Here is a 57,671-nt window from a genome sequence, read left to right on the forward strand (position 1 = left end):
ATACTCATGTAAGCCAATCGGGTTTACACAGACAGTCGTTGGCGAAGTAGTTTCAAAAATGACAAACTGTGCCGTAGTCAAAGTTGCTCAATGCGCTTCTGAGGACCAAGATTTACTAGAAGAAAAAGCCAGTATGGTTGTAGCAAAATATGATACATTTGAATAAGAAAGAAAATTTGGACATGCAACAACAGGTTTGATGCTGCAAGTCCTTTTACTATGTAGAGGTTTATTTCTTTTTCTGGATGTGAGAAAAGGAAAGAGGTGTGGGTAAATGATTAGTCTATTTACGATATTATTGTTTTTATTTGTACTAGCGATGTGCTTGTTTCTTTGGCTTGTCCGCCGAGAAATCATCTATAAGACAGTTAGAAATCGCTGGGTATATTTAGTGGTACCTTTCTTAGCTATATTAGTGTTATGGTTTACACTTATCAGTGAACCAAGTGTAGATGATTTAGCGAAAGGGATTTTATCAGCATTAGTCTTCATCAGTTTTCTACTCGATAGTCGGGGGATAACGGAAGAAGGGTTAGTGTTAAATAGTTTTGATAAGCGAGGAGTGCCGTTTTCTGAAATCAACAAGATTGTTCTTTATCAACCCAAAGGTTCAAACGAAATCAAAATGAACTTTTTTCGTAATGGTTGGCGGGGCCCCCTAATGAAATTTTCTGTTTCAATGGAGGAATTAGTTCCTTTTTTGGCGCAACATCTAAATGAGGATGCTGAGATCGATATCATGATCGATTCAGATGAAGGATAGTGTGTTGTTGTGAACAAGCATAGAAGAGATCATGATTTAGAAATAACCTTAAAAAAGCTAGGTAGTTACGAAAACCGTAACTACCTAGCTTTTTTTAGTACTTAGTCAAATACGCGGAAACGATCTTCGTCATTCATGTATTCTTTTTCGCCAGCTGGTGTTTCTGGTGAACCGAATACTAATTGAGCGCGTAATTTCCAATTTGAAGGGATGTCCCATTCTTTAGCTACAGCGTCATCAATTACTGGATTGTAATGTTGTAAGTTGGCGCCTAGTCCTTGGTCTGCTAATGCAACCCATGTATTCGCAGTAGCGATCCCGTTTGATTGTTCTGACCAATCTGGGAAATTATCTGCATATAATTCAAATTGTTCTTGAAGTCCTTTGACTACATCAGTGTCTTTAAAGAATAGAACAGTTCCGTATCCGTTTTTAAATCCGGCTAATTTGTTTTGTGTGTTTGGGAATGCTTCAGCAGGTGTCAATGGACGAAGTGCTTCTTCAGTCATTTCCCATAGTTTTTCATGTGCATTGCCAAAAAGAATCACTGCACGAGTAGACTGTGCGTTGAATGCTGTTGGGCTTTCTTTGATTGCTTCTTTGATCAATGCAGTTAGTTCGTCATTAGATAAAGTGACGTTACGTCCTAAATGATAGATAGAACGACGGTTTTTCAATGTATTTGTAAAAGTTGTCATGTTAAAAATCTCCTTTGATTGCGTAGTGCATATTTTTTATGAGTACAAAAAGGAGTATATCATCTTACAAAAAGTAAGTAAAAAGAAATGCTCAGCAAAAAGAAATAAATTTTTTCTCTATTAAAAATGAATCGATCACAATAAATAAAGGAGCGGTTACATTGTGATTAAACGAACTTCAATTCGCTTTTTCAAGATTGACATCTATATAATTATTAAATTTGTATATGTTTTTTCTTATTGTTTTCCAATCGTTTTTTACTTATTTTTATAGAAAATAAGTATATATTTCTAAAATAAGTTTTTTAGCTATTTTTTTCGGGAAGTGTATATGTTATTTTCTGAAAATTTAAAGAATTGGGGTATAGATTATGGAAAATCAACAAGACAAAGGCTTCTTCGGCCAGCCGAAGGGGTTGTCAACACTGTTCTTTACTGAAATGTGGGAACGATTTAGTTATTATGGTATGCGTGCATTACTTATCTACTATATGTACGATACTGTTACAAATGGGGGCCTTGGATTACCTCGTGCGTCAGCGTTGGCGATCATGTCCATTTATGGTTCATTGATTTATATGTCAAGTATCGTTGGTGGTTGGGTTTCTGACCGCGTTCTAGGTGCGAAACGGACAGTGTTTTTCGGTGGTATCTTCATCATGATTGGACACATCGTCCTTGCTTTGCCATTCGGAGTTTCTACATTGTTTATTTCAATGGCTTTGATTATTATTGGTACAGCCTTTTTGAAACCAAATGTTTCGGGAATGGTTGGTCATCTCTATTCGAAAACAGACTTGCGTCGTGATGCAGGTTTCTCTATTTTCTACATGGGGATTAACTTAGGTGCGATGATCGCTCCAATCATTGTAGGAACGCTTGGTCAAAATTATAACTATCATTTAGGTTTCTCACTAGCTGCTATCGGTATGTTCTTCGGTTTGTTGCAATATGTGATCCAAGGACGTAAAACATTGGATGGTGTGGGAACAGTCGCACCAAATCCATTGTCTCAAGAAGAACGTAAAGGGTTTATCCGCAACTTAGTGATCGCGTTGATCGTTATCGTAGCTATTTTTGGTGGTGCACAAGTTACAGGACATTTAACAATTGATTTCTTTATAAATACAATCAGTGTCTTAGGTATTTTGTTGCCATTGTATTACTTTATCAAAATGTTAACTTCAAAAGATGTAACAACAGATGAAAAACCAAAAGTTTGGGCATACATCCCACTATTTGTTGCAGCAATCATCTTCTGGTCACTACAAGAACAAGGTTCTTCGATTTTAGCGTTGTTTGCTAGTGAACGTACACAATCTACATTGTTTGGAATGACTATTCCTGCAAGTTGGTACCAATCATTGAATCCGATCTTTATTTTTGCACTAACACCAGTATTTGTCACATTATGGACAAAATTAGGGAACCGTCAACCGTCAACTGTGGTTAAATTCTCTTTAGGACTACTATTTGCAGGGTTGTCTTTCTTATTGATGATGCTTCCAGGTATACTTTATGGAACATCTGGTAAAGTTAGCCCATTATGGTTGATCGGTAGTTTCTTGATCGTGGTTATCGCTGAATTATGCTTATCACCAGTCGGTTTATCTGCGACAACAAAACTTGCACCAAAAGCATTTGAATCGCAAACGATTGCCATTTGGTTCTTAGCTGATGCTTCATCGCAAGCAATCAATGCGCAAATCGCTCGTTTCTACACACCAGGTACAGAATCAATGTACTTTGGAATTGTTGGTGTGGTAGCGATCGTTGGAGCTGTTTTACTCTTTACGATCAAAGAACCAATCAAAAAATTGATGGGATCGATCCGCTAATCCATAAACATTAAAAAGAGGCAGTCGTTTATCGATTGTCTCTTTTTTTATTGTTCAAAGTAGAGACGAAAGAACAAATGTTCACTCATTTTTGCTATAATAGATAAGAAACGGAATTTGATCATTGAGGAGGAGGAAAATGACTTTACAATTTATTCTTGGAACGAATCGGAAGGATCATCGCGCCACGTTGATCGCCGAAGCGGTGGAGTGGCTGGCGCAAGAAAAAGACCATCAAGTATTTTTCCTTGTACCTAATTATAATAAATTTGAACAAGAGCAAGAGATTTTGGCGCAGTTGCGTAAAGAAAATGGCAAGGAAACATTCAGCACAACGAACGTTCAAGTCTTTAGTTTTTATCGTTTAGCTTGGTATCTGTTAGCACAAACAACTCTATTGTCTGGCAATGAGCTTTCAGAAGCGGGTTCGGCAATGATCTTACGGCAAATATTGGAAAAAAACGAAGAAAAATTAACGATTTTTCGTGGGGAAATCAATAAAAAAGGCTTTATTCAACAATTGCAGGATCTTTACAATGAAATGCGTGTGGGAAATATTTCTCCAAGCGATTTAGTTCTTTTCAAAGAGGAGAGAACACCAAAGGAAGAGGACCAGCAATTGAAATTAAAAGACCTCCAACTTATCTTCTCTGAGTTCGAGGAGGAATTGATGAAGCGGGCGCTTAAGTTTGAAGATACTTTGACTGTTTTAGCGAGCTACATGAAGACGCTAGATATGGAAAATGTCAAATTTATCATCAGCGGTTTTTCTCGATTGAACGCACAGGAATACCAATTGTTGCAACTCATGATGGAAAAAGGGCACTTAGTCGTGGATCTGGTACTTGATCGACCTTATATTGCCGAGATGCCAGAAGTACTGACTTTATTCCATGAAACTGGAAAACTGTATTTTCAGTTGATCAATAGCGCAAAAGAACGAAAAGTGCCGGTTTTTGTTGAAAAATATGCTGTCGATCGAGTACTACCAACTGCATTGCAGAGTGTATTAACGGTCTGGGAAGATACTTCAAGCAATAAAAAAGCCATGTCGATAAAACTGGGGCAGCAAGAAGACTTGCATATATGGGAGGCTGAGAATCCCACTGAAGAAGTCAGACAATTAGCTGTTGAGATCCGCCGATTAGTCAGTGAAGAAAATTATCGTTATCGCGATATCCAAGTCTTGACGAAGGAGATGGGACTTTATGCGAATCTGTTGCAACCTATCTTTAAAGAAATGGCGATCCCTTACTATGTCGATGAAGATCAGCTGATGGAGAATCATCCGCTCATTGAATGGATCAATAGTTTGTTTGCATTAGATCGTTATGCGTATCGTTTGAATGACATCATGCGTTTTTTCAAAACAGAGTTGTTCATCTGCCGACAAGATGAGGTACTTGATTTGGAAAATTGGCAGGTGATGCGAAACCAATTCCGCACAAAACTGGATGTGACAGAAAATGTCGCACTGGCATATAACTATCAGGGAACTTATTGGACCAAAGAAAAGGACTGGCAATTTGTTTCCTATGATTTTGAAGCAGAACAATTAGAAGACGTTCAAAAGCTGGAAAAACAATCAAATGAGATCCGCCACTTCTTCAAAGAAATGGTTCCTCCTTTTTTTGAAAAAATCAAAGAATGTAAGACTGGACAAGAAGGTGCGTCCGTCTTTTACCAATTTTTAGTTCAGAGTGGTGTCCAGCAGCAATTACTGTTTTGGCGCAATCAGGAAATCGAACGTGGGAATCTGGCAGAAGCAAGAAACCATGAACAAACATGGGAAGCATTGATCGATCTATTGGATGAATATGCGTTGATCTACGGAGAAACACCATTTGATTGGAGCTTGTTCCAAGAAATCATGTCTAGTGGATTAGAGAATTTAAGCTATGGGAAGATCCCAACGGCAATCGATCAGGTCAGAATCAATCGTTTGGAACTTGTTCGGCCAAACCAGGCGAAAATCACTTTTGCCATTGGCCTAAATGATCAAGTCTTCCCTGATCGTCATGAAACGAAAGGACTGCTATCAAGTGAAGAAAGAGAAACACTGAACGCAAGATTGGGGGAAGAACAGTTTTTATTTGATCCAGCTAAAGAAACGATGTCCTTCGAGCCTCTTCAAGCCTATTTCGTCTTTTCTTCTGCTACGGAACGTTTGTACTTGAGTTATGCGGAAAGTTACGATACGAATACATTGAAAATGTCTCCATATCTACGTCGTATCCTTGAATATTTAACGATCCCAATCGAACGAAAAGAACATCTCCACTTGGATGGCGATCCTAGTTGTTATGTCGGCACGTATCGAAGTGCGATCAATATCATCAATGGAGTCTATCGTTTAGCTAAAGAAGAGAAACAACTGCTTGCTGCTTACTGGCAGGAGTTGCGGACTGTCGTCTTACAGTCGAGATGGCGTAATTTTGCTTTGCGTATTTTCGAAAGCCAAGATCATTTAAACGTACCTGTCTCACTGCCGCAAAAGATGGCAGAAGAGCTGTATGGCAAGGAAATCTATACGTCGATTTCCAGAATGGAGAACTTTTATAATTGCGAGTACAAATACTTTGTACAGTTTGGGCTGAAACTCAAAGAACGGATGGTTTATGGACTGACCCCAGCGGCCACTGGAGATTTTTACCATGAATCTCTAGACTGTTTCTTCAAATTGCTTTTCTCAAATCAGTTGTCATTAGTTGAAATGACGGACAAACAGCGAAAAGAATTTACGGAAAAAGTACTGCAGGAAGTGTTTGGCGAATTACGTTTTGAGATTCTGGATAGTTCTGCCCGTATGAATTACATTCGTTATCAATTGGGGCAAACGATTCAAAAAGTAGCTTGGGCGTTGCAAAAACAAAGTAGAAATACTGGGTTGAAACCATTACAGACAGAGATTTTATTTGGTCAAATCGCAGGTGCAAATGGTATCCCTGGCTTAGAACTTCCGTTGAATAATGGCGGGAAATTACATGTACGTGGAAAAATCGATCGAGTGGATGTCGCTGTTGAAGAAGCAGAAACATGGTTGAGTGTCGTCGATTATAAATCTAGTGGCCGTTCCTTTGATGTGACGGAAGCCTATTATGGGATGGCGATGCAATTATTGACCTACTTAGATGTGGCATTGATGGATGCTGTCCGTCTCACAGGCAAGGCAGCTGTTCGTCCTGCAGGTTCCTACTATCTGCATGTCCATAATCCGGTACTAACGGATACCAACGAAGTAGAAAAAGACACATTGAAGAAATTCAGCTATGATGGCGTGTTTGTCGATGATCCAGGATTGTTGGAAGTGTTGGACCATTCTTTAGAAGCTAAAGAAAATTCTTTGATCTATCCAGTGAAAAAGAATGCGAAGGACGAATATCAAAAAGGAAGTTTCAGCAAAGATAAATTCTATACAGAAGAAGAGTTGCAGCTTTTTATGGCGCATAACCGAGCGAATATGCGTTTAGCGGGAGACAAGATCACATCTGGTGAAATCAAGCTGAATCCAGCATATAAGGACAAAGAACGAATTGCTTGTCAATTTTGTCCGTTTAGAAGTGTATGCACATTTGATGTGATGCTGAAGGAAAACAACTATCACCGCTTAGAAAAATTGAACAAAGAAGAAGCACTGCGTAGAATACTAAAAAGGAGCGAAGAAGAGTGAATCAAATTCCTTTAAAACCAGAAAATGAAAGATTTACCGATGAACAATGGCAAGCTATTTTTGATCAAGGAGACAACTTGCTTATTTCAGCTTCAGCAGGTTCTGGGAAAACGACAGTACTTGTACGCAGAGTCATCGAGAAATTGAAGATGGGGGTCAATCTGGACGAGTTGCTGATAGTGACGTTTACCGAGGCGGCCGCACGAGAAATGAAGGAACGAATCCAGGAGGCACTACAAGAAGCAGTTAATACAGAAAGTGATCCCATTCGACAACAGCACTTCACTAAGCAGTTGGTCCTATTGCCAACGGCCAATATCTCAACATTGCATGCGTTCTGTCTGACAGTGATACGCCGTTATTACTATTTGATCGACATTGATCCGGTTTTTCGAATGTTGACAGATGAAACAGAAACGATCTTGATGAAAGAAGATGTCTGGGATGAATTACGAGAGGCGTTCTATGCTGAAAATAGGGAAGAATTTTTCCGATTGACGATGAATTTCTCGAATGATCGTTCAGATGATGGCCTAACCAATCTGGTCTTTTCACTTTATGAATTTGCTCGTGCGAATCCTGATCCAGAAGAGTGGTTAACAAAGTTAAGTGAGAGTTATCGCTTAGAGAATGGACTCGCTGATTCTGGCCTATACAAAACACAGATTCGTCCGCTGATTTTAGCTGATATGCATCAATGCGTGCAACTGTATGAGGAAATGGTGCAATTAGCACAGGAAGAAGGTCTTGAAAAAATGTACGATCAGGTATCTGGTGAAAAAGGCCAGATACAAGTGATCTATGAACATCTGTTACAAGACCAGATTCCAGAAGCCTACTCTGGATTAGAGGCGTTGACATTCACAACGTTTAAAAGTAGTCGGAAAGCCGAATTGAAAGAACGCTCTGCTGAGGTCAAAGAGTTAAGAGACCGTGCAAAAAAAATCATTCAGCAACTTGGGAAAAATTACTTTCCTGTGTCACCAGAACAAATGGAGGAGCTGACCAAAAAGGCATATCCGTTAGTGAAAGAAATGACAAAAGTCACAAAGGCATTTATGAATGGTTTTAGCCAGCGTAAACGTGAAAAAGGGCTATTGGATTTCAATGATCTAGAACACTTTGCTTTACAAATATTAACGAAAAAAAACGATGATACATGGTTGCCTAGCGAAGCCTCCGATCATTATCGCAAGCAATTCAAAGAAGTCATGGTGGATGAGTATCAAGATGTCAATCAGTTACAAGAAGCCATTCTTTACTGGTTGCGTGAACCGAATGAAACAAAAGGCAACATGTTTATGGTAGGAGATGTCAAACAATCCATTTATTCGTTTCGTTTAGCAGACCCGAGCCTGTTTATCCAAAAGTACGAAGCATTTTCAAAAATAGAAGGCGGACGCCGTATCGTTTTAGCAGAAAATTTCCGTTCCAGAAAAGAAGTGCTTTCATTCACAAATTTAGTCTTTGAACAAATCATGGATCCAGTAGTAGGTCAGATTTCGTATGATGATGCGGCAAAGCTTGTTCTTGGTTTTCCGGATTTTCCAGAAACTGAACAATTTGAACCAGAAATATTGATTTACGAAAAAGAACAGGAAGAAACGACGATCGAATTGCCAGTGGATGATATTTTAGAAGACAAAACAGAAGGCGAATTGTTCATGACTGGATTGAAGATCCGCCAATTGATCGATGAAAAATTCATGATCTATGATAAAAAAATGAAAAAAAATCGACCTATCGAGTATAGAGATATCGTTCTTTTGACCCCTACAAAGAAAAATAATCTGACGATTTTAGAGATATTCAAGACGTTTGATATCCCTTTGGAAATGAATGACGCCCAGAACTATTTTCAAGCGACAGAGATCCGAACGATGGTCTCTTTGCTGCAATTGATCGATAACCCTTATCAGGACATTCCTTTAGCATCTGTTTTACGTTCACCGATCGTTGGTTTGATCGAACCAGAACTTGCCCAAATTCGTTTAGCAGATCGGTCGCATATGTATTATGAAGCTGTTCTTGCTTATCAAGCTAAGCATACAGACGAACTTGCAGATAAGCTGAATCATTTTTGTGAACAGTTGGATATATGGCGCGAACTAGCCCGCCGTTCTTCCATTACAGATCTTTTATGGGCTATCTATTATCAGACAGGTTACTTAGAATATGTAGCTGGGTTGCCAGCCGGAGCGCAACGCCAAGCAAATCTCTATGCGTTAGTCGATCGGGCAAAATCTTATGAAAAAAGCTCATTCAGAGGTCTTTATCAGTTTGTACGATTCATCGAAAAAATGCAGGAAAAAGACAAAGATCTTGCAGAACCAGTTCTTGCATCTGTAGATAATGCAGTGCGTGTCATGACGATCCATGCAAGTAAAGGGTTGGAATTCCCAGTTGTTTTTCTATTGGATATGACAAAACAATTCAATCTCCAAGATTTAAGAAAAAGGTATGCCTTTGAAGAAAAACTAGGGGCAGGTATCCGATACATGGATCCGGATACGCGCGTTCTCTACGACACATTGCCCTATCAAGCAATAAAATTAGCCAAACAAAATAAATTATTGTCTGAGGAAATGCGTAAACTATATGTAGGATTGACACGTGCCGAACAAAAACTGTTTATCGTGGGTTCTTACAAAAATAAGGAAGAAACGTTAAAAATCTGGTCAGAAGTGGCTAACCAAACCGCACTTGTTTTAGAGCCGTCGACTCGTTTGAAAGGAAAAGGCAGTTTGCTGAACTGGATCGGTTACAGCTTGATGCGTCATCCTAAAATGAAGGAATACGCGAAAGATACAACGGTCCATAATCAGTTGATACAGTCGGAAAGCCGCTTTTCGATCACATGGATGAAGCAACAAGATATTGTAGAGAACCGCCAATCATTGGCAAGTGAGACGAAGAAAGAGCTTGAATCAGTGAAGGTAGACCAAACACCACTTCAAGAATCATTGAAAGCCCGTTTAGCTTACAGTTATCCCTACAAAGCATCGACCCAGACGACAAGTTACCAATCCGTTTCAGAAATCAAACGTTTATTTGAAGATCCAGATGATACGTCTGATTCAAAAATAGTTTGGGAAAACAATGAAAAACGGAGATATAATCAGCAATTCCGCTATACACAAGACACTTTGGCAGAGCCGAAATTCTTACAAAAAAGCCAAAAAATATCTGCTGCCTCTATTGGAACAGCTACACACTATTTATTACAGTTGCTTCCATTAGAGATGCCAACGAGGGACTCCATCCGTTCTCTCTTAGAAGAGTTGGTCGCTAAACGGCTAGTCGATGAAAAAGTCGCTAAAAAAATCGATCTTTCTGGTATTTTGTGGTTTTATCAGACTGAACTTGGGAAACGGTTGGTGCAACACAGCGAACTAGTGAAACGAGAACAGCCATTTTCGATGCTCTTGTCTGCTGATCAAGTGTTCGATCAGTATCCAAATGAAGACGATGAATTGCTGATCCATGGGATCGTCGATGGCTACATCGAATTTCCAGAGTTTATCGAGTTATATGATTTCAAAACTGACTATATTTTAAATGGTGAAAATCAAGCAGAAATAGAAACAATCGTCCAAAAATATCAAGGACAATTGAATTTATACAAAAAAGCTTTGTCAGAAGCACTAGACAAACCAGTGACAAATGTGTATCTTATTTTATTGGGTGCGAAGAAAATAATAAATCTTAATAAATAATAATAATTGAGCAACTGCGACTTACACTTTGTAAGTAATATGCTATACTCTAAAAAAGAGGTGAGTAAGATGGAGCTAACACAGACAGAATTCACTCTATGTCCTAAATTTGAAAAAACTTTTTCGATATTAGGAAAAAAATGGAATGGGTTGATTATCGATGTATTGCTCGAAAACGGTCCGCAACGCTTTGTTGATCTCGCAGCGAAAATACCTATGGTGAGTGATCGCGTTTTAGTTGAACGATTAAAAGAGCTCGAACGAGAACGAATCGTCACAAGAAACCTTTCATGTAATGATTCTGGTCGTTCTGAATATATGCTGACTGAAAAAGGCGCAGATCTCCAAAAAGCAATGGTCCAATTGCAAGTTTGGAGTGAGAAGTGGGTCACTGAGGAAGAATGTAGTTGATTTTGTTTAGAAAATCTTGTAAACTAACGTTAGTTGAATAGATAAAGAACGATGACGAAAAAGAGTAATTTGGATAAACCTGACCAGGGAGATCTGTCATAGACTGTAAGCAGATCCTGTGTTTGAAAAATGAAGTTCACTTTCCGAGTTCGTCTGATGATCCAGACCGGCAATCGTCGTTAAAGAAAGTAAGTGTACGGTTTCGACCGTAAATTAGGATGGTAACGCGAAGACCTCGTTCCTTTACAGGAATGAGGTCTTTTTTTGTATTTGAATTTTGAAGGAGGAAACAGGCAAATGTCTTTACAAGCACAACTAGAAAGCTTGAAAGAAGCTACAATCGTTAAAATCACGACTGCACAAGATTTGAAAGAATTAAATCAAATCCGTATAGAAACTTTAGGAAAAAAAGGACCAATCACAGAAGTCTTACGTGGAATGAAAGATCTTAGTCCAGAAGAACGTCCTAAAGTAGGGAGTTTTGCAAACGAGATCCGTGACCTCTTAACAGCTGAAATCGAGCGTAAAAAACAAGAATTAGAAGAAGCTGCATTAAATGCTGCATTAGAAAAAGAAACGATCGATATTACTTTACCAGGTCGTCAGGTAAAACAAGGAACACGTCATATTTTGACACAGATCATGGAAGAGATCGAAGATATTTTTGTGGGAATGGGTTACCAAATCGTTGAAGGAAATGAAGTGGAATCAGACCATTACAATTTCGAACGGATGAATTTACCGAAAGATCATCCAGCCCGTGATATGCAAGATACTTTTTATATCTCTGAGGATATTTTGATCCGTACGCATACTTCACCTGTCCAAGCACGTACAATGGAAAAACATGATTTCTCTAAAGGTGCACTTCGAATGGTCTCTCCAGGAAAAGTTTTTCGTAGAGATACAGATGATGCAACCCACAGCCACCAGTTTCATCAAATTGAAGGACTAGTAGTTGATAAGAACGTTACGATGGGTGACTTAAAAGGGACATTAGAAGTCGTAATGAAAAAAATGTTTGGAGAAGACCGTGAAATCCGCTTACGCCCAAGCTACTTCCCATTTACGGAACCTTCTGTAGAAGTAGATGTGAGCTGTTTCAAATGTGGTGGTGCTGGCTGTAATGTCTGCAAACACACTGGCTGGATCGAAATCCTAGGTGCAGGGATGGTTCACCCGAATGTCTTGGAGATGTCAGGGATCGACCCAGAAGAATACTCTGGCTTTGCCTTTGGTCTTGGACCAGATCGAGTGGCAATGTTACGTTATGGTGTCAATGATATCCGTAATTTCTATCAAAATGACTTACGTTTCTTAAGTCAGTTCAAAGGGGAGTAAAAAAGCATGTTAGTTTCTTATAAATGGCTAAACAAATATATTGATCTATCAGCAGTTTCACCAAAAGAACTGGCTGATAAAATGTCTGTGACAGGGATCGAAGTAGAAGGGATCACTGTTCCAGAAGAAGGTTTGAAAAAAATCGTCGTTGGTGAAGTCATGGAGTGTGTGCCACATCCAGATTCTGACCATTTATCGATCTGCCAAGTAGATATCGGTGAAGAAGAACTGTCACAAATCGTCTGTGGTGCACCAAATGTGAAAAAAGGGATCAAAGTGATCGTTGCTTTACCAAATTCACGTATTGCAGGAAATGTAAAAATCAAAAAAGGAAAAATGCGCGGACAAGTATCAAATGGAATGATCTGTGCATTACAAGAAATTGGTTACTCTGATAGCGTCGTTCCTAAAGAGTATGCGGAAGGAATCTATTATCTGCCTCAAGATGCGATCAATGGAGAACCAGTCTTTTCTTACCTTGATATGGACGATGCGATCATTGAACTGTCGATCACACCAAACCGTGCAGATGCGTTATCCATGCGCGGGGTTGCTTATGAAGTGGGAGCAATCTATCGTCAAACACCGAAATTTGCAGATGAAAAACTAGTTGAAGTTGCGCGCAAAGCAGCGGATAAAATCGATGTAACCGTAGAGGATCAAGAATTAGTTCCTGCCTACCAAATTCGGATCATTGAAAATGTCAAGATCCAACCAAGTCCGCAATGGTTACAAAATCTATTGATGAATGAAGGCATTCGTCCAATCAATAATGTCGTGGATGTCACAAATTATATCTTACTCTTATTTGGACAACCGCTTCATGCATTCGATTATGATAAATTAGGTTCTCAAGAAATTGTTGTTCGCCATGCAAAAGATGCAGAAACAATGGTCACATTAGATGGAGAAACTCGTAATTTGACATCAGATAATCTAGTGATCACAAATGGAAAAGAACCAGTTGCATTAGCTGGTGTGATGGGTGGACTTGACTCTGAAATCACAGAAACAACGACAATAGTCGCACTGGAATCTGCCTTGTTTGATCCAGTTTCGATCCGTCGTACAGCAAAACAATTCAATTTGCGCAGTGAATCTTCTGCACGCTTTGAAAAAGGAATCAACAAAGTAACGGTTGGTGAAGCAAGTGATGTTGCTGCTGCCATGATCCAGTCACTAGCAGGAGGAGAAGTACTAGAAGGTGCTGTCAAAGGTTCTGAATATCAAGCAAATGAAGTAGAAGTATCGATTACATTGTCGCGAATCAACCAATATCTAGGAACAGCATTAACAGTAACTGAAGTGAATGAAATTTTTGAGACGTTAGGTTTCGGTTATCAAGTGACCGGGGAAACTTATACGGTCGTTATTCCACCTAGACGCTGGGATATTCAAATTGAAGCTGACATCATCGAGGAAGTTGCTCGGATTTACGGCTATGATCGTTTGCCTTCTACGTTACCAAGTGGAGCAACTGTCGCAGGAAGCTTGACGAGTGAACAAGCAGCCACACGTAAGATCCGTACTTTATTAGAAGGTAGTGGATTAAGTGAAGCAATCAGCTATGCATTGACAACAGAAGAAAAATCCCGACAATTCACAACAAAGGAATCACAGATCACAAGACTGGACTGGCCAATGAGTGAAGAACGTTCTGTCTTAAGAATGAATTTGATCAGTGGTCTATTGGATAATGTCAACTACAATGTGGCAAGAAAGAATAGTGATGTAGCGTATTATGAAGTAGGTCGTGTCTTCTACCAAGAAAATGATCCGTTGACACACTTGCCACAAGAAGTGAAACATGTTGCCCTAGCATTGACAGGGACATGGCAGGAAAAGAGTTGGCAAGAAAAACCTGAAACAGTTGATTTTTATACGATCAAAGGTGTATTGGAAAACTTGTTTGAACAACTAGCAGTGGCAGATGAAATCTCTTATCAGCCAACTACTACCATGAAAGACATGCATCCCGGAAGAACTGCGGAAATCTATCTAGGAGAAACGTATCTTGGTTTTGTCGGTCAAGTTCATCCAAACACAGCAAAAGCATATGATATTCCAGAAACATATGTAGCGGAATTCGATTTGTCTTCAGTCGTGTCAGCGGCTCAAAAAGGGATCACATTCCAAGCAGTGACGAAATTCCCAAGTGTGACACGTGACATTGCAATGTTAGTGAAAGAAACAGTGACAAATCAAGAAGTGATGACTGTCATTCGTGCAGCAGCAGGGAAATTTTTAACGAGTATCCAATTGTTCGATGTCTATCAAGGACAAAATATCGAACCAGGATATAAATCGTTGGCGTACAGTTTGACGTTTACGAACCCAGAAGCCACAATGATCGATGAAGAAATCAATCAAGCGATGGCTAAAGTAGAGAAAAAACTGACCGAAACAGTCCAAGCAAATATTCGATAATAAAAAAACAATGACTAAATCAGTACGATTTAGTCATTGTTTTTTTGTTTATCCGATTAATTGAAGTAGTTGATACCCATTGCAGTTTTGACTTCTGCTAATGTTTTCGCTGCTACTTTAGCGGCTTTTGCGCTTCCTTCACGAAGAATCGCCATGACCGCATCTGGATCTTTAGCTAACTCTTCACGACGGGCGCGGATCGGCGCGAATTCTTCTTCTAAAACATCGATCAAGTAACGCTTGATCTTCACATCACCAAGTCCGCCACGACGATAATGAGCTTTCATCTCTTCGATTGCTTCTTTATCTTTTCCAAAGACATCTAAATAAGTGAAGACCATATTTCCTTCAACCTGTCCAGGGTCTTCGACATGAATATGATTTGGATCAGTATACATACTCATAACTTTTTTCTTCACGACATCAGCGGGATCAGAGATATAGATTCCGTTGCCTAATGATTTACTCATTTTTCCGTTACCATCAATACCAGGTAAGCGACCCATTCCTTTAGGTGGAAAAACACCTTTTGGTTCAACTAAGACATCACTGTACGTATGATTGAAACTTTGCACGATTTCTTGTGTTTGTTCCAACATTGGTTTTTGGTCTTCACCTACAGGAACTAGATTTGCTTTGAAGGCTGTGATATCAGCTGCTTGAGAAACGGGATAGATGAAGAACCCAGTGGGAACACTCTCACCGAATTTCTTTTGTTCAATTTCTGTTTTGACTGTAGGGTTACGACGCACACGACCTACGCTGACTAGATTCAAATAGTACATCGTCAACTCTGCTAATTCTGGTATTTGAGATTGGATAAAGAGCGTAGATTTTGCTGGATCAAGTCCTACTGCTAAATAATCGAGTGCAACCTCTAAGACATTAGAAGATACTTTTTCTGGGGTTTTAGCATTATCAGTCAATGCTTGCATATCAGCGATCATCACAAAAAGTTGATTGTTCTCGTCTGCTTGCATGTCAACACGTGTTTTTAATGAACCAACATAATGGCCTAAGTGTAATTTTCCTGTTGGTCGATCGCCTGTTAAAATAATATTTTTCAAAAAAGACACCTCTTTACGATTTCTAAGACTAAGCACTTCATATCTTACCGTTTTTTAGAGGAAGACACAACAGTTGCCAATCAAAATTCAAGTAAAATAGAGAAAAAAACGGTAAGATAGTCAAAGACTTGCTGGAAAAGTATCTAGGAAAGTTTCAAAGAAACTTTACAAGTAGCTTACCTATCAGATATAATATGTTCTATTATATATCTTTAAAGGAAATCTTACTAAATAATAATGGGAGTGTAATGTGATGGCAATGATTAAATTTGATAACGTACAGAAATACTACGGCAAATTCCAAGCTTTGAAAAACATAAACCTTGAGTTTGAGAAAGGGGAAGTCGTCGTTGTCATTGGTCCTTCTGGATCTGGGAAGAGCACTATGCTTCGATGTATCAATGGGTTAGAAATGATCACTTCTGGAAAGCTATTGATCAATGATGTCGACCTACATGATAAAAAGACAAAGTTAACAGAAGTACGTAAAAATGTTGGGATGGTTTTTCAACATTTCAATCTTTATCCAAATAAAACTGTCTTAGAAAATATCACTTTGGCACCAATCAAAGTGTTGAAACAAGATCAGGCAAGTGCTGTAAAAAATGCAGAAAAATTTTTGAAGAAAGTCAATATGTTAGATAAAAAAGATTCTTATCCATCAATGTTGTCTGGTGGTCAACAACAGCGTGTAGCGATTGCTCGCGGACTTGCGATGAATCCTGAAATGCTGCTTTTTGACGAGCCAACTTCTGCACTTGATCCAGAAATGATCGGTGACGTTTTGGATGTTATGAAAAAATTAGCACATGATGGCATGTCAATGATCGTGGTTACTCACGAAATGGGATTTGCTAAAGAAGTAGCAGACCGTGTGATTTTCATGGCTGATGGAGAAGTGTTAGAAGACAGTCGTGATGTGAAGAATTTCTTTGAAAATCCAAAAGATGAGCGAGCAAAACAATTCATCAGCAAAGTAATCAATCATTAATCATCAGTAGGAGGAATAAGATGCGTAAAAAATCGATTATTCGTTTATTTTTCCTTTTAGGGCTCATGTTTCTGGTATTGACTGGCTGTAAAGGAAAAAGTGTTGCAAATGAAAACATATTAGAACGTAGTAAAAAAACAGATACGATCGTTTGGGGCGTAAAATATGATACCCGATTGTTTGGTATGATGGACATCAAAAGCAGCAAAGTAGAAGGCTTTGATATTGATATTGCTAAAGCAATCACTGAGAAGATTCTAGGCAAACAAGGAAAAGCGGAATTTGTGGAAGTGACATCTAAAACACGTATTCCCCTATTGAAAAATGGGAACATTGATGCAATCATTGCGACGATGACGATCACGGATGAACGAAAAAAACAAGTTGACTTTTCGGAAGTTTATTTTGATGCAGGGCAGTCATTACTTGTCAAAAAAGGAAGTCCAATCAAGAGTGTGGATGATTTGAACGCGGATACAACGGTATTAGCGGTTAAAGGTTCAACTTCAGCCATCAATATTCGAAAACATGCACCAGATGCAAAGATCCTTGAACTAGAAAACTATGCAGAAGCTTTTACAGCATTGCAGTCAGGTCAAGGGGATGCGATGACAACAGATAATGCTATTTTATTAGGGATGGCAGATGAAAATCCTGAGTACACTTTAGCTGGAGGAGCGTTCACGAATGAACCATATGGGATCGCAATCAATAAAGGGCAGAAGGATTTCTTGGATGCTGTCAACAAAGCGTTGAAGGATATGCTTGCAGATGGCACGTATGAAAAAATCTACCAAAAATGGTTCCCAGGTTCAACGCAAGGGAAAGTGGATTAAGGAGGAAAAAGAATGGGTGAATTGATACAAACATACGGATCCACCTTCGTAGATGGATTTAAAATCACGATTTATTCAAGTATCTTAGCCTTGTTATTTAGCTTGATCATCGGTACATTGATGGCAATTTTCCAATTGTCGAAAAACAAACTAATCAGCGGTTTAGCAAAAGCTTATGTTGAATTTTTTAGAAATATTCCATTATTGATCATTGTGATGTTTTTTTATGTCGTTGTTCCTCTTTATTGGATCAGCTTTGATGGATTCCAAGCAGGGACGATCGGTTTGACAATCTACACATCTGCATTTATTGCAGAAACAGTGCGTTCAGGGATCCAAACAGTACCAAAAGGTCAAACAGAGGCTGGATTGTCTGCGGGTCTTACTTATTCGCAGACGATGCGTTATATCGTTTTGCCTCAAGCATTTAAGATCGTGGTACCGCCACTTGGCAACCAGTTTATCAATTTAGTAAAAAATTCTTCGATCTTGGCCATTGTTGCTGGTTTGGATCTAATGTACCAAGGAGACTTGATTGCGAGTGAAACATTCAATACATTCGATACGTATATCATTGTTGGGCTATTTTACTTAGTGATTACTTTGCCATTGTCTTATTTGATGGTCTATCTTGAAAAAAAATGGGCAGTTCGTTCATAGAAAGGGGAGAACAGAATGGATTTTAGTGGCGCTTTTTCATGGATGAATATCCGCTTTTTATTAGAGGGACTAAAAGTCACGGTAGAAGTATCGTTGTTCTCGATCGTTTTTAGCTTTTTGATTGGCGGTTTGACAGGGGTCATCCGTTTCTCGAATATTCCTTATTTTTCAAAAATCTTAGGATTTGTGATCGATATCATACGAAATCTCCCGTTATTGCTGATCATCTTTTTCACATATTTTGCTTTACCACAGATCGGGATTCAAATGAATATCTTCTGGTCAGCTGTTGCCGCTTTGACGATTTTTGAATCAGCAATGTTATCAGAAATTTTTCGTGCCGGGTTGAATGCTGTTCCTAAAGGACAAATGGAAGCGGGGCTTTCGACAGGTTTGACTTATGTTGAAACTATGAGAACTATTGTCTTACCGCAAGCCTTTAAATCAATGATTCCTGCTATCGTCAGCCAATTGATCTCATTGATCAAGGACACTTCTTTGGCAGTGATCATTTCATTACCTGAATTGACACACCAAGCACGAATCATCTACGGGCAAAACACGAATTATGTCTTACCGATGTTCGTCGCGATGACATTCATGTACTTCGTTGTTTGTTATGCATTATCATTGCTTTCTTCTTATCTAGAAAGAAGCAAATACAGTTATTAAACCAAAATCTAGGCTATCACAAGCTTTAAAGAGAAGCATAAACGCACGATCATTAGAAAAAACCGTTATTCGTAAAACGGGTCATTTTACGAGTAACGGTTTTTTTTGAATGAAACACATGTGAAATTTACTTTAGTAGCGACAAAAGTTATTTTGCAGTCAAATTTAAGTTATCGATTTGTCTTAATAAGTTTTGTTTTGACATCTTGTCTAAAAAAAGTAAGTAGCATTATCTCTGATAAAATGGCAGAATATAACCAAAAAGCGATCAGAGATTTCACTAAGTCTAATTGGACGTGAGGAGAAGCAGAATGGAGATAAAGACGAAGAGTCTCAGCATACGGAAGTTTGTTTCTGGAGACATCGATAGCTTTATGGACTATCGAAACAATATTGATTAGATGCGTTATCAAGGGTTTAAAGGAAAGTCAAAGGCGTTCTACGAAGCTGAATTACTTTATGATGTCTCTTTGGAAAAAGGGATGCAGCTTGCAATTATCCATACAGACACAAAGCAGTTGGTAGGGATATCTATTTGAGAAAGGAAAATGATAGCTATTGGATCGGGTATACTTATTCATCCACAATATGCCAGAAACGGCTACGCATCAGAAGCAGTTACTGGGACTATAAATTGGGGCAACGATCAAGGAGGCAAGGTGATCAAGGCGGGTGTTTTACCAGAAAATGATGCTTCAATCAGGTTGCTTGTGAAACTTGATTTTACTTATGAGACAAAAATAGAGGGCGAGTTGATTTATACCTATAACTTGTATCAACGGTAACTAAATTTACAGAAAACTTCAAAAATAATCCGAACAGTGAATAAAAGAAAAATCAGAGTGCAGCTGTCACTCTGGTTTTTCTTTTTGTAACAACAATCAGCAAACGTATACTGCATTATATGGGCAAATCGAAGGGGATTCCCAACTTTTCAGTTGAATGATGTAAAAATCTATATCTAACCATGTTATATGTCTGTAGCAAAACTGATTTTTAGTTTTGTCCCACATTCGGGTTTCAAATAATAACTATAGAAATAGGGAATACCAATTAAGAATGTAGGACTTGAAAAATAAGGGCAAAAAGTCCACAATAAGGAAGATAGAATTTATTGAAAAAAGGATGATATGAGTGACTGATAAGCGCCCAATCGGTTTTATTGATTCAGGGGTCGGCGGCTTGACCGTAGTAAAAGAAGCCTTGAAACAATTGCCAAACGAAAATATTTTATATATGGGAGACACTGCACGTTGTCCTTATGGTCCAAGACCCGCAGAGCAGGTCATCAAATTTACGTGGGAAATGACAAACCATCTGGTGGAGCAAGGAATCAAGATGTTGGTGATTGCTTGCAATACAGCGACAGCGGTTGTGTTGGAAGAAATCAAAGAAACGCTCCCTATTCCAGTTATTGGTGTGATCCTACCTGGAACAAGAGCGGCAGTGAAGAAAACAAAAAATAAAAATGTGGGTATCATTGGTACACTAGGAACGGTAAAAAGTGGTGCGTATGAAACAGCCCTTAAAGAAAAAGTACCGGAATTAGTAGTGACTAGTTTGGCTTGTCCGAAATTTGTTTCGGTAGTCGAAAGTAATGAGTACCATTCATCAGTGGCAAAAAAAATAGTAGCGGAAACCTTGACACCGCTTCTCTCTAAAAATATCGATACGCTTGTTTTAGGATGTACACATTATCCATTGCTGCGTCCGATTATTCAAAATGTCATGGGAGAGAATGTTACACTGATTGATTCAGGAGCTGAAACAGTAGGTGAAGTATCCATGTTATTAGACTATTTTGAAATCAGTAATTCGCCAAAAAATGGCCGAGAGATTTGTCGATTTTATACAACAGGTTCTGCGAAACTTTTTAAAGAGATTGCAGGAGACTGGTTACAGATCGACCATGTAAAAGTAGAACATATTGATCTAGGAGGAGTATGAGACATGCGTCATGATGGAAGGCAGATACAGGAGTTAAGAAAAGTAACGATCCAAACAAATGTTTTTAAACATCCGGAAGGTTCTGTTATGATCAGGTTTGGTGATACGACTGTTGTATGTTCTGCAACGGTTGAAACCAGTGTCCCTCCTTTTTTGAGAGATACCGGCACAGGTTGGGTCACTGCTGAATATAGCATGCTTCCGCGTGCGACGAATACGAGAAACCGCAGAGAGAGCAGCAAAGGAAAATTATCAGGTCGAACGATGGAGATCCAACGTTTGATCGGTCGTTCTTTGCGAGCAGTCGTTGACCTAGAAAAACTAGGAGAACGTAGTATCATTGTGGATTGTGATGTTTTACAAGCAGATGGCGGGACGCGTACAGCAAGTATCACAGGTGCGTTTATAGCCTTGAAACTAGCTGTTGACAAATTGCTTCAAGAGAAGAAATTAAAAGAAGACCCTATCAAAGAACATTTAGCAGCAATCAGTGTAGGGATTCTTCCAGATGGAACCTGTGCAACGGATTTAGATTATGAAGAAGACTCTGCTGCATTGGTGGATATGAATCTCGTGATGACTGAATCAGGAAAGTTTGTGGAGATCCAAGGGACTGGTGAAGAAGCCACTTTTGATGGCGAACAATTGAATGAAATGCTTTTTTATGGAAAAAGTGCGATTGAACAGCTGATCTTGGAACAAAAAAACAGCTTATTTGTTCCAGAAGTGTCAGATACTTTGGAAAAAGACAAGACAATCGTCATCGCTACTAGAAATGCAGGAAAAGCAGAAGAGTTCAAAGCGATGTTCGGTAAAGAAGGATACGAAGTGAAGACATTGTTCGACTATCCAGAGTTGCAAGATGTGGAAGAGACGGGTTCGACATTCGAAGAAAATGCACGCTTGAAAGCGGAAACGATTGCTCATTTACTGAATCAACCTGTGTTAGCAGATGATTCTGGATTAAAGGTGGATGCTTTGGGGGGGATGCCAGGCATTTATTCGGCACGCTTTGCAGGGGAACATAAAAGTGATGCTGGAAACAATGCAAAACTCCTTTATGAATTGACAGAAGTACCAGATGAAAAAAGAACTGCCCAATTTCATTGTACGTTGGTTTTTGCTGCACCAAACAAGGATAGTTTAGTAGTGGAGGCAGAATGGTCAGGGAAGATCGTTAGGATTCCACAAGGTGAAAATGGGTTTGGTTATGATCCGTTATTTCTACCAGATGGGTCTGATAAAACAGCAGCAGAATTACCAAGTGAAGAAAAAAATAAAAAAAGCCATCGTGCGCAAGCGATGAAAAAATTAAGCAAACAGTGGAAAACGTGGCTGGAAGGTGGGAGATAAGTGCGGTATTTAGTAGTAAGTGATAATCATGACGATCGAGATATCCTAGTACAGCTGGTCGAACGTTACCAAGGAAAGATAGATCATTTCTTCCATTGCGGGGACTCAGAATTATCAGCAGAAGATGTGTTGTGGAATGTTTTTAATGTCGTTCAAGGCAATTGTGATTTTGGTCCAGGATACGAAACAAAGCAATTTATCGATACAGGGGTCGATAAAGTATTGATTACTCATGGACATCTAGCGAATGTCCGTTTTGGCCTGACTCAGTTAGTGATGTCAGCTAAAGAACTAGGAGCGAATATGGTCTTTTTTGGACATACTCATCAAATCGGTTGTGAATTTGACCAAGGCATTCTCTATTTAAATCCTGGCAGTATTTCACAGCCTCGTGGCCGAATCCAAATCCCATCGTATGCAATTATTGATAGTACAGCAACCAAAATAGAGGTACAGTACTATAATCGTGCACACCAACCAGTAGAGGAATTGGCATTTACGTATGCACGCTAACTTAAAATTCTCTAATTTTTGCTAAAAAATCAATTGATTTTATGATTTGTGCATCCGTTTTCGGTAAAATAAGACTGTTGAGTGAAATAGAAATGGAGGGCATCCGATGATTGGACCTATTGTAAGAGATTTATTACTACAAAATCAGGAAACTTTTTTGATTCCTGCTGAAAATGTAGCAAATGTGATGTATCAACATCCTTTATCACATGGGTTGCTCGTTTTATCGAAAGTTGGCTACACGAAGATCCCTGTTTTAGGAAAAGATGACCGTTTTGTTGGATTAGTTAGTCTATCTGATGTGGTAAACAAGATGATCGATCTTCAAACGATCAGTATGGATCCTTTAGAAGGGTTGACAGTAGCCGATGTGATGGAGACAAATGTTCCAACGATCGACGAGAACTGGGAACTAGAAGATGTCTTGCATTTGCTTGTGGATTCGCCATTTTTACCAGTTGTGACAGAAGAAAAAGTCTTTAAGGGGATCATTACCAGAAAAGAATTATTGAAGGCTGTGAACTATATGGTTCATGAATTAGAGCGTCGGAACATCGTCTCTCCTAAAGTAGAAAAATTAAAAGAGAAAATCAATATCGTCAGTTAGACGAATGAGTAAAAATAAGGCAGTCGACTTTCTACCTTAAATGAATAGTGTTTCAAAAGTACCCACTGAGAAGCTAATTCTCTGAAAAAGTGATTTATTTCAGAGAATTCAATTTTCTCAAAGCACTTTTGAAACACTTTTTTGGTATAAAGATGAGTGAGGCAAGAGTAAAGTCTCGTTTTTGCTTAAGCTGCTTTTATTAGAATGACAAATATAGATTATTTTAAAACGATCGGTGTATTAGGGATCGTAAAGCCAGCAGCAGTGAGCTCTTTGACATAAGAGCTTAGAAATTCTTCTTTTAACGCAAACTGTTTCCCATTTAACACGTAGCAAACCGTGCGGATCGCAAAGTTACTGTTCCCTAGATCAACTAGACCAAAAATCTCTGGTTGTGTTTGTAGTTCATCATTGTATTTTTCTGCTAAACGTGTATTTACTTGTTCGATGATACCGTAGATACTGTCATATCCTTCTTCTGGAACGATCCGAATATCTAATAAAACTTGCATATTTGCCCGTGAAAGATTGCTGATCGTTGTGATATTACGGTTAGGAATAAAATGGACTGTTCCATCCGTTGCTTTTAACTGCAATGTTCGAATACCGACAGAAACAACTGTTCCTTCAATCGTCAAGTTCGCCAATTTTACATAGTCACCGACATCCATTTGCTGTTCCATAATAATGAAAAAACCTGTGATGACATCGCTCATAAATCCTTGCGCACCTAATCCGATAGCAACCCCGGCAATTCCAGCTCCTGCTAATAGTGAGCCAATTGGGACACCGATCACTGATAAAATCGCGTAGATGAAGAAGAAACCCATCGTATAATGAAAAATGGTATTTAAAAGACTGTGTAACGTTTTTAAACGACTTTCGTTTAGGACTGTTTTTTTAGCATACTGTTTAAATGATTTATCCATCAGATATTTTCCGATTCGATTGATCACGCCAAATAAGACGATCAAAAAAACTAAATAGAGTCCTTTCTGGATAAGTGTGGCTAGAATCCCATCCCAATCGATCCCGTTCCAAAAACGTTGAAAGGCATTTACTTGGTTTGCTGCCTGTTCCGTCAATGTTTCTCCTGTAGAAGTGGTAGATGAAGCAGTAGCTAATTGTAAAAGCATAAAATCCCCTTTTCTATACTATTTGATGTACTTGTATTGTAACAATAACTGACATAAAAGAAAATCTCCATGAAAATATTTTAACGGGATATCTTAATTTCAGAAATTCACAAAAATTCAAATGACAAATAACAGTGATAGTGCTAAAATATTCAAAAAGCAATGATTGGTGGAATGAATATGCAATTGGATTGGAATAATTTAGGATTTTCATATATTAAAACTCCTTGGCGCTATGTAGCAAAATGGAAAGATGGACAATGGGAAAAAGGGGAGTTGACAGAAGATAATTATTTAACAATCCACGAAGGTTCTCCAGCGCTTCATTATGGACAACAATGTTTTGAAGGATTGAAAGCTTACCGAAGAAAAGATGGAAAAGTAAACTTGTTCCGTCCAGATCAAAATAGTCGACGTCTGAATCAAAGTGCAAGACGGCTATTGATGCCGATGGTACCAGAAGAAATGTTTATCGATGCAGTCAAACAAGTTGCAAAAGCAAACGATGAATTTGTGCCTCCATACGGTACAGGAGCCACTTTGTATTTACGTCCTTTATTGATCGGGGTAGGGGAAAACATTGGCGTCCATCCAGCTTCAGAGTACTTATTTGTTGTCTTCTGTACACCAGTAGGCGCGTACTTCAAGGGTGGATTGAAACCAACGAATTTTATCGTATCTGATTATGATCGTGCTGCGCCAAAAGGTACAGGAGCTGCTAAAGTGGGCGGTAACTATGCCGCAAGCCTATTACCAGGAACAGAAGCAAGAGAATTGGATTATTCTGATTGTGTCTATCTCGACCCTGCGACCCATACAAAAATTGAAGAAGTGGGGGCTGCGAATTTCTTTGGGATCACGAAAGATGGTCAATTCATTACGCCACAATCACCGTCAATTTTACCAAGTATCACGAAATATTCTTTGTTGCAACTAGCAGAAGAACGTTTGGGCTTAAAAGCGGTTGAAGGGGATATCTTTATTGACCAGTTGGATCACTTTGCAGAAGCAGGTGCATGTGGTACGGCAGCAGTCATCTCGCCAATCGGTGGTATTTACTACGATAACCATCTTCATGTTTTCTATAGTGAAACGGAAGTTGGGCCTGTGACAAAACGTTTGTATGATGAATTGACAGGCATCCAATTCGGCGATATAGAAGCGCCAGAAGGGTGGATCCAAGTGGTGGGATAAACCATTTGAAAAAAGACTAATAGAAAAGGAAAGAATCCGTATGATGCGGCTTCTTTCCTTTTTAGTTAGATGATTAAGATAAATGAACACCTTTATCAACATAGATGATATCACCGATCATACCGCTTGAAAGGGGACTGATCAAGAAGGCGCAGGCGTTCCCAACTTCTTCGATCGTGACACCTTGTTGGTCAGGTGTACGTGATTCAGACAATTGGATCAGCTTTTGGTAATCCTTCACACCAGTAACGGCTAATGTTTTGATTGCTCCAGCAGAAATGCCGTTGACACGAATCCCTTTAGGTGAGAATTCTGCTGCCAAGTAACGGATAGCGGCTTCTAGTGATGCTTTGGCGATCCCCATCATATTGTAATTTGGTATCGCACGTTCTGATCCTAGATAAGACATGCTGACGATCCCACTGTTCGGTGCAAGATACTTTTGTGCATATTTTGAAACAGCAATCAAAGAATAACTGCTGATATCTTGCGCCAATTGATAACCATCTCTGGAAATATCAGATACGTTACCTGATAGTTCTTCTTTATTGGCATAGGCGATGGCATGCACCAATCCATGGATCTCTCCAGCATATTCACCGATCGCGTTCATCGCTGTTTCGATACTTTCATCACTTGCCACATCACATTCAACCGTAAATGCTTCTTCACCGACTAACTTAACCAATGATTTTTTCATTCGTTCATTTTGATAAGTATAGATGATTTCCGCACCTTGTTTCATCATCGCTTCAGCACAGCCCCAAGCAATACTACGCTTGTTGGCAACTCCCATGATGACGATTTTCTTTCCTTCTAAAAAAGACATATTGACACTCCTTTGATCCTAGAAAAATTTGATAGGTTGTAATAATGAAAAAATAAATGCAATAAATAACCTCTTGATTTTCTATTATTAGGCAAAATGCTTTGATTGTCAAACTATTTTTTTGCAGAATAAAAAAAGATTGCTAAAACTTTAAGAATATGATACTTTGATAATCAAAGTAATAAACTAGGCGTTTAGCCGGAAGAGGGAGTAATTTATGTCTTACGTATTATCAGCCACGGAAGTGATGGACTTGATTCCTAATCGCTATCCAATTTGTTATATTGACTATGTAGATACTTTGGAACCAGGGAAAAAAATTGTTGCCACGAAAAATGTAACGATCAATGAAGATTTTTTCCAAGGACATTTTCCAGATAATCCAGTAATGCCAGGCGCATTGATCTTAGAAACCTTAGCGCAAGCAGGCTCTATCCTTATTTTGAAATCGGAAGAATTTTTGGGTAAAAGAGCGTATATCGGAGGGATCAATAAAGCGAAATTCCGTCAAAAAGTAGTCCCAGGTGATGTGATGAAATGCCACTTTGAGATCACAAAGATGAAGGGTGCGGTGGGAACAGCGTTATCTGCAGCATATGTCGACGACAAAAAAGTATGTGAATGTGAATTTACATTTATCGTTAATAAAGATGCTTAAGTAAATAATAAGTTTTCTTAAAGAAAAAGGTAGGAATGGAAAGAGGAGATTCAAAAAATAAGAAAGTAATTGTAGAAATGAGATATTTGTTTTTATGAATACAACTTATTATTGGCATAATTTCTTCTAGTTCTCTCATCACATTAGATTGAAAAAGGGTGAGTCCAAAGCAATTTTTCTTTGGACTCACCCTTTCGTTTATTTTGCTTCTTGTAAAATATTGATTTTCTCGATCTTGATATCTTCCTTCGGTTTATCCGAACTATCTGTTTCAGTAGCGGCGATCGTGTCAACGACATCCATGCCTTCAATTACTTGTCCGAAGACAGTGTATTGACCATCTAATGTAGGGTAGCCACCTTTTTTATAAGCATCGATGATTGCTTGAGGGTAGTCATCTTTTAAAAGTCCGTCATGGACATCGTCAGAGTTTTGGACGATAAAGAATTGACTGCCGTTGCTATTCGGGTCTTGGCTGCGAGCCATTGATAGGGCACCACGGATATTGTAAAGCTGGTTTGAGATCTCTGTTTCAAAGCCTTTGCCCCAAATACTTTCACCGCCAGTACCGTCACCTTTTGGATCGCCTCCTTGGATCATAAAGTCTTTGATGACTCTATGGAAAGTCAAACCGTCATAATAGCCATCTTTGGCGTGGGTCATAAAATTTTCTACGGCTTTAGGTGCAAGTTCTGGGAATAGTTTGATTTTGATTGTCCCTTTATTTGTGACCATCTCAACCAAATCTTCATTAGCTGCTACTTCATTCGTCAATTGTGGTAAGGTCAAAGAATCAAGATCCACGCTTTCTTTCGTGCTAGTTTCTGTTGTTTTTTCAGTGGAGTCATTTGTAGTTGAGGAAGAACTCTCTGAATTATTTTGCGTACAACCTGCGAAGAATAGTAAGGTTGCTGCTAATCCAATGCTTAAAAATACTTTTTTTGCTTTCATTTTTCTTTCCTTTCAAGTTGAAATTATTGTTATCTATAATGATAACAAACTATGGTACGAATACCTATCTTTTTACCTATAAAATTTTCGTTAAATTTCTTTTAGAGGAAAGGTGTAGACCATTTGGAGCGCTTTTGTTATAATGTAAGTGGATACAAAAAGAAAACACAGGGGGATTTTATTGATGGGAAAATTAGGTATTTCGATCTATCCAGAACGTTCAACTTTTGAAAAGGATAAAGCCTATCTTGATTTAGCACATAAATATGGCTTTAAACGTGTTTTTACAAGTCTACTTCAAATCGATGGAGATAAAGAGCAAGTCTTAGCTGATTTTACTAAAGTCGTGGAGTATGCTAACAGCTTAGGGATGGAAGTAATGGTGGATATCAATCCAGCCTTATTTGATCAACTTGAGATATCATATGATGATCTATCTTTCTTTGATAAGATGGGCGCTTACGGTATTCGCTTGGACGTAGGATTTACTGGTGCTGAAGAAGCGAAGATGACGCGTAATCCTTATGGCATAAAAATTGAGATCAATATGAGCTCAGGAACGAACTATGTGGACAACATCATGAGCTATTCACCAAATACTTCAAACTTGTTAGGTTCCCACAATTTCTATCCTCATCGCTATTCTGGGTTAGGTTATGATCACTTTGTTTACTGCTCAGAAAAGTTCAGAAAGTATAATTTAAATACAATGGCTTTTGTGAACTCACAGGCTGCTGATTTTGGGCCATGGCCAACACAAGATGGTTTATGTACGCTAGAAGATCACCGCGACTTAGAGATTTCTACACAAGTCAAACACTTGATCCTGACAGGACTGATTGACGATATCTCTATTGGAAATGCTTACGCAAGCGAGGCTGAACTACAAGCGATGGCGGAAGCATTCCAAGCAGATTATCCTACATTGAAAGTTGATGTGGCAGAAGACATCACAGAAGATGAACGAATTTGTTTGTTCGACAATCTGCATAGTTATCGCGGTGACCGCTCGGAATATATCCTACGATCAACGATGACTCGTGTATATTACAAAGATAAACCTTTTCCTGCGCATAATACTCGTGATATGACTCATGGAGATGTATTGATCGATAACGTAGGGTATGGCCAATATAAAGGGGAAACACAAATTGCGTTGAAAGAAATGAAAAATGATGGACGCGTGAATGTCGTGGGACGTATTGCTGATGATGAATTGTTCTTGTTAGATTTCTTGAAACCATGGTCAAACTTTAAATTGATCGAAAATAAATAGTTGGCTTTGATACGAAAAAACAACTGCTGATGAACGATTAAAAATATATAATTCATAGTCCGGCCCTCACCAAAAAATGGATAGAATAGACGAAAAGGCATCTTTTGTTATACCTACTTTGATCGTAGGGAGAACATGAGATGCCTTTTTTAGGAGAACAGCTATTGCTATTGGGAGGAATGCATCTAGCGGTCTTCTTTTTGTGAAAACAACTGTTTTTCATAGTTTTTTTCTAGTTGTGCATTTTGCCAACGTGTTTCAAAGGCCTTTCTTTTTAGTACATGTAAATTATTTTTTTGATAAAAGAGGAAAAAGTTTTTCATCTTATTTTTGATTTCAGGGCTTAAACGGGGGTTATTCATCATTGTTTCACTAATTTTTTGTTGCATGATTTTTGTAGAAATGGGCCAAGTGATGATGTTTGTTTCTTTAGTATTTCTTGCCCAGAGTGCATATTGCAAGCCAAATTGGGATTGCTTAAGGTAGCAATTTCCGACCTTTTGTTCTTCTTTGAATAGATAATCCAGTGGTCTGTTGGATTGGGCAATCTTGAGTAATTTCTTCTGGATAAAAAATTTCTTGTCGTGTTTTAAGTCGGGCATAAAAGCACTAGCGTTTAAATAAGTTGCTAATTGATGGATCTTTTTCATTGGAATAACAAAACGATGAATCGGAGCTGTGTGCTTCAAAGGATAACTTAGGTGACACCGAGCCAGAGTATCAACAAGGTCGACATGTAATGATTCATTCTCTTTCTTTGTACAAACGAAGCAACAAGTGTGGCCACTGTATTTTGATACATTGAATCCAGCTGGAAAAAGTAGAAAGGAATGTTTGTTTTCCGAATCTAACTTGGAAAGTGCTTTTTTTAAAAGCTGAACACTAGGATATACAGAAATACTTTGATAAATCGACTTAGCCACAGTCGACCGATTTTTTTCCTCGACAAACTTTCTTGAATGATCCTTCTGAATTATATTTAAATAGATAGAATAAAGTTCTTTGAGATCATCTGGGTGAGGGGTTAGTCGATTTTCTACTAGATCAAGAACTTGGTTATGTATTTCCAACATTCGGTAACTATAATTGGGATCTTTGCGATAGGTGGCAGTAATGGTTTCGTTCCACGCAGTCTCGTCAGTTAATTTAGTATCCATAAGATCACTCCTTTTTATCTTAGCTTAGCATCAAAAGAAAAGCGGGCAGAACTTTCTTTGATAAAAAACGAAGAATATGTTCTATCTGTTATCAAGCTATCTGATTTTGTTAGGTAGGCTTGCATCTGTGGGGCTGATTATTTATACTGATTTTAGAAAAGAGTGTTGGAACATTGAAATAAAGGAAGGTATGACATGAAACTTTGGATCAAAATAGTCATAGGAATCATCATAGTGATTATCGTGGCATTATTATTTGCAGGAAATTATTTTTATAATTACGCAGTCGTGCCATCTGAAAAAGATTTTTTAGAAGACGACACACCAGGTACATCAAAGGTAGTGAAGGAAACAGAAGCACAAAAATGGTTTAATGACAAAGACAATCGCAGTTATTGGCACCTTACTTCAAAAGATGGTTTGAAACTTTCAGCCATTTATCTACCGGCAGCAACAAAAAGTGAGAAAACAGTGATTGCCGCTCATGGCTATATGGGTAACGCAGAAACAATGGCAAATTACGCAAAAATGTTCCATGACTTAGGCTATAACGTGTTAGTCCCAGATGCCCGCGGCCACGGAGAAAGCGAAGGGGATTACATTGGATTTGGCTGGCCAGAACGAAAAGATTATGTCCAGTGGATCGATCAGATCATAGAAAAAGAGGGGCCATTGCAAAAAATCGTTCTTTATGGTATCAGTATGGGAGCAGCTACTGTTATGATGACTAGCGGGGAGAAACTGCCTGATAATGTAAAAGCAATCATTGAAGATTGTGGATATTCTTCCGTTAGTGATGAACTTAGCTATCAATTAGATGACATGTTTCATCTGCCGGCATTCCCATTGATCCCAGTGACAAGTTTTATGACGAAAGTCAGAGCAGGGTATTTCTTTGGCGAAGCAAGTGCGGTCGATCAGTTAGAAAAAAATACACGACCGATGTTATTTATTCACGGGGACGCGGACACCTTTGTTCCTTATGAAATGTTAGACAAAATATATGAGGCAACGAAAGGGCCAAAAGAGAAATATGTAGTCAAAGGTGCTGAACACGCAAAGGCGTATTCAATCGATCCAGAAAAATACCAAACGGTTGTAAAAGACTTCTTAAATAAATATGTCCAATGATTTTCAGTTGGAATAAAATTTTTGTAGTCCGTGTGCTTGAACGTAATAAACGAAAGTTTCTCCTAAAATCAATAAATGGTACTAAGCCGAATAATCCCAAGAATGTTTCTTTTTGGTGATTGTTCGGCTTATTTTTTATAGTTGAACACTTCATCGAGATGCGCAAGAAATGAGGTCGAGACAAAAGTCGCTTAAATTTTCCCCACTCTCGTAGATCAAATGAAACTGAGGCTGGTTGGATCTGTCTGTGATATGTAAAGAAGAAACATGTATAATCAAATTTATTTTTACTCCATACAAGACATTTTTTTATGTGTTAAGGATATTTTTAACATGAACAGACATTTTGTTGTTATTCTTTTAGTATAAAAATAGAAATCAAGGGGGGAATCGAGTTCGAGAAACTCAAAGAAATAAATTGTCGGCGGTGTAGAAACTGTCAAGTAATCGTACTATGGGGATAAGTGTGAAGAGTAGATTTCGAGGGATTCGGTAAAAAGTCGACTAGTTGCTGTTGAGTGGCTAATCGTACGATTGGATGAGGAGAAAATCGTTTAAGGGTAAAAATTTTAACGATCCGATTCGATCAAGATAAAAAAGTGAAATAGTTAAAATACTGATTACTTATTTGTTTATCACTAGCAAACTTTGCGTTGTAGACAAAAGTATCGATTTATTTTCTTGCGAAGAAGATAAGCGGATGCCTTTGTCTTTTTTGTATGTACTCCGACTAAGGCGTTTAAGAAACGATCATAGCTAGCATCTGTTTCTAATAGTCGATAAGCCATTTTTCATTAGTTATCTGCTAGGCTTATTCAAGATGTATCTTCTAGAAAAAACTAAATTTCCAGATGCAAATAAAAAAAGGACTATTTGTTTGGCATTACAAGATACACTAGTAGTCAGAAAACTACATTAAATGTTGGAAAATATGCGAAGTATACTAGTGGTCATAATTGTGGGGACAGCGAGCCATTGATAAAATATAGAGGAGGATCCAAATGGATGAGAAACTTTTGTTAGGAAAAAATTATCAAGTATCGGAAAAAAGACAGGAAAATATAGAAAAAGAATCCTTGAGAGAAAAATATCACTATCAAAAAGCTTTAAATAGAAAAACTATCTCTCGCGAACAGAGGAAAGCGGAGGAGGAACTAAGGCTTTTTTTTACTGGATTATTCCAGAAGGATGAAGGGCCTGAGAAAATCGAGCAGTATTATGCAAGAATGGTAGGTTTAGTGTGTAGTAAAAGTGAGAAGCAATCGTTTGTTAACGAAGAGTTTAAATCTTATTTATCCTATTGGGCAACTTTATTTAAAAACGGTTGTTTAACAAAAGATGCATTAAATCCGATGAATACTCCCAAAATATTGTTTCCTCTATTGAGTGTTTCGCTAGAGAAGAGTGCAACGTTTTTAACAAGTAAATATGGAACCATTCGTTCTTTATATGAATTGAGTGCAAATATAAAATCTTCTTTTTTAGTTTATCCAGCTTTTTTCACGTCTGAAAATACTAACAGGGGGAAAGTAGGTGGCGTCGTTATCCGTAAGTTCGATGACATCAACTATGAAATAATTGTCATAGATAAACGTAATACTTATTTTAAGGATATAAGGAACAAAGAGTTAGAAAATTTTTTATCACAGGGACCTAATGTTGCTCTAACTAGATACCTTGTTCCAACCGTTAGAACACATCTTATTGCAGATCTGTTAACGTCAAGAAGAAAGAGCAATAATAAGTTTTCTACATATGATGGATTGGATAAGATAAGCGTACAGAAAGAATTTCGAAAATACGAAGAGGTAGATACCGTGGATAAAGGCGATATCAAAAATTTTGAATGTGCAATAAATTATGCAGTTTGTTCGGCGATTTTCAATGAGGAGTTGCTAAAAGAACCGCAGATGCTTTCACTTCCAGAAAACATTGAAATCATCCATCAACTAGTTATTGATCATCTTACAGGCATCGAAAAAAATTCACTGACATTTACGAGCAAACAGAAAAATAATCTAGCAACAGCGATAAAAAATATAAAGACATCTGATCTTTCGTATGAAAAATCCTTTAGTATTCATGAAAAAAAGCAAATAGAGGAGAAAAAACTTAGTGCATTCAAAAAAAGTATGGACACAATCAAAAAAAATCGGAAGTTGCCTGCTAAGTCAGGTGGAATAGACAATCCAGCCTTTTATGAAAAAGCGCATTCAAGTGATTCACCTACTATTTAGTAGAGGAAAATAAAAAGGCAGAACAAGCAGACATTCAGCAAACAAAGTAGCGTTTCTAAACAAAGTCAGGTTATAAAAAAAGATCAGTCAGTATTAGTGTAAAAAAGAGGTCATGGCAAATCTAAAAATCAGTTTTGCTACAGACTCTCGAATAGACGGCGTCCAAAAGTCAGGTTTCTCGTAAATTTCAAAAAAAAAACGAGCAATACAAAAACGTATTGCTCGTTTTTTTCTCCAATTTCTCAAACCTAAACGACTTTTATCTTGATCTCTTTATGTCATTATTCAATTAAAATTAAAGGTTTGCAAATTTTTCTAATAGACGAATCATTTGGCAAGTGAACCCATATTCATTGTCGTACCAAGCAACTGTTTTCACTAATTGGAAATCACCTGCTGTAGTTACTTCAGTTTGTGTTGGGTCAAAAATTGAACCTTGAGTCGTTCCGATAACGTCACCAGAAACGATTTCACGATCGTCATACCCAAATGAAGGATTGTCAACCGTATGTTTCTTGATTGCTTCGTTGACTTCTTCGGCAGTTACTTTTGTTTTTAAGATTGAAACTAATTCTGTTAATGAGCCATCGACGACTGGGACACGTTGTGCATGTCCTTGAAGTTTACCTTGTAATTCAGGAATAACTAAGCCGATAGCTTTTGCAGCACCAGTTGAGTGAGGGATAGTGTTATCTGCTGCAGAACGAGCAGCACGTAAGTTACCACCTTTTACTGGGCCGTCTAGTAACATTTGTGTAGAAGTATAAGCATGGACAGTTGTCATTGTTCCTACTTCAATCCCAAATTCATTATTTAAGAAGTAAGCCATTGGTGCTAAGCAGTTTGTTGTACAAGAACCAGCAGAAATGATTTTGTCATTTGCATCTAACGTATTATCATTTACGTTATAAACGATCGTTTTCATTGCTCCGGCTGGCGCAGAGATCACGACACGTTTAACGCCTGCGTTCAAGTGGGCTTGTGCTTTTTCTTCAGAAGTGTAAAAACCAGTACATTCTAAAACAATATCGACACCATTTTCTTTAACCCAAGGGATCTTACTTGCATCAGGTTCAGCATACACGCGTGTAGTTTCACCATCAACTACGATTGAGTCTTCTGTTGCAGTAACTGTACCTGGATACGTACCGTGTGTTGAATCAAATTGTAACAATTGAGCCAACATCGTTGGGCTAGTTAAGTCATTGATTGCTACTACTTCAATATCATCTGATACTTCTTTGATACGGCGGAACGCCAAACGTCCAATACGTCCAAATCCATTAATACCTACTTTTACTGTCATAATCAAAAGTTCCTCCTTTATTTGGAGATTGTTGAATGCCCAATCTTCATTAATACATCTATTATTTTCCTCCTGTCTTTTTGATTTGTCAAAAAATTATACTTACAAAAGTAAAGCAATCTTAATTATTTCCGTTTTTGAGTCTTCGCAAGTAAGTAGGCAAGTCAAATCAGAGATAAAACAGATAAAAGGGAGAAACTTTGGCTGAAAAGATGGACAAAATGGCTTTTCACCGATAAAATAAATAGGACTTTTGTTTATTGTGGAAATTCAGGCAGTCAAGTAATTAAATATAAATAAATTAATAGGAGGACTTAAAGATGTCCATGTTTTTAGATCAAGTGACGATCGATGTGAAAGCCGGTAAAGGCGGCGACGGAATGGTGGCATTCCGCAGAGAAAAATATGTACCTGATGGGGGTCCTGCTGGCGGTGATGGCGGACATGGGGGTGCGGTGATCTTAGTTGTTGACGAAGGATTACGCACATTGATGGATTTTCGTTTCAACCGTCATTTTAAAGCTCAACCTGGAGAAAACGGGATGAGTAAAGGTATGCATGGCCGTGGATCAGAAGATACGTATGTCAAGGTGCCACAGGGAACAACAGTGAGAGACGCAGAAACAGGCGCTTTACTAGGTGATTTGATTGAAAATGGTCAAACACTTGTTGTAGCAAAAGGTGGCCGCGGCGGTCGCGGAAATATCCGATTTGCTTCACCAAGAAATCCAGCACCTGAAATCGCCGAAAATGGCGAACCAGGACAAGAAAGAAAAATCGAATTAGAATTGAAGGTACTGGCTGATGTAGGTCTGGTTGGTTTTCCTTCTGTAGGTAAATCCACACTTCTTTCAGTGATTTCTTCAGCTCGTCCGAAAATCGGTGTGTATCATTTTACGACTCTTGTTCCCAATCTCGGCATGGTTACAACTAGCGATGGCAGAAGTTTTGCAGCCGCTGATTTACCAGGTCTGATCGAAGGGGCTTCCCAAGGCGTTGGACTGGGAACTCAATTTTTACGTCACATCGAACGTACACGCGTTATACTACATGTGATCGACATGAGTGGAATGGAAGGAAGAGATCCATATGAAGATTATTTAGCGATCAATCATGAATTATCTTCTTATAATCTACGTTTACTCGAACGTCCACAGATTATTGTTGCAAATAAAATGGATATGCCAAACGCTGAGGAAAACTTGGCAAAATTCAAAGAGCAATTGAACAAAGAAAAAACAGACGAGTTTGCAGATGACATTCCTGTTTTCCCAATTTCAGGCGTGACTAGAAAAGGAATTGATCCATTATTGAATGCAACAGCGGATCTACTTGAGGTTACACCAGAATTTCCTCTATATGATGAAGAAATCGAAGAAGAAACAGTACAATATGGCTTTAATCCAGATGAGCCAGAATTCAAGATCGATCGTGATCCGGACGCTACTTGGATCTTATCTGGTGAAAAGATCGAGAAATTGTTCCAAATGACAAACTTCGACCATGATGAAACAGTCATGCGCTTTGCCCGTCAATTACGTGGAATGGGTGTCGACGAAGCTTTACGTGCTAGAGGGGCTAAAGATGGTGACCTCGTAAGAATCGGTGAATTTGAATTTGAATTCGTTGAATAATGGTAATTTGTTTCAAGTAATAAAAGTTTGTTTTTGAGTTTCTAAAGAGCGAGAGAAAAGTAGATTTGCTTTTTTCTTGCTCTTTTTTGTTATTTTTAAAGGGTATTTCTTTTGTTTTTTTGAAATAAACGGTAGAATGAATAAAAAGAAGAAGGAGTGTTTTCGATGAATAAACGAGTAATCATTTTAAATTTTCCTGTAGAGAGTCAAGCTTATCAAGCGTTTTCTGAAATCAAAAAATTCCATGCTGCTCGTTCGATCAAAGGAGAGCAAATGGCAGTCATCCGTCATGAACCAAACGGGACCCATCAATTCAAAATTGAAGATTTTCTAGATTTTACAGGCAACAACAAATCATCCACTGGCGGATTGATCGGTATGTTGGTTGGTATTCTGGGAGGGCCACTAGGGATTCTGTTAGGCTGGTTTGCTGGCGGAATGATCGGAGCAACACAAGATGCAAAAGAAATCAAAGATGCACAGACAGTTTTCGATTTTGTAGGAAGTAAAATCAGTGAAGGTACGACGGGGCTGATTTTAATTGCTGAAGAAGAAGACAACCGTCCATTGAATCAATTAGTGACAATGGAATTAGGGGGAGAAATCACTCGCTTGGACTACGATGATGTAGAAAAAGATGTCCATGATGCCCGAGAAGTCGAGGATAAAGCAAAAGAAGCTGCCAAGAAAAACTGGCAAGACAAACATCCTCAACAGGATGCTGATTCCGATCATCCAGCTGAGTAACGATGAGTGTGGGATAAAACTAAAAATCAGTTTTGCTACAGACTCTAATTCTGGATAAACGGCGGCCAAAAGTCAGGTTTTTCGGAAATTTCAAAAAAAAACGAGCAATACAAAAAAACGTATTGTTTGTTTTTTCTCCAAATTCTCAAACCTAAACGACTTTTGTCTCGACATCTTTTTCGATTTTTGTTTATTTCTTATGATTATTGAAGCATTTCAGACTTTCGGTTGATTATCAGTTGATTTTCCCATAAAATTAATAGGGAACTTAAAGAAAGTCAGGTAGATTATGGAATTACAATTTTTAGGAACAGGAGCAGGAGTACCTGCTAAACATAGAAATGTGACAAGTATTGCATTAAAACTCTTAGATGAAAGAAATGAAGTTTGGTTATTTGATTGTGGGGAAGGAACACAGATGCAGATCTTGCGTACGAGTATCCGCCCACGAAAAATCGAAAAAATATTCATCACCCATTTACATGGGGATCATATTTTTGGATTACCTGGTTTACTTAGCAGCCGCTCTTTTCAAGGGGGAGATACACCGCTTGAAATATACGGACCTAAGGGAATCGAAACGTTTATCAAAACTTCTTTAGCTGTTTCGCAAACTCGATTAGGTTATGCGCTGGAATTTATTGAATTGACTGAGGATCAGCCAATCTTTGAAGACCAACAATTTTCTATTTATACAAAGAAACTGGATCATGGCATCGATAGTTTTGGCTACCGGGTCGTGGAGCATGACCATAAAGGAGAATTGCAAGTCGACAAACTGAAAGAATTAGCTATTCCAGCTGGACCGATCTATGGTAAGCTAAAAAAAGGTGAAACAGTCACTCTTGATGATGGACGGATCATTGATGGCAAAGCATTTGTGGGACCGAATAAAAAAGGTAGGATCGTCACAATTTTAGGCGATACTCGAAAAACAGGTAATTCTGTCCTTCTTGCTCAGGATAGTGATGTACTCGTTCATGAAAGTACGTTTAACAAAAATGAGGAAAAAATGGCGCGTAATTATTACCATTCAACTACGCATCAAGCAGCAGAAATCGCGAAGGAAGCCAAAACTAACAAATTATTATTGACACATATCAGTGCTCGTTATTTAGGCAAAGCAGCATTGGAACTTGAAAATGAAGCAAAAGAGATCTTTCCTAATACGTTGATCATGAAAGATTTTGAAACAATTGAAGTACCGTTTCGTGAGGAGGAATAGGTGTGAATCTAGAAGATAAAGTAGTGCTAGTAACAGGTGGTTCTGGAGGATTAGGCGCTCAAATTTGTTATGAAGCAGCAAAACAAGGGGCAATCGTCATCACATGTGCGAGAAGGATCCAGATGATCGGCGAAGTAAAAGAAGAATGCAAAAGATTGAGTGGAACAGAGGCTTATGCTTTTCAAGTAGACGTCAGTGATCCCGAGAGTGTCGATGCATTGTATGAAAAAGTAATGGATGAAGTCGGTAGAGTCGATGTGTTAGTCAATAATGCTGGCTTCGGTATTTTCGAAGATTTTCTAAGCTTTGATTTAGGCAAAGCATACGACATGTTTGAAGTGAATGTGTTGGGAATGATGGTCTTGACTCAAAAATTCGCACTTGATATGGCTGAGCGAAGACAAGGACATATTATCAATATCGCTTCGATGGCTGGCAAAATGGCTACAGCTAAGTCAACGATCTATTCCGCTACGAAATTCGCTGTTTTGGGATTTTCCAATGCATTGAGATTAGAATTGAAACCATTAGACGTAGCCGTGACTACTGTCAATCCTGGGCCTGTCGCTACAGATTTCTTTGATAAAGCAGATCCTAGTGGCAGCTATTTAGAAAAAGTAGATCAACTTGTTTTGGATCCAACCAAATTAGCGAAAGCAATCGTTCGTAATATGAAATATCCGAAACGTGAAATCAATAAACCAGTGATCCTTGAAATCGCAGCTAAATTTTACACGCTCTTCCCAACAATTGGCGATTATTTAGCGAGTGGTATTTTCAATAAGAAGTAGGTGAAGAAAAGTGAAAAAACAAAGTGGTGTGATTATCGGGTTTCTACTTGTTTTAGTCATCGTACTATTTGCGGTATTGAATAACAAAAACGTGCCTGTTAGTTTTGGTGTTGCTTCGTTTTCTGCACCGTTGATACTAGTCATCATAGGTTCTGCGATCATCGGCGCATTGATTGTTTTTGTCACCGCCTCAACGACATTATGGCAACAAAAAAAACAAATTAAACAGTTGACACAAGAACTAGCTGAAGCCCAAAAAGATGTGGAAGCAAAAGTGAACGAGGCAAAAGAAGAACAACAGCGTGAATTCAGAAATGAACGCGCAGAACTTGAAGCTGCGTATCAAGCAGAACTGCAAGCAACGAAAGAACAACTACAACAGTTGCAAACACCAAAGGAAAATAATACGCCATCACCTAAACAAAGCTATAATTATTTTGATTGATCGGTTTTATTATGAATGTTTAGGTTAAGAAAATTGATAAAGACTATTTCTTGCGAGGCCCGAAAAAGTTTTAGGATTCCTTCCTCTTTTCGGGCTTTCTTTTTGTTTCTTTCTTCTTTTTTTTAGCGTTTTCCTTTGCTATAATAACTAAGTTAGGAGTGAGAACGTGAGACAAGCAAACTATGATTGGAAGTTAAGTGATACGGAGCCTTCCGCATCCTTTCTCCAAATGATCGAAAAACAAGGTATCTCTCCTTTTATCGGCAAGTTGCTATGGCAACGCGGTTATCGAGAAGAAAAGGAATTACAACGATTTTTAAATCCAAAAGAACAATCTCTTTATGATCCTTACTTGATGCACGACATGGACAAAGCCATCAGTCGGATTCAAAAAGCTGTGATCGAGGGAGAAAAAATCTTGATTTACGGCGACTATGATGCAGACGGAATCACCAGCACGACAGTAATGAAAGAGACACTAGAACTCTTAGGGGCAGAAGTCGAAACGTTTTTACCCAATCGTTTTCTCCATGGATATGGACCGAATCCTACTGTATACAAAGAAAAAATCGAAGCAGGAGTCCAATTGATCGTCACTGTTGATAATGGCGTAGCAGGGAATGAGGCCGTTTCCTATGCACAGGAAGCTGGGGTGGATGTGATTATTACAGACCATCACGAGTTACCGGATCATTTACCAGAGGCTTATGCCATCGTGCATCCCCGTCATCCAGAAGGAAATTATCCTTTTCCGGATCTTGCTGGAGTAGGTGTAGCCTTTAAAGTGGCCACTGCTCTACTAGAAGAACCTCCGGCTGAATTCTTGGATTTAGTTGCTATCGGTACGATTGCCGATCTGGTTTCGCTGACGGATGAAAACCGTGTGTTAGTTTCTCTAGGCTTGGATGCTATCAAGCACTCTGAACGCATCGGATTACAAGCACTTTTCTCAGAAAGTGGCGTGAAGGCGAAAGAGGCAGATGAAACAATGATTGGTTTTTCGATTGCGCCTCGATTGAATGCCATCGGTCGAATGGGTGATCCAAATCCAGCTGTGGAATTATTGGCTACTTTTGATGAAGAAGATGCAGCGAGACAAGCCAAGAAACTAAATGAAATCAATGATCAAAGAAAAAAAATAGTGGATGATATCGCTCAGGAAGCACTAAGGATGATCGACGAAACGAATCAGATCCATTTACTTGCACATCCTGGCTGGCATGAAGGTGTTTTGGGGATTGTAGCTGGTAAAATCATGAACCAAACAGGCAAACCAACTATTGTTCTGGGGATAAAAGAAGATGGAACAGCTAAAGGGTCTGGTCGTAGTGTTGACGCACTGAATCTATATGAAATGTTGGATAAGATGCGTGATCTATTTACATTCTTCGGAGGGCACCATGCAGCTGTCGGTCTAACGATGCCAAAAGAAAATATCTCAGCTTTACAAGAACGCATGAATCACTATGTTGTAGAACAAGGAATCGATTTAACTAAGGGTCCTGCTTTAAGGATTGATGAAATCTTGACACCAAAGGATGCAACAGTAGAGTTGATCGGTGCCTTGAAGTTACTTGCACCATTTGGAACGGATAATCCGGTCCCGCAGTTTCTATTCCGTCAGACTTCAGCCGAAAATGTAAAAAGGATCGGTACAGCGCAACAACATTTAAAATTAACGCTAGTAGACGATGGTGCACAATTGGATGCTGTTGCCTTCGGATTTGGTAGTGAAGAAAACGAACTATTGAATAACCCTATTGATGTGGTGGGGAAACTTTCAGTCAATGAATGGAATGGCCGCAAGAAACCGCAGTTGATGGTGACGGATTTTGGCGTCAATGGTTTCCAAATATTCGATTGGCGTTCAAAACGGTATAGAACCCTAACCGAATTCAAAGAAGATATCTTTTACTTGGCTTTTGAAAAAAATTCTCTTAAAGAGTTGAACAAGGAAATAAGAGAGAAGATCATACTCTTTGAAAACCTTGAAAAGACGAAAGAGTTAATTGAAGGAAAAGCGTACCACGCATTACTACTTGTTGATTGTCCCATCGATCTCCTTGTTTTGGAAGAAATTCTTACGTTTGGTTCATTTGATCGAATGTATTTATTAGGGGTTTCTTATGATGAAGCTTATCTAAATGGTGTCGGTACAAGAGAACAGTATGCGAAATTGTTCAAATTGATCCATACGCAAGATAAAATCGATATCCGTTATAAGTTAGAAGCAATTTCAACCTATTTGAAAATACCACAAAAATTATTAATTTTTATGATTCAGGTGTTTTTTGAGCTGAAATTTGTTACAATAGAAAATGGCGTTTTACAAAAAGTCGAAAAACCTGAAAGTCATCCATTGACTGAAAGCCCGCTTTATCAGCGGCGACTTAAGAAAATCAAAGTGGAGGAATTTTTACTATTGAGTGATATTCCAACTATTAAAAAAAGGTTAACAACCTAGGAGGAAACAAAGAGTGGATTTAAAAGATTATATTGCAAGCATTCCTGATTACCCATCAAAAGGAATCATTTTTCGGGATATCTCCCCACTTATGGCAGATGGAGATGCCTACCGCGAAGCCACAAAACAAATCGTGGACTATGCAAAAGAAAAAAGAATTGACATGGTAGTTGGACCTGAAGCTCGCGGATTTATCGTTGGTTGTCCGGTAGCCTATGAAATGGGTGTTGGTTTTGCTCCAGTGCGTAAAAAAGGAAAATTGCCTCGGGAAACCATCGAAGTGACTTATGGACTTGAATACGGTACAGATACATTGACACTGCATAAAGATGCAATCAAGCCAGGCCAACGCGTATTGATCTGCGATGATCTACTAGCGACAGGTGGTACGATCAAAGCAACGATCGACTTAGTGGAAGAACTAGGTGGCGTTGTAGTTGGCTGTGCATTCTTGATCGAATTGATGGAACTAAAAGGCCGCGAAAAAATCGAAGGCTATGACATGATCACATTGATGGAATATTAATTGATTTTATACTGACCTTTTGCTAAGGTTAAAACGAGTTCGATGCTCTAAATCATTTTCCTTCAAGAAACAGTAATAAAAATTTTTTAAAAAGCCAGACTATCTCAAAATCGCAACAACTATTTTGGGACGGTTCGGCTTATTTTTTTGGCTCTTCTTCTTTTGCATCTGTAAAAATTAGTTCAATGGCTTCTTTTCTCATCATTAAGATCCCTCTCAAAATTGCTTGTACGATTAATATAAAATAAAAGGACTGAAAACAACACTTCGAATTTAGGTGATTGTCTACAGGATACCATCACTTTTTTAAAAAAAAGAAATTATTGTTTGGATAATTATTTGCTTTTTCTGTAAGGTAGAGAACCTTTTCAAAGGTATCGTAAAAATAGTTCATTATGTTTTTGTTGGAGAATGAATTTTGAAAATAAACAGCTGATTTGGTTGCTGTTATAGCGATAATAGTGGGAGAAGTATGTTAAGCATACAAATTCATAAAAAGAAATTAAACCTGGTAAACTTCTAATTAATTGAATAAAATAATGTTATTTAGTTGTAGTTAACTCGTTATTTCTATATTTTGAAAAGGCATATCAAAATTTTCTATCCTATAATAATCGGAGATAGGAAAGCTTGAGTGTTTTCGGGGAAATTATCATTTTTATTATACTAAGACTCTTGAGTTTTACCTTAGAGAAGTTTTCAGCAGTTGGTAGTCTGAAATACGTTTAGATTTGGTTGAGCAGATTTGAGTTATTAATAAGAGAGGATGATGAAAATGCCCCAGACAGATTTTAGAGAAAAAACTGGTCGCTTCTACAATGAGATGAATGATGAGAGCTATAGTCCAAAGGTCACACAAGAAAAGTTGAATTGTATTGCCAATTCTATCGGGCAACAACCAACGCGTGAAGCCCTGTTATCTCCAACAGGGATACTTTATCTATTGAGTATCTTACAAAATTTCCAATTGCCTCCAGAAGGGGGACCAACGCAAGAAAATGCTGTTCAAGAAACTTCTGCAGCATTTGAAGCAAATACGGTGGTACAAACGAGGCACAAAGGAGAGCGAACAAAAATTGATTCCTTTCTATCAAGTTCTACGGTGAACACGACACGTATAAGCCAACCTACATCGCTGAATCGAACAGAAAAAAGTGGCGCTGAACAAGAAGCTTCATCAGGATCCCCAAATCATGGTTATTTTTTGACAGATGAAGTCCATAACCTGAGCCTGGAACTCCATAAGTTAGCCTATGGTATTAAGGAGCTTTCAAATTGTACGACAGAAAAAGAAACTTTTCAGTTAGGTGGAACGATTGAAAAAACTCATTTTAATACGATTTGTCAAACAGCAACTGCTAAATCTAATAAAGTGAATAAACAGGATCCGACTCAATCAGAGGAGATCAAACACTTTTCTTTTGCAAGTTCTTCGGAAAAGAAAAAAAGGATAACTGGTTCTTTTTCAAGTGAAGAAGCTGCTCAAATGTTGAGAGAAAACTTTCAAGGATTCTTTGAAAAAGAACATGGACAGAGCTATAACGCTAACGAGAATGTGACGTCCCAGCAGGCATCTTTTTGGGAAGAACTGACTGAAACGTTTACTTCTTTTTTCAGTCAATTTGAGCAAACCACTTATACAGAACAACAGGCAGGTGCGCCAGGTGATTCAATTATGGATTGTTTTTTAAGTATGATGATGCGGACTTTTTCGGTTCACTATGAGAACCCGGAGTCAGTGGCTCAACAAGCGAAACATGATGTGGGATGGTTGCTTAGTTCACACGCTTCAAATTACTCAGGAACTACAAAACCACCGAAAAGTAAGTCATCGGGGCCAAAAAGTAAACGTCCAACTTCGGAAAAAATGAGTTTGCTCTAAAAGATAATGAGGCAGATTTTTTAACAAAGCTAGGTCATCTAACGAGTGAATTTGCAACCACGCTGGATGGTTTCGTCCAAAGAATGATTCCAACCCTCGGTGCTGAAGCAAAGCCACTTTCCGTGCCATCGATACCAACTGAAGCAACTTCAATAGACGAACAAGCTGATAGGACAGTATCTCCAAGCATTGACCTTGAGACAAAACAAGTCCATGAAATCAATGAAATCATCGTAAATAATCGGATTCCTTCGAGTCGTTATCAAGAACCTTTGCCGATATTCTTTTATGATCACGACCTTTTTCAGAAAAAAAATGAAACAAGGAACGTAAATAAAAAGCTTAAAGAATTTTTCATAAAAGAAAAAATAGCGAATGACACAACTCCGGATGTGGAACTACTAGACATTGCTCAAAAATGGATTGGAAATAAGGATTTAGATAAGTTAGAAAGAAAACAATTCTTGACATACCTTATCCTTAAACATTATGGAGTAGAAAACGTGAGATGGGGTGAATTTGTATCTACTAGCAGCTCACAGAACCTTTTCCTCCAATGGCAAGCTAACACATTGCTAGAAGATTATACATATAAAGAAATCACTGATGAAACAGTTCAACATGATCTTTCTGAATCAGAAAGCATACTGGTCACTTCTTTTAGTCAGTATAAAAAAGAAAGTGATCAACTATACGTGACGTTTATCAATGATTTGCCAGAAAAAATACCTAAAAATCACCCCCTTTCACCTATTTATTATGATGAAGCTTTATTTAAGGCGCGCGAAAAAACAATGTCAGTGAATGAAGCGGTTTTGCAGTTTCTTAATGAACAAAACTTTTCGAAAAATATCCAATTGCCAAACGAACTTGCGCGAACGCTGCAAGAATGGATTCTTGCGGGAGAAAATTACAATTGTATTATCCAAAGACAGCGTCAAGTCGGTGAATTGCTTTGCAAAGAGTACGGAGTAACTATTGGAGAGCTGTCTCCTATTCAGGCACGGCTCTTGTTATTGCAATGGGAAAACAATAATATGCAGGCAGGTTACCACTTCAGAGAATTCAATGGACTTATGGCAGGAGAACAAAGAGGAAATGGAACGAGGGAGCCAGTTGAAACGATTGATGTCAACCAAAAAATCGATATTTTTCTTCGTGAAAATGGGATTCAACGAGCAACTAATCACACGAGTGATTCAAAGGAAGAAAGACATTTGCTCCTTGATCCTCAACAAAAAGAGAGGCAACGTGAAAAAATCATCTCTTTATTAGCTGAAAAAGGAATTGTTTGTGAGAAAGATAACCCTCATAAACTGTTTAAAGAGGTGATGCATTGGTTATTACACGAAAATGAGAACCCGAAACTAGAGCCTGTTGACGATGGGATACATGAAGAAACAAGACCAGAAACCATGTATGTGACTAAAATCAAACAATTTGCCAATGTCCTTCTTAACGAAAAAGAAGATGTCCTCTCAGAAGAGACAGCGAGTGAGATCGTTAAAAATTGGGTGGACGAGACATTAGAGGATCTTAGCTTGTTAGAAGAAAAGAGTAAAGAAAAGGGAGAGACTAAGCTAAGACATGCTAAGAAATCACATTCGCCATGGAAATCCCCAAAATTGATGACTCAAATGAATCAGTTCCTGCAAAAAAAGGAGCTCGTACCAAATAAGAACAAATCAAGAGAAACGACAATGGTTGCTTTAGGAAAATGGCTCATACCAGACATGGATGAAGTGACTCTTCGTCCAGATAGGTTCCAGCCTTTAGCTAAAATGATTTTAAAACAATTGAAACTTTATGGGGGGAAAAATAAGGAGAAAATTTCAGATAAAGATGCCGAAGCCACTGTGATGAAGTGGGTATTTGAAAACGTCCTTGGCACTTCCATCGAAAGACATATTGCCCAACGAATTGCTTTTATTCCAGATCCAGGACCTGCGACACTTTCTATCAGCTCCCTTAGAACTCATCTTGAACGCAGTCCGTATGATCAGCACTATGGGCGCTTGTCAGTGGAGAAAATGAGTGCAGAAGGGCAACTTCCCTTTAAAAGATTATGGGAAATAGGACTCGAACGGATACTGCCTGATTACTTATTTGCATTTGATGAGCCTAGCGAGAGTAACTGAGACATTTCTGATTATGACGCATTGACACAGTTGATAGGTGCTAAACTAGTAGAGCATGCAGCGTATCAGCCAAACTTCAACAAATCAGAAATGCGCCTACTAGTTGACGATTTTTTAGAAACGACGGTCGAGGAGATTGAAAAGAAAAAAGTTAGCCTTGAAGCCTTACAAATCATTTCATTACCTGCATTATTGACGACTGCTCAAGTAGAGCCAGACTTATTACGTACAGCGTTGATTAAAGGTGATTATATGAAAGTTTCGCTTAGTGTCTTCGTTAGTTATTATAAGAAAGGCTATTTTAAGTTGATCGAACGACAGGCAGAAATCGATCATCTCTTTAAAGATTACCAAAACGCAGTACTTCATTGGCGTGGTAAAAGTGTATGCCAATAGGAAATAGATACAGTTGAAAGATATATGCTACCGGACATATCTATTGCTAAATGTTTCATTTAATAAACATTTTGAGCGCTATTGAATATATTAAATGGTAAAGTGCGGCGAGGAGATTCGATAAACATGCGAACTTGAAATATAAATCTGTAACATCCATATTTAAGAATAGGTGCATTATGCGGGTACGGTAAGACTTAACGAAGAGGCAATAAAATATGTGTTATTTGAATATGTTAAAAGCCAGCGTTCCAACGCGCTGGCTTTTAACAGGGGGGCTGGAAATAAACAGTCACTTCCTTGCTTCATCAGAAATGCCTGGAACTGTAGTAGGATTCTTGATAAAAGGGATCATCATGATGCCGACGTCGTTCAGACTGACGGTATTTCTTTTCATCCCACAACATGAACCACAAAGCAAATAACGGAACAAACACTAAAAGTGCTGGTCGAATACCAAAGTTACCAATAACAATACCTAAGAATAATACCATTAATACCAAGCCAAGACGTCTCATTGATTTCATGATTTCTCACCTCATTAGTTTATGCGAACAAAAGTTCGTATTTATAGTATACGAACTTTTGTTCGATTTGTAAAGAGGGAAGTTAAAAAATGAGCTACACCTTTTTACGGCACAGCTCATTGCTTTTATCTATTTTGAAAATTCATGGCATCCTAATAAATATGACTGCGGTAAAGACCTACTACGCGGCCGAGAATGGATACTTGATCCAAAATGATCGGTTCTAATAAATCATTTTCTGGCTGTAGGCGGAAGTGGTCTTTTTCCTTGTAGAACCGTTTGCATGTTGCTTCATCTTCTGCTGTCATGGCAATGACGATATCACCGTTTTGTGCAGTTTCTTGTTTACGGACGATCACGTTGTCTCCGTCTAAAATACCTGCATTGATCATACTTTCGCCACGGATCGTTAACATGAACAAACTTCCTTCTTCAGAAGAAAGATTAGGCGGTACAGGGAAAAAATCCGAAGCATCTTCGACTGCTAAAATCGGCTCCCCAGCAGTAACCACACCAAGTACGGGAATCGTGGAAGGTCGAACCCCGATTTTTGCCAATCCTTGTTTTGTCAATTCGATTGCACGAGGTTTTGTTGGGTCTCTTTGAATAAAGCCTTTTTTTTCAAGCCTTGCTAAATGGCCATGTACAGTAGAGGTAGAAGAAAGCTGAACGGCTTCCCCAATCTCTCTTACAGTTGGTGGATAACCTTTTCGAGACACTTGTTCATGGATATATCGTAAGACTTCGATTTGTCTAGTTTCAGTTTGTCGGGCCACAAGGTACACCTTCTTTCAATTAATAACTAAATCATATCATATAAAAGGTCTTGTTTCAAACAAATGTTCGTATTTATATTAGTTTATCCAGTTGTTTTTTTTTCGTTTTTTATATAATATGGAGTAGAGTAAAAGGAGGTCTCCATATGCTATCACCCGAAAAAATCGAGCGAATCAACGAATTGGCTCGGATAAAGAAAGAAAAAGGCTTATCAGAAGCGGAAAGAAAAGAACAATTAGAGTTAAGAGAAGAGTATTTAAGTGCCTTTCGCTCGGGAATGAGACATCATATTGAGGGAATGAAAATCGTCGATCCTGAAGGAAATGATGTCACACCAGATAAATTAAAAGAAATCCAGAAGAAAAAAGGCTTACACGACCGGGAAAACAACTTTTAGTAAAAAATACTAAAAATCATTGCTTTTTCTAGTGGTATCTTATAAAATAGTATGTGAGTAATAAAGGTAAAAAAAACCTAAATTAATAGGAGGGGTTATTTTGTTTGACAAAATCGACCAACTTGGCGTAAACACGATTCGTACATTAAGTATTGAAGCAGTTCAAAAGGCAAATTCTGGACATCCGGGGCTACCAATGGGGGCAGCACCAATGGCGTATGCACTATGGACAAAACATTTGAAAGTAAATCCGACTACTTCTAAAAACTGGGCGGATCGTGATCGATTCGTATTATCAGCTGGTCATGGTTCTGCGATGTTGTATAGCTTATTGCATCTGGCTGGTTATCAAGTTTCGATTGATGATTTAAAACAATTTCGTCAATGGGATTCAAAAACACCAGGACATCCTGAAGTTAACCATACAGACGGTGTCGAAGCAACTACTGGTCCATTAGGTCAAGGTATTGCGATGGCTGTAGGGATGGCAATGGCAGAGGCACACTTAGCAGCAACATATAACAGAGAAAACTTCAACATCGTGGATCATCACACCTATGCTATCTGTGGGGACGGCGATTTGATGGAGGGTGTTTCTCAAGAAGCTAGCTCAATGGCTGGTCACATGAAATTAGGAAAATTGATTGTTTTGTATGATTCAAATGATATTTCTTTAGATGGCCCAACGTCAAAAGCCTTCACGGAAAATGTAGGAGCTCGCTATGAAGCATATGGCTGGCAACATATTTTAGTCAAAGATGGCAATGATCTTGAAGCAATCTCTAAAGCAATCGAAGCTGCTAAAGCAGAGACAGACAAACCGACATTGATCGAAGTAAAAACAGTGATCGGGTATGGATCACCGAAAGAAGGTACTTCAGCAGTTCACGGAGCGCCAATCGGTGATGAAGGAATCAAGATGGCAAAAGGCGTCTATGGTTGGGAATATCCAGACTTTACAGTTCCTGAAGAAGTAGCTGCTCGTTTCCACCAAACAATGGTGGAGGAAGGCCAAAAAGCAGAAGCTGCTTGGCATGAAATGTTCAAGAACTATAAACATGCGTACCCTGAATTAGCTCAACAATTTGAAGATGCGTTTGCTGGGAAGTTGCCTGAAAACTGGGATGCTGAATTACCATCTTATGATGAAGGTAGCAGTCAAGCAAGTCGTGTATCAAGTAAAGAAGTGATTCAAGAGCTTTCTAAAGCAGTACCAAGCTTCTGGGGCGGTTCTGCTGATCTATCTGGTTCAAACAATACGATGGTCGTAGCAGACAAAGATTTCACTCCTGAACACTATGAAGGACGTAACATCTGGTTTGGTGTACGTGAATTTGCAATGGCATCGGCGATGAATGGTATCCAATTACATGGAGGCACACGTATCTATGGGGGTACATTCTTCGTATTCGTTGATTACTTGCGTCCAGCCGTTCGTTTAGCAGCTATCCAAAATACACCGGTAATTTATGTGTTGACACATGATTCAGTTGCTGTTGGTGAAGATGGACCAACCCACGAACCAATCGAACAATTGGCATCTGTAAGATGTATGCCAGGGGTTCACGTGATTCGCCCAGCTGATGGAAATGAAACTCGTGCAGCTTGGAAAGTCGCAATGGAATCAACGGATACACCAACGATCTTAGTATTGAGTCGCCAAAACTTACCTGTACTTCCAACGACAAAAGAAGTTGCGGATACAATGGTCAAAAAAGGTGCATACGTGTTATCACCAGCAAAAGGAGAAACCCCTGAAGGTATCTTGATTGCTACTGGTTCTGAAGTAGATTTGGCTGTGAAAGCACAAAAAGAACTTGCTGAAGCTGGCAAAGATGTCTCTGTTGTTTCAATGCCAAGTTTTGATCTTTTTGAAAAACAATCAGCGGAATACAAAGAAAGTGTCTTGCCAAAAAATGTCAAGAAACGCGTAGCAATTGAAGCTGCTGCTTCCTTTGGTTGGGAACGTTATGTCGGCACAGAAGGAACAACGATCACGATCGATCATTTTGGTGCGTCTGCTCCAGGAAATAAAATTCTTGAAGAATTTGGCTTCACTGTTGAAAATGTCGTTCGTACATTTGAACAATTATAAAAAACGCTGTGATATATTTGGCTAGAAAATAGTTCTTGTTTATATCGAGCAAGGCAAGATAGCAAAAGTAGGGTCATAAATGGCTTTAAATCAGCATTTTCATCCTATTGCTAAACTAGTGAATAGTGACTGACTACAAAGAATTGTAAATTAATAGGCCATATATTTGGCAAAGTTTTCAGCAGTCTCATTTTATATAGATACTGATGATCATTCGTTAATACAGAATTACAAAAAAACACATTTTTATTGAAATTGAAGCGACCCCTAAAGTTGGATTTTTGGTCTAACTTTTGGGAGTCGCTATTTTTATGGCAAAATACAGTTTCGAATTCAAAGTGAAAATCGTTCAAGAATACCATATTGAAGAAACTTTTGAGGGGCTGTTTAACCGAGCGAGAGCATTCAATGTAAAAACGATAGTAGTTATGCAAGTAATCGTGGATGTAACCAAAGTTTCCAAAGAATTATCCAAGCAAATACTAGGAAATTTAACTATTTTTTTGATCATGCGCACAGATGATGAGACAGCAAATGAATTATCAAAATTTATCGGTACAGATAAACAAGTGAAACAAACGAAGTAATGAGGAAGGACATACCGGAGAAAATTCAAATAATGCGGTCGATGAGTTCGTAATAAATCCAAACAAAATCAAACGTCTAAAAGATTTAGGTGGAATTACAGGTTTAGGAAGTATGTTTTTTTTAGGGAGAACGGAAGACAGTTTCCCACTAGTAACCGTTTAGTTATATTATCTGATTTTTATAAAGTGAGTATCGACTATCTATATGGACTTACAGATAACCGTGAGACAAAAAATAGACAAGAGATAGTACAAAGAAGGTGAAGTCGTAAAAATTAAGATAACATGCAATAAAAATGAATGCTTGTTTATTACCTAAACTAGAAACCGTATTTTTGAAAGGATATGTTATCTTATAGTCAATCTTGAATATTAATTAATAGCGTTTTATAGATATATTTAAAAATAAATGCCTAAGACGTTTCAAAAATGACACTAAAAACAACGACTAATTTAAAAATAACATTATTAAATTTATAATGTGTAGTGTATATTCAAAAATAGGAAAACGTTTTCTTGGTAATTAAATTAAAAAAGTAGGGAGTAAAAACGATGAAAAAATTATTTAGTGCGTTTTTTATTTCGATGTTTGTTTTTCTTGGAGTTGGAATTTCTGAAAATACGGTTGAAGCAAGCGTGGCTGTCGAACAAACAGGTGAAGTAGCGAAGACCTTTGATCAATTAACAGCAGAAGAACAAAGTTACTTCAAATCTAAAGGATTCGAGGAGGAAGATATTTTTTACACACAAAATATAGAGCCTAAAGATCCGAGAGCAAGATTTTCTGCAAATGTATTGTGGTTGACTGCTTCAACTAAAAGAGTTAATAATACTCAAGGACGGACAGAATATATTATAACAAGTCCTAATTCGGCGATGTATCGTATTTCTAATCGCTTGAGTTTAGGTAGTGCAACATCCTATACTCAAACAGTAAATCTAAATAATGCTTATGGTTATAGTGGAGGAATGTACTTTACGTTTACTGGAAAGAGACAATATTACAGTGTAAAATTAGCTATGCAAGTATATAACACATTTGGTGTAGGAACAGTTTCTTGTAGTGCGGGAGGATTGACGATAGGAAGATGATCATTTCTTACTATGCTTTAAATAGAAACAATGATGAAAAACTTTTTGTTTTTCAATCATTACACGAGGATACGATGTTAAAGGAATTTTATAATCGGACAAAAAGTAAACAGATAGAAACGAATTTATACTTTTTAAATGACTCTATCTTGCCTTTTATTAGTAATCCTAAAATTCTTTCTTTGTTGGAAACAAAAGATCTGGAAAGTTTACCGATTGTGGTCGTTGATGGGGAAATTGTAAAAATTGGTGCTTATTTAACCGTAGAAGAATTAGAAAAATTAACTGATATTGGAATAAGCGTTCAGAGGGATAATAATCAGGTGGATCAACCTTAAAATACTAACAGTAATCAATCTTCTTGGGCAATACCGTTTTAAGAACGGTGACCGTTAACTGTATATCTTAAAAAGAAATAGCAGGTCTCCGACTAAAGTGATCGCTATTTCTTTTTTGTCGTTTTTAAGCAACTTTACAACTAGACTAACCAAAGCAATGGTCTGAATTATTTCGTATGCAGACAAAAGGTTTCTCCCTTCGTAAGATTTTGGAAGTACGCATATACGCACCACCGCACTTTCAATGGGTAGGTCACCGTCATTAATCTTTACTGTCATATAGTATACTGTATTGAAGTATTATAAATACTTGGCCCTAAAGCATTTGGGCTATTTTTTTGCTATATATCAGGTGCTTCTTTAATTGCGCTCGCTGCAGAAAATCAATCTAAAAACGAAAAGAGTAAGTCAAAGTTCAAGAAATAAGAGCAGCGCGTGGGACAAAAGCAAGAAACACTTATGTCTCATTCTTTAAAAACGAATAAACGCATCTGTCCCAGCCTCGTTTTGTGTTCATAAGGAAAGAGTCATCAATGTAGTTGTTCTTACGTGCGAATAGATGATCAGCAAGGGTGGCTAGTGTGAGAATCAAGAAATGATGAAAACAGCGTGATTGGAGACGGCAAAAAACAGGAAAACTTTGTTCATCAAGGGAGCCGAATACTAGAAAACTTGACAAATGCTTCAAATTAGATTAAGTTGTTTCTTATCGCATCAACAGAAGGTGTTCGGTATTCTGTTTTACGATCGATTTATATTACGGATTATTTCGCTAATATTACTTAAAGATTACAAAAAGTAAATTTTTTAAGATTAGTTTGAGTTTCCTGAAATTTAAAAGTATAATTTAATTAATTAAGTTTGTTTAAAGATAGAAAATTTTATTTAGAGTTTTTTATTTTTTGAGGAGGAATTCGAATGCAAGAGCTGAAGACCCGCAGTGCCCGACACCAGAAAAGTAAAAGAACTTTGGTGATCAATAAAAAGGCAATTGCTCCTTTAGTAGGGACGACATTGCTCGTTGGGCCAATGATGGTTACAGCAGCACCACAACATGTACGTGCAGACGAACAAGCGCCGCAAAATACAACTGATCCTCAAGCATTTATCAATCAAATTGGTTGGTCTGCTTCAGAAGTGGCTGCAAGTAATGACTTGTACGCTTCTGTAATGATAGCCCAAGCATTATTGGAAAGTGCTTATGGAACTTCAGGATTATCCAGTGCCCCGAATTATAATCTATTCGGTGTAAAAGGTAGTTATGGTGGGCAGGTTGTTTATATGGCTACGCAAGAATATATTGATGGACAATGGGTAACGATGAATGAACCTTTCCGCAAGTATTCTTCTTATTGGGAGTCTTTCCAAGATCATGCGAATGTTTTACGTTCGACTAGTTTTTCAACTGGCGATTATCATTATTCTGGCGTATGGAAAAGCAATACGACTAGTTTCTATGATGCGACTGCCTATTTGACAGGTAGATACGCGACTGATCCTGATTATGGTACAAAATTGAACTCATTGATTAATACGTATAATTTAACTCGTTTTGATACACCATCTACCGGATCAACATCGTCTTCAACAAGTACTACAACGACAACAAGTACAACCACAACGACGACAACGAGCAGCAAATCAACTGCATCTTCTAGTGGTACCTATACGGTCGTTTCAGGTGATACTTTATGGGATATCGCCCAAAAGTACGGAATGTCTGTTGATGATCTAATGGCCAAAAATGGCATGACGATGTCCAACTATTCTTTACTAGTCGGTCAAGAGTTGAATGTGTAGCTTTACTTATTATTCATAAGCAAATAAATGTCTAAAATGATATTTCTTTGCTTTTTTGTATTATAATAGGAAAGACGAATTATTCGCCAGAAGCTTCTGATTTGTATTATGATAAAGAAGAAGACGAGATGAGGAGGAATATACACATGACACAATTATATCATTCAATTACAGAGTTGATTGGGAGAACCCCGATCGTCAAGCTAAATCACATGGTTCCTGAAGGATCAGCGGAAGTTTATGTGAAACTTGAATTTTTTAATCCTGGTGGCAGTGTGAAAGACCGGATCGCATTAAGTATGATTGAAAAAGCAGAACAAGATGGAATACTAAAACCTGGAGATACGATCATTGAACCAACCTCAGGTAATACTGGTATTGGGTTAGCCATGGTAGGGGTAGCTAAAGGGTATAAGGTGATTATTGTCATGCCTGAAACGATGAGTATGGAACGGCGGTTATTGATGAAGGGCTATGGAGCAGAATTGATTTTGACTCCAGGATCAGAAGCAATCAGTGGGTCGATCAAAGAAGCAAAACGCTTAGCAGAAGAACATGGCTATTTCATGCCACTTCAATTTGAAAACCCAGCGAATCCAGCAATCCATGAAAAAACAACAGGTCATGAAATCCAAGAAGCTTTTGGCATCAATGGACTGGATGCATTTGTAGCTGGAATTGGTACAGGGGGAACGATTACTGGGGCAGGTAGAGAGTTAAAACGAGTATATCCATCAATTGAAATCGTTGGAGTCGAACCTGCTGAATCTGCAATCTTAGAAGGAAAAGCAGCAGGACCACATAAAATCCAAGGAATTGGCACAGGTTTTGTTCCTGCTACACTAGATACTTCTGTTTATGATAAAGTAGTCGGTATCACAGGAGATGAAGCAATGGAGACTGCAAGACGTGTTGGAAGAGAAGAAGGCATTTTAGTCGGCATTTCTTCTGGAGCAGCGATTGCTGCGGCACTCAAAGAAGCAGCATCATTAGGAGAAGGCAAAAAGGTACTGGCTATCGTCCCTGATAATGGAGAACACTATTTGTCTACGCCCTTATATCAAGAACTTTGATAGAAAAAACAGTTGATGTTAAATAAGTGTTTAGGATAAAATAATAGAGTTGAAGGCGTAAAAAGAGAGAGCTATTCTTGATTTACGCCTTTTTTCGCAATATCATAAGTATTTTGAAATTTCTATTCACAAAAAGTAGATTTTAAAAAATAAAAATAGTATGATAAGACGAGAATAACAACTTTGGGGTGTTTAAAAAATGGAGAACAAAATAGTTGAAGAAGCAATAGGTAAGTTAAAAAAAGAAAATATACGAATTACACCTCAGCGGTACGCAGTGCTAGAGTATCTGATTGAACATCATTCACATCCGACAGCTGATGAAATTTATCGAGCTCTGGAACATCGTTTCCCAAATATGAGTGTAGCAACTGTATATAACAATTTAAGATTGTTTACTTCAATCGGGTTCGTACAAGAGATGAAATATGGGGACGCCTCTAGTCGATTCGATTTCAGTTCAAAACGGCATTATCATGTCATCTGTGAAAACTGCGGAAAAATTGTGGATTTCCATTATCCTGGATTGGAAGATATCGAAATGGCAGCGAGTCGTTTGACTGACTTTCAAATCAATGAACATCGTTTAGAATTATATGGTCTTTGCCCAGAATGCAAAGGGGAGTAATCTTGGATTGTCTAGGATAGTAAACAAATATGAATGGACCAGGTTAAAAAAGCTAGTTTGACAAAAAAATCACTAGCTTTTTTTATTTTTTTCTTAATCATTCACAAACAAAAGGATTATTGTGTGTTCATTCACATATATAAGGCTGTTAAATAGGCGTTTTCCCAAATGAATGCTTGAAATACAACAAGCTTATCCTTGTGAATTCACAAGCATTAAATTGTTGTATCCGTTTTATTTTTGATATAGTGGAGCTTGTCAAAGGACAAAACGTTAATCGGAGGGATTCACATATGAAAGTTGTAGTAATTGGTTGCACACATGCAGGGACAGCAGCCGTAAAAAGTATCTTAAAAAATCATCCAGAAGCAGATGTTACGGTATATGAGCGAAATGACAATGTTTCATTTTTATCCTGTGGGATCGCATTATATGTTGGTGGTGTAGTAAAAGACCCAGCCGGTTTATTCTATTCTAATCCTGAAGAGCTTCATTCTTTAGGGGCAACTGTAAAAATGGAACATGATGTCACTGATGTAGACACTGAAAATAAAAAAGTGACAGCGAAAGATTTGAATACGGGAGAAGTTGAAACCGTTTCTTACGATAAATTAGTCATGACTACAGGTTCATGGCCAATCATTCCACCAATCAAAGGAATTGAATCAGAAAACATTCTGTTATGTAAAAATTATAATCAAGCGAATGAGATCATTGCCAAGGC

The 57,671-nt window shown here is 38.2% G+C and carries 50 protein-coding genes and 1 pseudogene (2 of these 51 cut by a window edge); 41 read left to right on the forward strand and 10 right to left on the reverse strand.

All coding sequences use genetic code 11. The features are described 5' to 3' along the window. Positions 1 to 166, forward strand: the 3' portion of a protein-coding gene (locus tag IGI47_RS07165; RefSeq protein WP_005877067.1) for a hypothetical protein. 32 nt of this gene lie to the left of the window's left edge; 166 of the gene's 198 nt are visible here — the last part of the coding sequence; the start codon falls outside the window, past its left edge; it ends in the stop codon at positions 164 to 166. 108 nt (positions 167 to 274) lie between these two features. Beyond that, positions 275 to 763, forward strand: a complete 489-nt coding sequence (locus IGI47_RS07170; RefSeq protein WP_005877069.1) for a hypothetical protein — start codon at positions 275 to 277, stop codon at positions 761 to 763. Between the two features lie 101 nt (positions 764 to 864). Here IGI47_RS07170 and IGI47_RS07175 read toward each other — a convergent pair whose 3' ends face one another. Next, positions 865 to 1,461: a nitroreductase family protein gene (locus IGI47_RS07175; RefSeq protein ID WP_144776059.1), complete on the reverse strand. Its 597-nt coding sequence runs from the start codon at positions 1,459 to 1,461 to the stop codon at positions 865 to 867. A 371-nt stretch (positions 1,462 to 1,832) separates the two neighbouring features. On the opposite strand from IGI47_RS07175, the gene IGI47_RS07180 reads away from it, so the two are divergent. The 6 genes from IGI47_RS07180 to pheT all read left to right on the forward strand — a co-directional run bounded on the left by IGI47_RS07180 (position 1,833) and on the right by pheT (position 14,864). Further along, positions 1,833 to 3,299, forward strand: coding sequence for a peptide MFS transporter (locus tag IGI47_RS07180; protein ID WP_438783776.1), 1,467 nt, complete (start codon positions 1,833 to 1,835; stop codon positions 3,297 to 3,299). A gap of 139 nt (positions 3,300 to 3,438) precedes the next feature. Next, the gene (locus tag IGI47_RS07185; RefSeq protein ID WP_438783778.1) at positions 3,439 to 6,969 is read left to right on the forward strand and encodes a PD-(D/E)XK nuclease family protein; all 3,531 of its coding nucleotides are present in this window, start codon (positions 3,439 to 3,441) and stop codon (positions 6,967 to 6,969) included. Then, the gene (gene addA, locus IGI47_RS07190; RefSeq protein ID WP_438783779.1) at positions 6,966 to 10,685 is read left to right on the forward strand and encodes a helicase-exonuclease AddAB subunit AddA; all 3,720 of its coding nucleotides are present in this window, start codon (positions 6,966 to 6,968) and stop codon (positions 10,683 to 10,685) included. Before IGI47_RS07185 ends, addA begins: the two co-directional genes overlap by 4 nt. Positions 10,686 to 10,754: 69 nt before the next feature. Continuing rightward, complete coding sequence (locus IGI47_RS07195; protein ID WP_005877078.1) at positions 10,755 to 11,096, forward strand: winged helix-turn-helix transcriptional regulator; 342 nt, start codon at positions 10,755 to 10,757, stop codon at positions 11,094 to 11,096. Positions 11,097 to 11,393: 297 nt separating this feature from the next. Further along, positions 11,394 to 12,437 (forward strand): phenylalanine--tRNA ligase subunit alpha, encoded by a 1,044-nt coding sequence (gene pheS, locus IGI47_RS07200; RefSeq protein WP_005877080.1) that lies wholly within the window; start codon positions 11,394 to 11,396, stop codon positions 12,435 to 12,437. Between the two features lie 6 nt (positions 12,438 to 12,443). After that, on the forward strand, positions 12,444 to 14,864 hold the full coding sequence (gene pheT, locus IGI47_RS07205; protein WP_438783780.1) for a phenylalanine--tRNA ligase subunit beta: 2,421 nt from the start codon (positions 12,444 to 12,446) through the stop codon (positions 14,862 to 14,864). A 56-nt stretch (positions 14,865 to 14,920) separates the two neighbouring features. Here the strand turns inward: pheT and trpS are convergent, their stop codons facing one another. After that, positions 14,921 to 15,931: a tryptophan--tRNA ligase gene (trpS, locus tag IGI47_RS07210; protein ID WP_311929915.1), complete on the reverse strand. Its 1,011-nt coding sequence runs from the start codon at positions 15,929 to 15,931 to the stop codon at positions 14,921 to 14,923. Between the two features lie 253 nt (positions 15,932 to 16,184). On the opposite strand from trpS, the gene IGI47_RS07215 reads away from it, so the two are divergent. From IGI47_RS07215 to cbpB, 9 genes are all read left to right on the forward strand, one after another. Beyond that, positions 16,185 to 16,922, forward strand: coding sequence for an amino acid ABC transporter ATP-binding protein (locus tag IGI47_RS07215; protein ID WP_311929916.1), 738 nt, complete (start codon positions 16,185 to 16,187; stop codon positions 16,920 to 16,922). A 20-nt stretch (positions 16,923 to 16,942) separates the two neighbouring features. Continuing rightward, a complete protein-coding gene (locus IGI47_RS07220; protein ID WP_005877086.1) occupies positions 16,943 to 17,758 on the forward strand; it encodes a transporter substrate-binding domain-containing protein in 816 nt (271 codons plus the stop codon). A 12-nt stretch (positions 17,759 to 17,770) separates the two neighbouring features. Next, positions 17,771 to 18,418, forward strand: coding sequence for an amino acid ABC transporter permease (locus IGI47_RS07225; protein ID WP_016176730.1), 648 nt, complete (start codon positions 17,771 to 17,773; stop codon positions 18,416 to 18,418). A gap of 15 nt (positions 18,419 to 18,433) precedes the next feature. Next, positions 18,434 to 19,090: an amino acid ABC transporter permease gene (locus IGI47_RS07230; RefSeq protein WP_005877089.1), complete on the forward strand. Its 657-nt coding sequence runs from the start codon at positions 18,434 to 18,436 to the stop codon at positions 19,088 to 19,090. Between the two features lie 548 nt (positions 19,091 to 19,638). Further along, complete coding sequence (locus IGI47_RS07235; RefSeq protein ID WP_438783782.1) at positions 19,639 to 19,875, forward strand: GNAT family N-acetyltransferase; 237 nt, start codon at positions 19,639 to 19,641, stop codon at positions 19,873 to 19,875. 349 nt (positions 19,876 to 20,224) lie between these two features. Further along, a complete protein-coding gene (racE, locus tag IGI47_RS07240; protein ID WP_438783783.1) occupies positions 20,225 to 21,037 on the forward strand; it encodes a glutamate racemase in 813 nt (270 codons plus the stop codon). A 3-nt stretch (positions 21,038 to 21,040) separates the two neighbouring features. Next, a complete protein-coding gene (rph, locus tag IGI47_RS07245; protein WP_438783784.1) occupies positions 21,041 to 22,390 on the forward strand; it encodes a ribonuclease PH in 1,350 nt (449 codons plus the stop codon). Next, positions 22,391 to 22,903 carry a metallophosphoesterase gene (locus tag IGI47_RS07250; protein ID WP_438783785.1) on the forward strand — a complete coding sequence of 171 codons (513 nt, stop codon included), beginning with the start codon at positions 22,391 to 22,393 and terminating at the stop codon, positions 22,901 to 22,903. Between the two features lie 106 nt (positions 22,904 to 23,009). Continuing rightward, on the forward strand, positions 23,010 to 23,510 hold the full coding sequence (gene cbpB, locus IGI47_RS07255; protein WP_311929922.1) for a cyclic-di-AMP-binding protein CbpB: 501 nt from the start codon (positions 23,010 to 23,012) through the stop codon (positions 23,508 to 23,510). 218 nt (positions 23,511 to 23,728) lie between these two features. Here the strand turns inward: cbpB and IGI47_RS07260 are convergent, their stop codons facing one another. After that, the gene (locus IGI47_RS07260) at positions 23,729 to 24,646 is read right to left on the reverse strand and encodes a mechanosensitive ion channel family protein (protein ID WP_438783786.1); all 918 of its coding nucleotides are present in this window, start codon (positions 24,644 to 24,646) and stop codon (positions 23,729 to 23,731) included. A 180-nt stretch (positions 24,647 to 24,826) separates the two neighbouring features. Between IGI47_RS07260 and IGI47_RS07265 the strand changes: the two genes are divergently transcribed. Continuing rightward, a complete protein-coding gene (locus tag IGI47_RS07265) occupies positions 24,827 to 25,840 on the forward strand; it encodes a branched-chain amino acid aminotransferase (RefSeq protein WP_311929924.1) in 1,014 nt (337 codons plus the stop codon). Between the two features lie 73 nt (positions 25,841 to 25,913). Here the strand turns inward: IGI47_RS07265 and fabI are convergent, their stop codons facing one another. Beyond that, a complete protein-coding gene (gene fabI / locus IGI47_RS07270; RefSeq protein ID WP_194184387.1) occupies positions 25,914 to 26,669 on the reverse strand; it encodes an enoyl-ACP reductase FabI in 756 nt (251 codons plus the stop codon). Positions 26,670 to 26,886: 217 nt separating this feature from the next. Between fabI and fabZ the strand changes: the two genes are divergently transcribed. Continuing rightward, positions 26,887 to 27,327: a 3-hydroxyacyl-ACP dehydratase FabZ gene (fabZ, locus tag IGI47_RS07275; protein ID WP_005877108.1), complete on the forward strand. Its 441-nt coding sequence runs from the start codon at positions 26,887 to 26,889 to the stop codon at positions 27,325 to 27,327. Positions 27,328 to 27,525: 198 nt separating this feature from the next. Here the strand turns inward: fabZ and IGI47_RS07280 are convergent, their stop codons facing one another. Then, entirely contained in the window at positions 27,526 to 28,278 is a 753-nt protein-coding gene (locus tag IGI47_RS07280) for a peptidylprolyl isomerase (protein WP_146896391.1), read from the reverse strand. A 184-nt stretch (positions 28,279 to 28,462) separates the two neighbouring features. On the opposite strand from IGI47_RS07280, the gene IGI47_RS07285 reads away from it, so the two are divergent. Beyond that, the gene (locus IGI47_RS07285; protein WP_081133489.1) at positions 28,463 to 29,554 is read left to right on the forward strand and encodes a DUF871 domain-containing protein; all 1,092 of its coding nucleotides are present in this window, start codon (positions 28,463 to 28,465) and stop codon (positions 29,552 to 29,554) included. A 185-nt stretch (positions 29,555 to 29,739) separates the two neighbouring features. Here the strand turns inward: IGI47_RS07285 and IGI47_RS07290 are convergent, their stop codons facing one another. Then, positions 29,740 to 30,711: a hypothetical protein gene (locus tag IGI47_RS07290; RefSeq protein ID WP_438783787.1), complete on the reverse strand. Its 972-nt coding sequence runs from the start codon at positions 30,709 to 30,711 to the stop codon at positions 29,740 to 29,742. A gap of 195 nt (positions 30,712 to 30,906) precedes the next feature. On the opposite strand from IGI47_RS07290, the gene IGI47_RS07295 reads away from it, so the two are divergent. Beyond that, on the forward strand, positions 30,907 to 31,842 hold the full coding sequence (locus tag IGI47_RS07295) for an alpha/beta hydrolase (RefSeq protein WP_438783789.1): 936 nt from the start codon (positions 30,907 to 30,909) through the stop codon (positions 31,840 to 31,842). A gap of 1,001 nt (positions 31,843 to 32,843) precedes the next feature. After that, positions 32,844 to 34,079, forward strand: coding sequence for a hypothetical protein (locus IGI47_RS07300; RefSeq protein ID WP_438783790.1), 1,236 nt, complete (start codon positions 32,844 to 32,846; stop codon positions 34,077 to 34,079). Between the two features lie 295 nt (positions 34,080 to 34,374). Here the strand turns inward: IGI47_RS07300 and gap are convergent, their stop codons facing one another. Further along, positions 34,375 to 35,385 carry a type I glyceraldehyde-3-phosphate dehydrogenase gene (gene gap, locus IGI47_RS07305; RefSeq protein WP_311929930.1) on the reverse strand — a complete coding sequence of 337 codons (1,011 nt, stop codon included), beginning with the start codon at positions 35,383 to 35,385 and terminating at the stop codon, positions 34,375 to 34,377. Positions 35,386 to 35,705: 320 nt separating this feature from the next. On the opposite strand from gap, the gene obgE reads away from it, so the two are divergent. The 10 genes from obgE (at position 35,706) to IGI47_RS07355 (ending at position 47,633) form a co-directional block, all read left to right on the forward strand. After that, complete coding sequence (obgE, locus tag IGI47_RS07310) at positions 35,706 to 37,019, forward strand: GTPase ObgE (RefSeq protein WP_438783791.1); 1,314 nt, start codon at positions 35,706 to 35,708, stop codon at positions 37,017 to 37,019. A 165-nt stretch (positions 37,020 to 37,184) separates the two neighbouring features. Next, the gene (locus IGI47_RS07315) at positions 37,185 to 37,766 is read left to right on the forward strand and encodes a DUF1269 domain-containing protein (protein ID WP_311929931.1); all 582 of its coding nucleotides are present in this window, start codon (positions 37,185 to 37,187) and stop codon (positions 37,764 to 37,766) included. 289 nt (positions 37,767 to 38,055) lie between these two features. Continuing rightward, positions 38,056 to 38,991 (forward strand): ribonuclease Z, encoded by a 936-nt coding sequence (gene rnz / locus IGI47_RS07320; RefSeq protein ID WP_311929932.1) that lies wholly within the window; start codon positions 38,056 to 38,058, stop codon positions 38,989 to 38,991. A gap of 2 nt (positions 38,992 to 38,993) precedes the next feature. Further along, a complete protein-coding gene (locus IGI47_RS07325; RefSeq protein WP_438783792.1) occupies positions 38,994 to 39,782 on the forward strand; it encodes an SDR family NAD(P)-dependent oxidoreductase in 789 nt (262 codons plus the stop codon). 10 nt (positions 39,783 to 39,792) lie between these two features. Beyond that, positions 39,793 to 40,227, forward strand: coding sequence for a LapA family protein (locus IGI47_RS07330; RefSeq protein WP_081133498.1), 435 nt, complete (start codon positions 39,793 to 39,795; stop codon positions 40,225 to 40,227). A gap of 166 nt (positions 40,228 to 40,393) precedes the next feature. Continuing rightward, complete coding sequence (recJ, locus tag IGI47_RS07335) at positions 40,394 to 42,691, forward strand: single-stranded-DNA-specific exonuclease RecJ (protein ID WP_438783794.1); 2,298 nt, start codon at positions 40,394 to 40,396, stop codon at positions 42,689 to 42,691. Between the two features lie 13 nt (positions 42,692 to 42,704). Beyond that, a complete protein-coding gene (locus IGI47_RS07340) occupies positions 42,705 to 43,217 on the forward strand; it encodes an adenine phosphoribosyltransferase (protein ID WP_005875866.1) in 513 nt (170 codons plus the stop codon). A gap of 775 nt (positions 43,218 to 43,992) precedes the next feature. After that, entirely contained in the window at positions 43,993 to 45,099 is a 1,107-nt protein-coding gene (locus IGI47_RS07345; RefSeq protein ID WP_438783796.1) for a hypothetical protein, read from the forward strand. Positions 45,100 to 45,182: 83 nt separating this feature from the next. Beyond that, positions 45,183 to 47,237, forward strand: a complete 2,055-nt coding sequence (locus tag IGI47_RS07350; RefSeq protein WP_438783797.1) for a QWxxN domain — start codon at positions 45,183 to 45,185, stop codon at positions 47,235 to 47,237. Between the two features lie 21 nt (positions 47,238 to 47,258). Beyond that, positions 47,259 to 47,633 carry a hypothetical protein gene (locus tag IGI47_RS07355; protein WP_438783798.1) on the forward strand — a complete coding sequence of 125 codons (375 nt, stop codon included), beginning with the start codon at positions 47,259 to 47,261 and terminating at the stop codon, positions 47,631 to 47,633. Positions 47,634 to 47,941: 308 nt separating this feature from the next. On the opposite strand, the gene IGI47_RS07360 is transcribed toward IGI47_RS07355, so the two are convergent. Both IGI47_RS07360 and lexA read right to left on the reverse strand, forming a co-directional pair. Continuing rightward, positions 47,942 to 48,160: a hypothetical protein gene (locus IGI47_RS07360; RefSeq protein ID WP_311929937.1), complete on the reverse strand. Its 219-nt coding sequence runs from the start codon at positions 48,158 to 48,160 to the stop codon at positions 47,942 to 47,944. Positions 48,161 to 48,312: 152 nt separating this feature from the next. Next, positions 48,313 to 48,936, reverse strand: a complete 624-nt coding sequence (gene lexA, locus IGI47_RS07365) for a transcriptional repressor LexA (RefSeq protein ID WP_005875859.1) — start codon at positions 48,934 to 48,936, stop codon at positions 48,313 to 48,315. Between the two features lie 146 nt (positions 48,937 to 49,082). Between lexA and IGI47_RS07370 the strand changes: the two genes are divergently transcribed. The 5 genes from IGI47_RS07370 (at position 49,083) to IGI47_RS07390 (ending at position 53,446) form a co-directional block, all read left to right on the forward strand. Then, positions 49,083 to 49,334 carry a DUF896 family protein gene (locus IGI47_RS07370; RefSeq protein WP_311929938.1) on the forward strand — a complete coding sequence of 84 codons (252 nt, stop codon included), beginning with the start codon at positions 49,083 to 49,085 and terminating at the stop codon, positions 49,332 to 49,334. Between the two features lie 100 nt (positions 49,335 to 49,434). Continuing rightward, complete coding sequence (gene tkt, locus IGI47_RS07375) at positions 49,435 to 51,429, forward strand: transketolase (RefSeq protein WP_438783800.1); 1,995 nt, start codon at positions 49,435 to 49,437, stop codon at positions 51,427 to 51,429. A 311-nt stretch (positions 51,430 to 51,740) separates the two neighbouring features. Then, positions 51,741 to 52,016, forward strand: a complete 276-nt coding sequence (locus IGI47_RS07380) for a TraM recognition domain-containing protein (RefSeq protein WP_438783801.1) — start codon at positions 51,741 to 51,743, stop codon at positions 52,014 to 52,016. Positions 52,017 to 52,568: 552 nt separating this feature from the next. Continuing rightward, on the forward strand, positions 52,569 to 53,108 hold the full coding sequence (locus tag IGI47_RS07385; protein WP_438783802.1) for a hypothetical protein: 540 nt from the start codon (positions 52,569 to 52,571) through the stop codon (positions 53,106 to 53,108). Continuing rightward, complete coding sequence (locus tag IGI47_RS07390; protein WP_142421712.1) at positions 53,105 to 53,446, forward strand: arsenic metallochaperone ArsD family protein; 342 nt, start codon at positions 53,105 to 53,107, stop codon at positions 53,444 to 53,446. The genes IGI47_RS07385 and IGI47_RS07390 overlap by 4 nt, the downstream gene beginning before the upstream one ends. Positions 53,447 to 53,554: 108 nt before the next feature. Here the strand turns inward: IGI47_RS07390 and IGI47_RS07395 are convergent. Further along, positions 53,555 to 53,671 (reverse strand): annotated as a pseudogene (locus IGI47_RS07395) (type I toxin-antitoxin system toxin); the annotation flags it as partial. Between the two features lie 693 nt (positions 53,672 to 54,364). Here IGI47_RS07395 and IGI47_RS07400 point away from each other — a divergent pair. The 4 genes from IGI47_RS07400 to IGI47_RS07415 form a co-directional block, all read left to right on the forward strand. After that, positions 54,365 to 55,246, forward strand: coding sequence for a glucosaminidase domain-containing protein (locus IGI47_RS07400; protein WP_311929942.1), 882 nt, complete (start codon positions 54,365 to 54,367; stop codon positions 55,244 to 55,246). A gap of 146 nt (positions 55,247 to 55,392) precedes the next feature. After that, positions 55,393 to 56,319 (forward strand): cysteine synthase A, encoded by a 927-nt coding sequence (gene cysK / locus IGI47_RS07405; protein ID WP_438783803.1) that lies wholly within the window; start codon positions 55,393 to 55,395, stop codon positions 56,317 to 56,319. A gap of 199 nt (positions 56,320 to 56,518) precedes the next feature. After that, positions 56,519 to 56,947, forward strand: coding sequence for a Fur family transcriptional regulator (locus IGI47_RS07410; RefSeq protein WP_311929944.1), 429 nt, complete (start codon positions 56,519 to 56,521; stop codon positions 56,945 to 56,947). Positions 56,948 to 57,240: 293 nt separating this feature from the next. Then, positions 57,241 to 57,671 carry the beginning of an NADH oxidase gene (locus tag IGI47_RS07415; RefSeq protein WP_438783804.1) on the forward strand. 922 nt of this gene lie beyond the right edge of the window, so only the first 431 of its 1,353 coding nucleotides appear in the window; its start codon is at positions 57,241 to 57,243; its stop codon lies beyond the right edge, outside the window.

It is taken from the genome of Enterococcus sp. AZ191, assembly GCF_051713845.1.
GTDB lineage: Bacteria > Bacillota > Bacilli > Lactobacillales > Enterococcaceae > Enterococcus_B > Enterococcus_B durans.

What these genes read in the sequence shown, in the direction of transcription:
- IGI47_RS07400 (WP_311929942.1), top strand. Translation starts at nt 54,365, where the DNA reads ATGCAAGAGCTGAAGACCCGCAGTGCCCGACACCAGAAAAGTAAAAGA.
- IGI47_RS07225 (WP_016176730.1), top strand. Translation starts at nt 17,771, where the DNA reads ATGGGTGAATTGATACAAACATACGGATCCACCTTCGTAGATGGATTT.
- obgE (WP_438783791.1), top strand. Translation starts at nt 35,706, where the DNA reads ATGTCCATGTTTTTAGATCAAGTGACGATCGATGTGAAAGCCGGTAAA.
- IGI47_RS07345 (WP_438783796.1), top strand. Translation starts at nt 43,993, where the DNA reads ATGCCCCAGACAGATTTTAGAGAAAAAACTGGTCGCTTCTACAATGAG.
- IGI47_RS07265 (WP_311929924.1), top strand. Translation starts at nt 24,827, where the DNA reads ATGCAATTGGATTGGAATAATTTAGGATTTTCATATATTAAAACTCCT.
- gap (WP_311929930.1), bottom strand. Translation starts at nt 35,385, where the DNA reads ATGACAGTAAAAGTAGGTATTAATGGATTTGGACGTATTGGACGTTTG.
- IGI47_RS07315 (WP_311929931.1), top strand. Translation starts at nt 37,185, where the DNA reads ATGAATAAACGAGTAATCATTTTAAATTTTCCTGTAGAGAGTCAAGCT.
- IGI47_RS07385 (WP_438783802.1), top strand. Translation starts at nt 52,569, where the DNA reads ATGAAAAAATTATTTAGTGCGTTTTTTATTTCGATGTTTGTTTTTCTT.
- IGI47_RS07295 (WP_438783789.1), top strand. Translation starts at nt 30,907, where the DNA reads ATGAAACTTTGGATCAAAATAGTCATAGGAATCATCATAGTGATTATC.
- fabI (WP_194184387.1), bottom strand. Translation starts at nt 26,669, where the DNA reads ATGTCTTTTTTAGAAGGAAAGAAAATCGTCATCATGGGAGTTGCCAAC.
- IGI47_RS07360 (WP_311929937.1), bottom strand. Translation starts at nt 48,160, where the DNA reads ATGAAATCAATGAGACGTCTTGGCTTGGTATTAATGGTATTATTCTTA.
- rnz (WP_311929932.1), top strand. Translation starts at nt 38,056, where the DNA reads ATGGAATTACAATTTTTAGGAACAGGAGCAGGAGTACCTGCTAAACAT.
- IGI47_RS07230 (WP_005877089.1), top strand. Translation starts at nt 18,434, where the DNA reads ATGGATTTTAGTGGCGCTTTTTCATGGATGAATATCCGCTTTTTATTA.
- IGI47_RS07185 (WP_438783778.1), top strand. Translation starts at nt 3,439, where the DNA reads ATGACTTTACAATTTATTCTTGGAACGAATCGGAAGGATCATCGCGCC.
- IGI47_RS07235 (WP_438783782.1), top strand. Translation starts at nt 19,639, where the DNA reads ATGATAGCTATTGGATCGGGTATACTTATTCATCCACAATATGCCAGA.
- IGI47_RS07290 (WP_438783787.1), bottom strand. Translation starts at nt 30,711, where the DNA reads ATGGATACTAAATTAACTGACGAGACTGCGTGGAACGAAACCATTACT.
- IGI47_RS07170 (WP_005877069.1), top strand. Translation starts at nt 275, where the DNA reads ATGATTAGTCTATTTACGATATTATTGTTTTTATTTGTACTAGCGATG.
- IGI47_RS07380 (WP_438783801.1), top strand. Translation starts at nt 51,741, where the DNA reads ATGGCAAAATACAGTTTCGAATTCAAAGTGAAAATCGTTCAAGAATAC.
- IGI47_RS07285 (WP_081133489.1), top strand. Translation starts at nt 28,463, where the DNA reads ATGGGAAAATTAGGTATTTCGATCTATCCAGAACGTTCAACTTTTGAA.
- IGI47_RS07175 (WP_144776059.1), bottom strand. Translation starts at nt 1,461, where the DNA reads ATGACAACTTTTACAAATACATTGAAAAACCGTCGTTCTATCTATCAT.
- cbpB (WP_311929922.1), top strand. Translation starts at nt 23,010, where the DNA reads ATGATTGGACCTATTGTAAGAGATTTATTACTACAAAATCAGGAAACT.
- IGI47_RS07350 (WP_438783797.1), top strand. Translation starts at nt 45,183, where the DNA reads ATGATTCCAACCCTCGGTGCTGAAGCAAAGCCACTTTCCGTGCCATCG.
- rph (WP_438783784.1), top strand. Translation starts at nt 21,041, where the DNA reads ATGCGTCATGATGGAAGGCAGATACAGGAGTTAAGAAAAGTAACGATC.
- cysK (WP_438783803.1), top strand. Translation starts at nt 55,393, where the DNA reads ATGACACAATTATATCATTCAATTACAGAGTTGATTGGGAGAACCCCG.
- IGI47_RS07195 (WP_005877078.1), top strand. Translation starts at nt 10,755, where the DNA reads ATGGAGCTAACACAGACAGAATTCACTCTATGTCCTAAATTTGAAAAA.
- IGI47_RS07300 (WP_438783790.1), top strand. Translation starts at nt 32,844, where the DNA reads ATGGATGAGAAACTTTTGTTAGGAAAAAATTATCAAGTATCGGAAAAA.
- IGI47_RS07220 (WP_005877086.1), top strand. Translation starts at nt 16,943, where the DNA reads ATGCGTAAAAAATCGATTATTCGTTTATTTTTCCTTTTAGGGCTCATG.
- IGI47_RS07390 (WP_142421712.1), top strand. Translation starts at nt 53,105, where the DNA reads ATGATCATTTCTTACTATGCTTTAAATAGAAACAATGATGAAAAACTT.
- IGI47_RS07215 (WP_311929916.1), top strand. Translation starts at nt 16,185, where the DNA reads ATGGCAATGATTAAATTTGATAACGTACAGAAATACTACGGCAAATTC.
- IGI47_RS07180 (WP_438783776.1), top strand. Translation starts at nt 1,833, where the DNA reads ATGGAAAATCAACAAGACAAAGGCTTCTTCGGCCAGCCGAAGGGGTTG.
- pheS (WP_005877080.1), top strand. Translation starts at nt 11,394, where the DNA reads ATGTCTTTACAAGCACAACTAGAAAGCTTGAAAGAAGCTACAATCGTT.
- IGI47_RS07410 (WP_311929944.1), top strand. Translation starts at nt 56,519, where the DNA reads ATGGAGAACAAAATAGTTGAAGAAGCAATAGGTAAGTTAAAAAAAGAA.
- pheT (WP_438783780.1), top strand. Translation starts at nt 12,444, where the DNA reads ATGTTAGTTTCTTATAAATGGCTAAACAAATATATTGATCTATCAGCA.
- IGI47_RS07370 (WP_311929938.1), top strand. Translation starts at nt 49,083, where the DNA reads ATGCTATCACCCGAAAAAATCGAGCGAATCAACGAATTGGCTCGGATA.
- IGI47_RS07260 (WP_438783786.1), bottom strand. Translation starts at nt 24,646, where the DNA reads ATGCTTTTACAATTAGCTACTGCTTCATCTACCACTTCTACAGGAGAA.
- IGI47_RS07280 (WP_146896391.1), bottom strand. Translation starts at nt 28,278, where the DNA reads ATGAAAGCAAAAAAAGTATTTTTAAGCATTGGATTAGCAGCAACCTTA.
- fabZ (WP_005877108.1), top strand. Translation starts at nt 26,887, where the DNA reads ATGTCTTACGTATTATCAGCCACGGAAGTGATGGACTTGATTCCTAAT.